This is a genomic window from Agrococcus casei LMG 22410, from assembly GCF_900163565.1.
Taxonomy (GTDB): domain Bacteria; phylum Actinomycetota; class Actinomycetes; order Actinomycetales; family Microbacteriaceae; genus Agrococcus; species Agrococcus casei.
Window position 1 is genome coordinate 110,962 of record NZ_FUHU01000003.1, and the last position, 48,262, is coordinate 159,223.

General features: G+C 64.9%; 52 protein-coding genes, 1 pseudogene and 1 riboswitch (1 of these 54 cut by a window edge). Of the genes and pseudogenes, 26 read left to right on the forward strand and 27 right to left on the reverse strand.

Translation table 11 applies throughout. The features are described 5' to 3' along the window. Positions 1-651 carry the 3' portion of an FAD-dependent oxidoreductase gene (locus tag CZ674_RS00625; RefSeq protein WP_086990095.1) on the forward strand. Its footprint begins 300 nt before the window's first position, so 651 of the gene's 951 nt are visible here — the last part of the coding sequence; the start codon falls outside the window, past its left edge; it ends in the stop codon at positions 649-651. A 268-nt stretch (positions 652-919) separates the two neighbouring features. Here CZ674_RS00625 and CZ674_RS00630 read toward each other — a convergent pair whose 3' ends face one another. The 6 genes from CZ674_RS00630 to paaA are packed head-to-tail and all read right to left on the reverse strand — an operon-like array spanning position 920 to position 5,445. Next, positions 920-1,690 (reverse strand): enoyl-CoA hydratase/isomerase family protein, encoded by a 771-nt coding sequence (locus CZ674_RS00630; RefSeq protein ID WP_086990099.1) that lies wholly within the window; start codon positions 1,688-1,690, stop codon positions 920-922. Positions 1,691-1,717: 27 nt separating this feature from the next. After that, positions 1,718-2,842, reverse strand: coding sequence for a 1,2-phenylacetyl-CoA epoxidase subunit PaaE (gene paaE / locus CZ674_RS00635; RefSeq protein ID WP_086990101.1), 1,125 nt, complete (start codon positions 2,840-2,842; stop codon positions 1,718-1,720). Between the two features lie 29 nt (positions 2,843-2,871). Then, a complete protein-coding gene (gene paaD / locus CZ674_RS00640) occupies positions 2,872-3,360 on the reverse strand; it encodes a 1,2-phenylacetyl-CoA epoxidase subunit PaaD (RefSeq protein WP_086990261.1) in 489 nt (162 codons plus the stop codon). A gap of 5 nt (positions 3,361-3,365) precedes the next feature. After that, a complete protein-coding gene (gene paaC, locus CZ674_RS00645; RefSeq protein ID WP_086990104.1) occupies positions 3,366-4,181 on the reverse strand; it encodes a 1,2-phenylacetyl-CoA epoxidase subunit PaaC in 816 nt (271 codons plus the stop codon). Next, a complete protein-coding gene (gene paaB / locus CZ674_RS00650) occupies positions 4,178-4,483 on the reverse strand; it encodes a 1,2-phenylacetyl-CoA epoxidase subunit PaaB (protein ID WP_086990107.1) in 306 nt (101 codons plus the stop codon). The genes paaC and paaB overlap by 4 nt, the downstream gene beginning before the upstream one ends. Next, positions 4,483-5,445 (reverse strand): 1,2-phenylacetyl-CoA epoxidase subunit PaaA, encoded by a 963-nt coding sequence (gene paaA / locus CZ674_RS00655; RefSeq protein ID WP_086990109.1) that lies wholly within the window; start codon positions 5,443-5,445, stop codon positions 4,483-4,485. The genes paaB and paaA overlap by 1 nt, the downstream gene beginning before the upstream one ends. Before the next feature lie 98 nt (positions 5,446-5,543). Here paaA and paaI point away from each other — a divergent pair, with 98 nt between their 5' ends. From paaI to CZ674_RS00680, 5 genes are all read left to right on the forward strand, one after another. Then, on the forward strand, positions 5,544-5,966 hold the full coding sequence (gene paaI / locus CZ674_RS00660) for a hydroxyphenylacetyl-CoA thioesterase PaaI (RefSeq protein WP_327078605.1): 423 nt from the start codon (positions 5,544-5,546) through the stop codon (positions 5,964-5,966). 17 nt (positions 5,967-5,983) lie between these two features. Next, positions 5,984-7,291: a phenylacetate--CoA ligase PaaK gene (gene paaK / locus CZ674_RS00665; protein ID WP_234988349.1), complete on the forward strand. Its 1,308-nt coding sequence runs from the start codon at positions 5,984-5,986 to the stop codon at positions 7,289-7,291. A 1-nt stretch (position 7,292) separates the two neighbouring features. Continuing rightward, complete coding sequence (locus CZ674_RS00670; RefSeq protein WP_086990115.1) at positions 7,293-7,895, forward strand: TetR/AcrR family transcriptional regulator; 603 nt, start codon at positions 7,293-7,295, stop codon at positions 7,893-7,895. 2 nt (positions 7,896-7,897) lie between these two features. Further along, positions 7,898-8,647, forward strand: coding sequence for a formylglycine-generating enzyme family protein (locus CZ674_RS00675; RefSeq protein WP_200810018.1), 750 nt, complete (start codon positions 7,898-7,900; stop codon positions 8,645-8,647). A 148-nt stretch (positions 8,648-8,795) separates the two neighbouring features. Continuing rightward, a riboswitch (SAM riboswitch) is annotated at positions 8,796-8,912 on the forward strand. A 30-nt stretch (positions 8,913-8,942) separates the two neighbouring features. Further along, positions 8,943-9,500, forward strand: coding sequence for a hypothetical protein (locus tag CZ674_RS00680; protein ID WP_086990118.1), 558 nt, complete (start codon positions 8,943-8,945; stop codon positions 9,498-9,500). A 294-nt stretch (positions 9,501-9,794) separates the two neighbouring features. Here the strand turns inward: CZ674_RS00680 and CZ674_RS00685 are convergent, their stop codons facing one another. Together CZ674_RS00685 and CZ674_RS00690 are read right to left on the reverse strand one after the other, a co-directional pair. Further along, complete coding sequence (locus CZ674_RS00685; protein WP_086990121.1) at positions 9,795-11,513, reverse strand: DUF2075 domain-containing protein; 1,719 nt, start codon at positions 11,511-11,513, stop codon at positions 9,795-9,797. Then, a complete protein-coding gene (locus tag CZ674_RS00690) occupies positions 11,500-11,817 on the reverse strand; it encodes a nucleotide pyrophosphohydrolase (RefSeq protein WP_086990124.1) in 318 nt (105 codons plus the stop codon). Before CZ674_RS00690 ends, CZ674_RS00685 begins: the two co-directional genes overlap by 14 nt. Positions 11,818-12,065: 248 nt before the next feature. Here CZ674_RS00690 and CZ674_RS14550 point away from each other — a divergent pair, with 248 nt between their 5' ends. Further along, positions 12,066-12,728 (forward strand): transglycosylase family protein, encoded by a 663-nt coding sequence (locus tag CZ674_RS14550; RefSeq protein WP_327078606.1) that lies wholly within the window; start codon positions 12,066-12,068, stop codon positions 12,726-12,728. 223 nt (positions 12,729-12,951) lie between these two features. Here the strand turns inward: CZ674_RS14550 and paaZ are convergent, their stop codons facing one another. Genes paaZ through CZ674_RS00715 form a run of 4 tightly spaced genes read right to left on the reverse strand, consistent with a single transcriptional unit; the run spans position 12,952 to position 17,781 of the window. Continuing rightward, positions 12,952-14,997, reverse strand: coding sequence for a phenylacetic acid degradation bifunctional protein PaaZ (gene paaZ, locus CZ674_RS00700; protein ID WP_086990127.1), 2,046 nt, complete (start codon positions 14,995-14,997; stop codon positions 12,952-12,954). Then, entirely contained in the window at positions 14,994-15,833 is an 840-nt protein-coding gene (locus tag CZ674_RS00705; RefSeq protein WP_086990130.1) for a 3-hydroxyacyl-CoA dehydrogenase family protein, read from the reverse strand. Before CZ674_RS00705 ends, paaZ begins: the two co-directional genes overlap by 4 nt. Beyond that, positions 15,830-16,597 (reverse strand): enoyl-CoA hydratase/isomerase family protein, encoded by a 768-nt coding sequence (locus CZ674_RS00710; protein ID WP_086990271.1) that lies wholly within the window; start codon positions 16,595-16,597, stop codon positions 15,830-15,832. The genes CZ674_RS00705 and CZ674_RS00710 overlap by 4 nt, the downstream gene beginning before the upstream one ends. Further along, a complete protein-coding gene (locus tag CZ674_RS00715; RefSeq protein WP_086990133.1) occupies positions 16,597-17,781 on the reverse strand; it encodes a thiolase family protein in 1,185 nt (394 codons plus the stop codon). The genes CZ674_RS00710 and CZ674_RS00715 overlap by 1 nt, the downstream gene beginning before the upstream one ends. A gap of 537 nt (positions 17,782-18,318) precedes the next feature. On the opposite strand from CZ674_RS00715, the gene CZ674_RS00720 reads away from it, so the two are divergent. Together CZ674_RS00720 and CZ674_RS00725 are read left to right on the forward strand one after the other, a co-directional pair. Next, complete coding sequence (locus tag CZ674_RS00720) at positions 18,319-18,726, forward strand: nucleotidyltransferase domain-containing protein (protein WP_234988351.1); 408 nt, start codon at positions 18,319-18,321, stop codon at positions 18,724-18,726. Between the two features lie 4 nt (positions 18,727-18,730). After that, positions 18,731-19,132 (forward strand): hypothetical protein, encoded by a 402-nt coding sequence (locus CZ674_RS00725; protein WP_086990139.1) that lies wholly within the window; start codon positions 18,731-18,733, stop codon positions 19,130-19,132. A gap of 11 nt (positions 19,133-19,143) precedes the next feature. On the opposite strand, the gene CZ674_RS00730 is transcribed toward CZ674_RS00725, so the two are convergent. Continuing rightward, positions 19,144-19,953 (reverse strand): SDR family oxidoreductase, encoded by an 810-nt coding sequence (locus tag CZ674_RS00730; RefSeq protein ID WP_086990142.1) that lies wholly within the window; start codon positions 19,951-19,953, stop codon positions 19,144-19,146. Between the two features lie 122 nt (positions 19,954-20,075). On the opposite strand from CZ674_RS00730, the gene CZ674_RS00735 reads away from it, so the two are divergent. After that, positions 20,076-20,927, forward strand: coding sequence for a CPBP family glutamic-type intramembrane protease (locus CZ674_RS00735; RefSeq protein WP_234988352.1), 852 nt, complete (start codon positions 20,076-20,078; stop codon positions 20,925-20,927). Positions 20,928-20,930: 3 nt separating this feature from the next. Here the strand turns inward: CZ674_RS00735 and CZ674_RS00740 are convergent, their stop codons facing one another. Genes CZ674_RS00740 through CZ674_RS00750 form a run of 3 tightly spaced genes read right to left on the reverse strand, consistent with a single transcriptional unit; the run spans position 20,931 to position 23,087 of the window. Continuing rightward, the gene (locus CZ674_RS00740) at positions 20,931-21,995 is read right to left on the reverse strand and encodes a pyridoxal-phosphate dependent enzyme (protein ID WP_086990144.1); all 1,065 of its coding nucleotides are present in this window, start codon (positions 21,993-21,995) and stop codon (positions 20,931-20,933) included. 32 nt (positions 21,996-22,027) lie between these two features. Further along, positions 22,028-22,621, reverse strand: a complete 594-nt coding sequence (locus tag CZ674_RS00745; RefSeq protein WP_159456848.1) for a DUF805 domain-containing protein — start codon at positions 22,619-22,621, stop codon at positions 22,028-22,030. Between the two features lie 40 nt (positions 22,622-22,661). Then, positions 22,662-23,087: an NUDIX hydrolase gene (locus tag CZ674_RS00750; RefSeq protein ID WP_200810019.1), complete on the reverse strand. Its 426-nt coding sequence runs from the start codon at positions 23,085-23,087 to the stop codon at positions 22,662-22,664. 58 nt (positions 23,088-23,145) lie between these two features. Here CZ674_RS00750 and CZ674_RS00755 point away from each other — a divergent pair, with 58 nt between their 5' ends. After that, positions 23,146-23,433, forward strand: coding sequence for a cupin domain-containing protein (locus CZ674_RS00755; protein ID WP_086990153.1), 288 nt, complete (start codon positions 23,146-23,148; stop codon positions 23,431-23,433). A gap of 31 nt (positions 23,434-23,464) precedes the next feature. Here CZ674_RS00755 and CZ674_RS00760 read toward each other — a convergent pair whose 3' ends face one another. Further along, positions 23,465-25,090 (reverse strand): amidohydrolase, encoded by a 1,626-nt coding sequence (locus CZ674_RS00760; protein ID WP_086990155.1) that lies wholly within the window; start codon positions 25,088-25,090, stop codon positions 23,465-23,467. A 114-nt stretch (positions 25,091-25,204) separates the two neighbouring features. After that, a complete protein-coding gene (locus tag CZ674_RS00765; RefSeq protein ID WP_159456849.1) occupies positions 25,205-25,471 on the reverse strand; it encodes a hypothetical protein in 267 nt (88 codons plus the stop codon). Between the two features lie 183 nt (positions 25,472-25,654). Between CZ674_RS00765 and CZ674_RS00770 the strand changes: the two genes are divergently transcribed. Further along, positions 25,655-26,623, forward strand: coding sequence for a helix-turn-helix domain-containing protein (locus CZ674_RS00770; RefSeq protein ID WP_159456850.1), 969 nt, complete (start codon positions 25,655-25,657; stop codon positions 26,621-26,623). 20 nt (positions 26,624-26,643) lie between these two features. On the opposite strand, the gene CZ674_RS00775 is transcribed toward CZ674_RS00770, so the two are convergent. The 6 genes from CZ674_RS00775 to CZ674_RS00800 all read right to left on the reverse strand — a co-directional run bounded on the left by CZ674_RS00775 (position 26,644) and on the right by CZ674_RS00800 (position 31,058). Next, on the reverse strand, positions 26,644-28,005 hold the full coding sequence (locus tag CZ674_RS00775; protein ID WP_159456851.1) for an HNH endonuclease signature motif containing protein: 1,362 nt from the start codon (positions 28,003-28,005) through the stop codon (positions 26,644-26,646). Positions 28,006-28,154: 149 nt separating this feature from the next. Next, complete coding sequence (locus tag CZ674_RS00780; RefSeq protein ID WP_086990167.1) at positions 28,155-28,646, reverse strand: DUF2087 domain-containing protein; 492 nt, start codon at positions 28,644-28,646, stop codon at positions 28,155-28,157. After that, positions 28,639-29,112, reverse strand: a complete 474-nt coding sequence (locus tag CZ674_RS00785; protein WP_086990171.1) for an Lrp/AsnC family transcriptional regulator — start codon at positions 29,110-29,112, stop codon at positions 28,639-28,641. Before CZ674_RS00785 ends, CZ674_RS00780 begins: the two co-directional genes overlap by 8 nt. A gap of 89 nt (positions 29,113-29,201) precedes the next feature. Continuing rightward, positions 29,202-29,954, reverse strand: a complete 753-nt coding sequence (locus CZ674_RS00790) for an SDR family NAD(P)-dependent oxidoreductase (protein WP_086990174.1) — start codon at positions 29,952-29,954, stop codon at positions 29,202-29,204. A gap of 290 nt (positions 29,955-30,244) precedes the next feature. Beyond that, positions 30,245-30,679 carry an arsenate-mycothiol transferase ArsC gene (locus CZ674_RS00795; RefSeq protein ID WP_086990177.1) on the reverse strand — a complete coding sequence of 145 codons (435 nt, stop codon included), beginning with the start codon at positions 30,677-30,679 and terminating at the stop codon, positions 30,245-30,247. Between the two features lie 4 nt (positions 30,680-30,683). Then, entirely contained in the window at positions 30,684-31,058 is a 375-nt protein-coding gene (locus CZ674_RS00800; RefSeq protein WP_086990180.1) for an ArsR/SmtB family transcription factor, read from the reverse strand. Between the two features lie 115 nt (positions 31,059-31,173). Between CZ674_RS00800 and arsB the strand changes: the two genes are divergently transcribed. From arsB to CZ674_RS00830, 6 genes are all read left to right on the forward strand, one after another. Then, complete coding sequence (arsB, locus tag CZ674_RS00805) at positions 31,174-32,265, forward strand: ACR3 family arsenite efflux transporter (RefSeq protein ID WP_268802372.1); 1,092 nt, start codon at positions 31,174-31,176, stop codon at positions 32,263-32,265. After that, positions 32,262-32,678 (forward strand): arsenate reductase ArsC, encoded by a 417-nt coding sequence (locus CZ674_RS00810; RefSeq protein ID WP_086990186.1) that lies wholly within the window; start codon positions 32,262-32,264, stop codon positions 32,676-32,678. The genes arsB and CZ674_RS00810 overlap by 4 nt, the downstream gene beginning before the upstream one ends. A gap of 24 nt (positions 32,679-32,702) precedes the next feature. Continuing rightward, complete coding sequence (locus tag CZ674_RS00815; protein ID WP_086990189.1) at positions 32,703-34,145, forward strand: FAD-dependent oxidoreductase; 1,443 nt, start codon at positions 32,703-32,705, stop codon at positions 34,143-34,145. Between the two features lie 4 nt (positions 34,146-34,149). Next, on the forward strand, positions 34,150-34,779 hold the full coding sequence (locus tag CZ674_RS00820; protein ID WP_086990192.1) for an arsenate-mycothiol transferase ArsC: 630 nt from the start codon (positions 34,150-34,152) through the stop codon (positions 34,777-34,779). Positions 34,780-34,839: 60 nt separating this feature from the next. Beyond that, the gene (locus CZ674_RS00825) at positions 34,840-35,583 is read left to right on the forward strand and encodes a sulfite exporter TauE/SafE family protein (RefSeq protein WP_086990194.1); all 744 of its coding nucleotides are present in this window, start codon (positions 34,840-34,842) and stop codon (positions 35,581-35,583) included. Between the two features lie 134 nt (positions 35,584-35,717). After that, the gene (locus CZ674_RS00830; RefSeq protein ID WP_086990197.1) at positions 35,718-36,920 is read left to right on the forward strand and encodes an MFS transporter; all 1,203 of its coding nucleotides are present in this window, start codon (positions 35,718-35,720) and stop codon (positions 36,918-36,920) included. A 93-nt stretch (positions 36,921-37,013) separates the two neighbouring features. On the opposite strand, the pseudogene CZ674_RS14310 reads toward CZ674_RS00830, so the two are convergent. Next, positions 37,014-37,778 (reverse strand): annotated as a pseudogene (locus CZ674_RS14310) (EamA family transporter); the annotation flags it as partial. 99 nt (positions 37,779-37,877) lie between these two features. Between CZ674_RS14310 and CZ674_RS00840 the strand changes: the two are divergent. The 7 genes from CZ674_RS00840 (at position 37,878) to CZ674_RS00870 (ending at position 46,566) form a co-directional block, all read left to right on the forward strand. Next, the gene (locus CZ674_RS00840) at positions 37,878-38,384 is read left to right on the forward strand and encodes a MarR family winged helix-turn-helix transcriptional regulator (RefSeq protein ID WP_234988353.1); all 507 of its coding nucleotides are present in this window, start codon (positions 37,878-37,880) and stop codon (positions 38,382-38,384) included. A gap of 145 nt (positions 38,385-38,529) precedes the next feature. After that, complete coding sequence (locus CZ674_RS00845) at positions 38,530-39,513, forward strand: LacI family DNA-binding transcriptional regulator (protein ID WP_086990201.1); 984 nt, start codon at positions 38,530-38,532, stop codon at positions 39,511-39,513. A gap of 42 nt (positions 39,514-39,555) precedes the next feature. Next, positions 39,556-41,094: an FGGY-family carbohydrate kinase gene (locus CZ674_RS00850; RefSeq protein WP_086990204.1), complete on the forward strand. Its 1,539-nt coding sequence runs from the start codon at positions 39,556-39,558 to the stop codon at positions 41,092-41,094. After that, a complete protein-coding gene (locus CZ674_RS00855) occupies positions 41,091-42,725 on the forward strand; it encodes a fucose isomerase (protein ID WP_086990207.1) in 1,635 nt (544 codons plus the stop codon). Before CZ674_RS00850 ends, CZ674_RS00855 begins: the two co-directional genes overlap by 4 nt. Positions 42,726-42,984: 259 nt before the next feature. Further along, positions 42,985-44,499: a sugar ABC transporter ATP-binding protein gene (locus tag CZ674_RS00860; RefSeq protein WP_086990210.1), complete on the forward strand. Its 1,515-nt coding sequence runs from the start codon at positions 42,985-42,987 to the stop codon at positions 44,497-44,499. Beyond that, on the forward strand, positions 44,496-45,479 hold the full coding sequence (locus tag CZ674_RS00865; protein ID WP_086990213.1) for an ABC transporter permease: 984 nt from the start codon (positions 44,496-44,498) through the stop codon (positions 45,477-45,479). Before CZ674_RS00860 ends, CZ674_RS00865 begins: the two co-directional genes overlap by 4 nt. Positions 45,480-45,573: 94 nt before the next feature. Beyond that, positions 45,574-46,566 (forward strand): ABC transporter substrate-binding protein, encoded by a 993-nt coding sequence (locus tag CZ674_RS00870; RefSeq protein ID WP_086990216.1) that lies wholly within the window; start codon positions 45,574-45,576, stop codon positions 46,564-46,566. Between the two features lie 311 nt (positions 46,567-46,877). Here CZ674_RS00870 and CZ674_RS00875 read toward each other — a convergent pair whose 3' ends face one another. Then, positions 46,878-47,333, reverse strand: coding sequence for a DIP1984 family protein (locus tag CZ674_RS00875; protein WP_086990219.1), 456 nt, complete (start codon positions 47,331-47,333; stop codon positions 46,878-46,880). Positions 47,334-47,379: 46 nt separating this feature from the next. On the opposite strand from CZ674_RS00875, the gene CZ674_RS00880 reads away from it, so the two are divergent. Then, the gene (locus CZ674_RS00880; RefSeq protein ID WP_086990222.1) at positions 47,380-47,955 is read left to right on the forward strand and encodes an HhH-GPD-type base excision DNA repair protein; all 576 of its coding nucleotides are present in this window, start codon (positions 47,380-47,382) and stop codon (positions 47,953-47,955) included. 97 nt (positions 47,956-48,052) lie between these two features. Here the strand turns inward: CZ674_RS00880 and CZ674_RS14075 are convergent, their stop codons facing one another. After that, positions 48,053-48,199 (reverse strand): hypothetical protein, encoded by a 147-nt coding sequence (locus CZ674_RS14075; protein WP_159456852.1) that lies wholly within the window; start codon positions 48,197-48,199, stop codon positions 48,053-48,055. Positions 48,200-48,262 lie beyond the last annotated feature (63 nt).

Genomic DNA, 48,262 nt, shown 5'->3' on the forward strand with positions numbered 1-48,262 from the left:
CGCTCATGGACTGATCTCGTAGAGGCGTCAGAAACAGACGATGTTCCAGAAGGCGCCACGGGAATGCGCACGACGGTGCCGCTCGGCACGATGTCGCAGTATCTGCCGTGGCTGCAGGCGAAGTGCGAGGAGCTCGGGGTCGAGTTCGAGCGGCGCACGGTGGCAGACCCGGATGCGCTGGCCGGCGAATTCGACACGGCTGTCGTCGCAGCGGGGGCCCGCAGCGGAGCGCTGCTCGGCGATGACGACACCGTCGTGCCTGTCAGAGGCCAGGTGGTTCGGGTCGAGAACCCCGGCATCACGGAGTTTCGCATCGACGACGAGAGCGAAGGCGGCCTCGCGTATGTGCTGCCGCGGCGCGACTGCGTTGTGCTCGGCGGCACACACGAGCCGAGCAACACGAACCCCGAGCCCGACCCCGAGATCGAAGCGGGCATTCTCGCGCGCACCGCCGCGCTCGTGCCCGCGCTCGCGAATGCCCGGATCGTCTCGCGCGGCGTCGGCTTTCGGCCGGTGCGCGAGCGTGTTCGCATCGAGGAAGTGTCTGGCCGGGCGTTGCGTGTCGTCGCCGCCTATGGGCATGGCGGCTCGGGCATGACTTTGTCTTGGGGCACAGCCGAGCGAGTTGCCGAGCTGGTTGCGGTTAGCTGAGGCTGACGGCGCACAGTCGCCGTCAGGGCGATTGATGATCCCAGCCTTGCCACGAAATCCCTGCGCGGTTTGCTTGGGGCACCGCTGAACGGGTGGCGGCCTTGGTCGGCGCTTGACTGAGTGAACCCCGAAGCCCAAACGAGTCGATTCTGCGAGAAACCGATTGCTGTGCCCTGCTGCAGGAGCAAAAGCCGAAAATCGACTACTTTCAGGACGGTTGCCCGCCTCCAAATGCCGGTTTCTCGAACTTTTCCACGAAATCGCTTCGCTATTTCCCCGTGAACGTCGGCTTGCGCTTCTCAGTGAACGCAGCGAAGCCCTCGCGGTAGTCGGGCGTCTCGCAGAGCGCAGCCTGCGCGCGACTCTCGTGGCCCATCGACTCCCAGAGTCCGAGCCGGTCGTCGCGCAGCTGGCGCACGAGCTGCTTCGACGCGAGAAACGCCTGTGTCGCACCGGTGGCCGCCTTCGCAGCCGCAGCGCGCGTCGCGTCCAGCACCTCGGCATCCGCGAACACCTGCGAGAACAGGCCCGCCTGCACAGCCTCGGCGCCGCTCATGAGACGACCCGTGTAGATGAGGTCGAGGGTCTTGTGGGCTCCGAGGCGTTCGACGAACAGCGCGTGGCCGCCCGAGTCGAGGGTTGCGCCCAGGTTCGCGAACGGCGATCCGATCTTGGCCGACTCGGCGACGTAGACGACGTCGGCAGCGATCAGCAGCCCGAGCCCGAGGCCCAGGCACGCGCCGTGGGCTGCTGCGAATGTCGGCGCCGGAAACGCCGCAACTCGCTGCATGAGCGGCTGCATGATGCCTTCGAGCAGCGCGAGCACATCGTCGTTCTCGGTGTCGAGGCCCATGATGTCGCGGCCGGCGCAGAACGCCCTGCCTCGGCCTCGCAGCACCAGCGCGCGCACGCCTGCCTCTTCAGCTGCGTCGAAGGCACGGTGCAGCTCGCCGAGGTCGTCGCCGTTGAGCGCGTTCAGCTTGTCGGGTGCGTTCAGGGTGATCTCGGCAACATCTGCGTCGATGGTCAGCTCGATCATGGTGGCTCCTCAGGCTTGGGCTCAGGGTCACACGTCGTAGTCGACGGTGACTTTCTCGCTGGTGGGGTGCGACTGGCAGGTCAGCACGTAGCCGCGCTCGACTTCGTCGGGTTCGAGGGCATAGTTCTCGTCCATATTGACGCTGCCTTCGATGACGCGTGCGCGACACGTTCCGCAGACGCCGCCAGAGCAGGCAAATGGAACATCAGGGCGGATGCGCAATGCAGCATTCAGAATCGTCTCGTTCGCCTCGACGGGGCTGTCGACCTGTGAGGTCTGCCCGTCGAGCTGGAACCGCACGTCGAAGACCTTGTCGCCCTTGCGCACTTCGACCGGCCGCGCGCGCTTCGGCTGCGACCCGGGCTCGCCGGTCGTGAACAGCTCGAAGCGCACGTGTGAGGCATCGACGCCGAACTCGGGCAGGGTGTCGCGCACAAGCTGCACGAGTTCGAACGGCCCGCACAGAAACCACTCGTCGACCGTGTACGGCAGAATCACGCTCTCGAGGATCGTACGCAGACGCTCTTGGTCGAGGCGGCCCGACATCAGCGGCGACGCACGCTGCTCGCGCGAGAGCACGTGGTGCAGCGCGAACCGACTCGGATGCGCATCCTTCAGGTCTGCAAGCTCTTCGACGAACATGACGTCCATGGTCGACTTGTTCGAGTACAGCAGCGTGAAGCGGCTGTCGGGGCTGGACTCGAGCACGGTGTGCGCGAGCGAGGCGATGGGAGTGATGCCGCTGCCGGCAGCGATGCCCACGATGTGCTTGTGCTCGAACGACGGCAGGTTCGAGGTGAAGGTGCCCTGGGGGCTCATGACCTGCATCTCGTCGCCGACGGCGAGCGTGTCGTTGGCCCAGTTCGAGAAGACGCCCCCGGCATCGCGCTTGATCGCGACCGACAGCTCACCGGGCTGCAAGGGCCGGCAGATCGAGTACGAGCGGCGCAGCTCGTCTTCGTCGACCATCGCTCGCAGCGCGACGTGCTGGCCGGGCAGGTAGTCGAACTGACCGTGCAGCGCTTCGGGAACCTCGAAGGTGACCTCGACTGAGTCGCGTGTGAGCGGCGCAACGCGCTTGACACGCAGGGCGTGAAAGCTAGCGCGCCTGCGCGGAGCAGCGCCGGTGCTGCCCAAGTTCAATGCGGCCATCGGTGACTCCTCGAGCGGTGGTTGGAAAATCAGTGGAACTTGAAGTGGTCGAAGGGCTCGAGGCACGCCAGGCACTCGTAGTGCGCCTTGCACGAGGTCGAGCCGAACTGCGAGACCGAGCGTGTGCGCAGCGACCCGCAACGGGGGCACTTGACGCCCAGCTGCACAGGGATCGGGCCAGAAGCCGGCTTCGGTCCGGGAGGCGCGATGCCGTACTGCTCGAGCTTCTGACGGCCCGACTCGCTCATCCACTCGGTCGTCCAGGTGGGCGTGAGCGAGAAGTCGACCCGCACATCCGCGAACCCCTCTGCCGTCAGGGCGAGAATGACGTCGTCACCCATCTGATCCATGGCGGGGCAGCCCGAATACGTCGGAGTCAGCGTGACGACCACGCTTTCGTCCTGCATGCGCACATCGCGAAGCACGCCGAGGTCTTCGATCGTCAGCACGGGAATCTCGGGGTCGACGACCTCAGCCGCGATGCGCCAGGCGGATGCGGGGGTCAGTACCGTGGTCATGATCGTCACCAGCTGGCATCCGGGTGTCTGCGCGCGAGCACCTGCATCTCGGCGAGAATCGGGCCCAGGTAGGTCGAGTGGTGCCCGTGCCTGCCGTCGCCCGACGACTCGGAGGTCTTCGGCTCGTCGAGTTCGGCCTCTGCGAGCACCTGTCGCAGCACGTTCATGACGGGCTCTCGAAGCGCGGATGGGCGAGGCGCGGCATCGAAGCGCTCGTGCAGTTCGTCGTCGCGGAAGAGCTCGTCGAGGTACGGCCACGTGTTGATGAGCGCGCGCTCGATGCGGCTGCGCGACTCGTCGGTGCCGCCCGCAAGGCGCAGCGTCCACTGCACAGCGTGATCGCGGTGGTAGGCGACCTCTTTGACCGACTTCGCGGCGATGCCCGCGAGGCCGGGGGAGGAACTTTCGGCAAGCTGCGTGTAGAGCTCGAACTGGAACGCAGAGGTCAGCAGGCCCCGTGCGATCGTGTGCCCGAAGTCGCCGTTGGGCTGTTCGAACAGCCAGGCCGAGCGGAACTCGTGCTCGTCTCTGAAGTAGGCGAGCTCATCCTCGGTCTTTCCGAGGGCGGTGCCAGCGAAGTGCAGCAGGTTGCGGGCGTGGCCGAGCAGGTCGAGCGCGATGTTGCCGAGCGCGAGGTCTTCTTCGAGCTCGGGGGCGCGCGAGATCCACCAACCGAGTTGCTGGGCGAGGATGAGCGAGTCGTCGCCGATGCGCAGCGCGTACTCGGCTTCGTCGGCGCTCGCGACCAGGCCTGTGCTGGTCAGCTCGGCGTCGAGCTCGACATCGGTGACGGTGACAGAGGGCTCTGTTTCTGCGCTCACAGGTGCGGCACCCCCTGGCTCTTCTCGTAGTACGTGGCGTGGCGGTAGTTCTTGCCGGCCGGGGACTCGAAGAACGCCTCTTTCGAGCCCGGGTCGCTGGTTGTGATCTCGCTGGCCGGAACCACCCAGATGCTCACTCCCTCGCCGCGTCGCGTGTAGAGGTCGCGGGCATTGCGCAGCGCCATCGTCTCGTCGGGTGCGTGCAGCGACCCGGCGTGCACATGGCTGAGGCCGCGGCTTGCTCGCACGAAGACCTCCCACATCGGCCACTGCTCGTCGCCAGTTGCTCCTGCCGTTGCCATCAGGCCACTGCCTTCAGCTGTGCCGACTGCTTGCGTGCGTACTCGGCAGCTGCCTCGCGCACCCACGCGCCGTCTTCGTGCGCCTGGCGGCGGTGTTGCAGACGCTGTGCGTTGCAGTGGCCGTGGCCCTTGAGCACGTCGAAGAACTCGTCCCAGTCGATCTCGCCCATGTCCCACTGCTCTGTCTCTTCGTTCCAGCGCAGGTCTTTGTCGGGGCACTCGAGGCCGAGGGCCTCGAACTGCGGCACGAGCATGCCGACGAAGCGCTGGCGCAGCTCGTCGTTCGAGAAGCGCTTGATTTTCCAGGCCATCGACTGTGCAGAGTTGGGCGACTCGTCGTCAGGCGGGCCGAACATCTGCAGTGACGGCCAGTACCAGCGGTTCACGGCATCCTGCGCCATCTGCTTCTGCTCAGGGGTGCCATTTGCGAGCTCGAGCAGAATCTCGAAGCCCTGCCGCTGGTGGAACGACTCCTCCTTGCAGATGCGCACCATCGCGCGGCCGTAGGGGCCATAGGATGCGCGGCACAGCGGCACCTGGTTGCAGATAGCAGCGCCGTCGACGAGCCATCCGATCGCGCCCATGTCAGCCCAGGTGGGGGTGGGGTAGTTGAAGATCGAAGAGTAGCGTGCGCGGCCCTCGATGAGCTGCTCGGTCATCGTGTCTCGTGCGATGCCGAGGGTCTGTGCCGCGGAGTAGAGGTAGAGGCCGTGGCCGGCCTCGTCTTGCACCTTGGCCATGAGGATCGCCTTGCGCTTGAGGCTCGGGGCTCGCGTGATCCAGTTGGCTTCGGGCTGCATGCCGATGATCTCGCTGTGCGCGTGCTGCGAGATCTGCCGGATCAGCGTCTTGCGGTATGCCTCGGGCATCCAGTCGCGCGGCTCGATGCGCTGCTCTGCCTCGATGAGCGCGTCGAAGTCTGCCTGCAGCTCGTCGTCTGGGCTCGTGACTGTGGTGCTCATTGTCGCCTCCTTGCGATTCGGTCTTTACTGACCGATCGTTCAGTGAGTATATTAGGCTCGCAGACATCCGGCAATACCGAACTCAATGAGGAGTGTCCGTGCCCGAAGCAGCAAGTGCCCCGCCGACCCGCGCATCCGAAGTCATGCAGAAGACCGATGCGGCTGCACGGATGCTCGGCATGGTGATCGAGAGAAACGAGCCGGGCGACGCGGTCGTCAGCATGGTGCTGCGCGACGACATGATGAACGGCTTCGCCATCACGCACGGCGGCCTCGTGTTCACGCTTGCCGACACGGCATTCGCGTATGCCTGCAATGAAGACGAGCACGTGACTGTGGCACAGGGTGCAGAGATCTCGTTTCTCGCGAGCTCCAGGGCGGGCCAGACGCTGACCGCACAAGCACGCCGTGTGGTGCGGAGCGGCCGCAACGGCATCTACGACGTGACCGTCACATCCGACGACGGCACGCGCATTGCAGAGTTCAGGGGTCGCTCGTTCACGACCTCGAAGACCGTCTGACATCGAAGGAGCTGATGATGACCACGCCCGATACGGTCCAAGCCGACCGCTTCGACGACGGCGAGCGACTGACCCTCGACGAGCTGCGTGCGCTGCAGCTCGAGCGGCTGCAGTGGAGCGTGCGGCATGCGTACGACAATGTGCCGCTGTATCGCGAGAAGCTCGACGCCGCCGGGGTCTCGCCCGACGACATCACGTCGCTCGACGACATTCGCAAGCTGCCCTTCACGACCAAAGAGGATCTGCGGCAGACGTATCCGTTCGGCATGTTCGCGGTGCCGATGAGCGAGGTGTCGCGCATCCACGCCTCGAGCGGCACGACCGGGCGGCCGACCGTCGTCGGCTACACGAAGCATGACCTCGACGTGTGGGCGACAGTGCTCGCGAGGTCGCTGTACGCCTCGGGTGTGCGGCCGGGGATGATGGTGCACAACGCCTACGGCTACGGGCTCTTCACCGGCGGACTCGGTGCGCATGGCGGCATCGAGAAGCTCGGAGCCACCGTGGTGCCGATCTCGGGCGGCGGCACCGCTCGGCAGGTGCAGCTGATTCAAGACTTCAAACCAGACGTGATTCTCTGCACGCCGTCGTATCTGCTCACGATCGCCGACGCTTTGGAAGGGGCCGGAGTAGACCCCGCGTCGACCTCGCTGAAGATCGCGGTGCTCGGCGCCGAGCCGTGGACCAACGAGATGCGTGCCGAGCTTGAGCGTCGCATGGGACTCGACGCCGTCGACATCTATGGGCTCAGCGAGGTCATGGGGCCGGGCGTCGGCAACGAGTGTGTCGAGACGAAAGACGGCCCGCACATCTGGGAGGACCATTTCTACCCCGAGGTGCTCGATCCCGACACGCTCGAGCCCGTGCCCGAGGGTGAAGAGGGGGAGCTCGTGTTCACGTCGCTGACCAAAGAGGCGTTTCCGGTGCTGCGCTACCGCACACGCGACCTCACGCGTCTGCTGCCTGGCACCGGCCGCCCGCAGTTTCGGCGCATCCAGAAGATCACCGGTCGCAATGACGACATGATCATCCTGCGTGGGGTCAACCTGTTTCCGACGCAGATCGAAGAGATCGCGCTTGAGATCGAGAACCTCACGCCACATTTCGTGCTCGAGCTGACGCGCGCCGGGACGATGGATGCGCTGACCGTGAAGATCGAGTGTGTTCCGGGGATTCCGGCTGAAGACACCGACGTTGCCGCAGGGCTGCTGCGCAAGCGCATCAAGGATCGCATCGGCACATCCGTTGAGGTGGTGACTGTGGAGCCGGGCACGCTGCCGCGATCTGAGGGCAAGTACAAGCGGCTCTACGACTTGCGCGACTAGCATCGGTCGAGTGACGGTGAGCGAGAAGCGGGGCAGGCCAGGCTATGACCGCGAGGGCATTCTGCAGGTGGCGGTCGGCGTGTTCAATGAGCACGGCTATGACGCGACGTCTGTGGGTGTGCTTGCTGAGCGCCTAGGGCTGAGCAAATCGGCGATCTATCACCACTTCGGGTCGAAGAGCGAGTTGCTTGAGGTGGCGCTCGATCGTGCGCTGGGCGCTTTGGAGAGTGCTCGCGACAAGGCGCTGGCGGGCGAAGGGTCTGCGGCGGAGCAGCTTGAGGCTGTTCTGCGCGGTGCCGTGCAGGTGCTCGTGGCCGAGCTGCCGTACGTGACGCTGCTGCTGCGGGTGCGCGGCAACACCGACGTCGAGCGTGCTGCTGTGACGCGGCGACGTGCGTTCGACCGTTCGATGCGGGCGCTGGTCGAGGCGGCGCGTGACGAGGGCTCGCTGCGTGACGGAGTCGATGCGGGGCTGGCCGAGCGCCTGCTGTTCGGCATGATCAACTCGATTGCCGAGTGGTACCGCCCCGAGCAGGGTGGTTCGGCCGATGTCATTGCAGACCACGTGGTGTCGCTTGCTACGGCGGGGCTGTTTCGGGGCTAGGCGTGGGTGCGTTCGTGCGAATCCCGGCCGATGTTGTGCACCTGGCGGATGCACGACGCGCCACCGAGCGCAGTGTTCGGCTGCTGAGCTTTCAGGTTGCGACGACGACGGTCACTGCAGACGACTTCGCGGCGGGCAGGTTTCTTGCTGCGGGCGCGATCGGAGGGGCACCCGCGTCCGGCGTGAGCTGGTGCGAAGCAGTCAGCTGGTGCAACAGAGCCTCGGAACATGATGGGCTCGAGCCGGCATACGTGTTGGCGGGCGAGACGGTGCACTGGAACCCAGCCTCTGACGGATATCGCCTTCCGACCGAGGCCGAGTGGGTGCTCGCGAGCAAAGGCGGTGTCGACGGCCCCCGATACGGGGCTCTTTGCGACATCGGCTGGACCGCGGCAGACGGGGTGCTCGCACCGCAGCCGGTCGCGCAGAAGCGTGCCAATGCATACGGTGTGTTCGACGTGCTCGGCAATGTCTGGGAATGGTGCTGGGACCGCCTCGACCCCGCACGGTATGGCGACTATCGCGTCTTCAAGGGCGGCGGATGGGCTGACCCCGAGTGGAGCTGCAGAGTCGGTGTTCGACGGGGCAACGCACCCGATGCTGTCGTCGACGACGTCGGTTTTCGTGTTGTGCGCGGAGTTGTCGCTGCGGAATCAGGTGTCGACGGCGGCCAGGGGTGGTCAGAGTCGGCCGACCGTGCGCGAGCATCGCTCTCGGGGCCGCTGCCCGTGGGGTGGACGCCGCTGCCGTAGTTTCCCCTGCCGTAGTCGATTTTCTCGGTCGCTCAGGCGGTCGGCGTCGAGTATTGACGCAACGTCGCCCACAGACCGAGAAAGTCGGCGGTGTCCGGGGCGGGCACGAGCCACACCGTGTCAGCGGTGCCGGGTAGCCTGTCATCACGTTCAAGAGTCGCGGCCGTAGGTACCTGGCTGGTCGCGCGACAACCCGAATCCATCGATTCCCGGGTGTCCCAGGGCAAGAACGGGCTCACGAATCATCGTGATGCAAGCATCGATGGGGCACTGCCCCAGAGAGGGGCAAGAGCCCATGTCTGTATTCAAGAATCGCGATGCCGAGGCACGCGAGCGCCTCGGCCGCGATGCGATCGAGGCGGCGTACGCCGCGCCGGATGCTGAGTTGGTCATCGAGACCGGCTTCTGGAAAGGCTTCACGAAGGCGGCTGCGCGGGCCTGGTGCTGGAATCTCTTCCAGTTCGAGCCGTACGGCTTCATCATCCCGGCGTCATTCGCCACGAGTCGTCAGCAGCAGGAGCTCGAGAGCGGGTTGATTCCCGAGAACGAGCTATATGCGAAGCGAGCGCGTGACTTCGTGCTGTTCGGTCAGTCGCCGTTGCAGTATGGGAGAACCGGCTGGCGATGTCGTCGCCGACGTTCTGCTGGGCTGACGTGCGGTTTGTCGCCGAGAAGGGAAGTTGATCCGATACTCGGCCGACGCCAGTCCCGATCGTCGTACCGTGGACGGGTAACGACGAAGCGGCTCTCGACACCTGAATCGGTGCGCAGCGAGCAGCGGGGCCTGAAGGTGTGCGCGACAACTTTCGGAAGCTCAGCAAGGCTGAGCGGGGTGCGATCATCGCGCGTCTAGAGGTCAGGCATGGATCGCGATCACCCGTGCGCCTCATCTGCCTGTTCGTGCTGGCGCTTGCTGTGTCGGTGGCGGTGCTGATGCTCGCGGGTGGCGCCGGTGTTCGTACTTTGGGTCTGCTGACTGCTGACTGCTGGTGGAGCGGGGATTATCGTGTCGGTCATCCTACTCGCTGATTTCGGTGCAAACGCATGGAAGAAGGAGCTCGCCGTGAAGCTGCGTCTGATCTATGACGAGGGCCAGACGCAGCGCTGACGTAACGGTCAAGAAGGCGCGCCAGTACAGTGCAGTGCGTCAAAGGAACTTTCGGAAGTGCTCGCGCAGATCAGGGTCGCAGACGTAGACGTAGGTGCCATGGATTCCTCTCGTCAGGAGGACCGTGTAGATGTTACGCACGTACTCCAGCAGGTCGTCGTCTGAGTACGTGATACCCAACTTCGGATTGTTCTCTCGACCCTTCTTGTCGAAGTAGTCGACGCGACTGAACACGACGCGTCCAGTTGCCTTGTCGAAGCGGAGGTCGGGACCGATGATGACGCCCGCATAATTCAGGTCATAGCCCTGCACTGTATGAATCGAGCCGACCTCCTCAACAGAGCCAGGTGCGCTGATCCAGTCGCGATCAGTCGAGTTCCACCTCATCTGTTCGCCATCGATATCGATGTCGAAGGCATCTTTGTCTTTCTTGGTCTTCCAAGGCCAGGCGTAGCCGGCGACGATCCGGGATAGCCCGTTCCGCGCATCCTGTTTCCGAATTTCACGCCGCATATCCCCGAGGTCATTGAAAAACTTGAGGTCGTAGCCGTCGAAAGTTTCGCGTGCATCCGGGGGAGTGTCGCCGAGCAATGACCTCACGTACCCGACGTAGTCCTGCTCGGCAGCCACCCGCATCTGTGAACGCAGTGGGTACAGCCGGCCGTGCCCAGACACTTCGTCGACCAGAGCCGCGGTGGTGTTGGCAGGCAGGTCAGCCGGTCGCACACTCTGGCCTGTGTCGAGCATGAAGATCGCATGTCTGCTCTGCTTGCGTATCCAGTCGAGCTGGGTGAAGCGGATGTCGTCTTCGCCGAAGAGCTTGACGTTGATGTCTGCGAATTTCTTGTTGAGCGGGCCCGACGGTTGATTGGCTCGGTGGTTGAGACGGTGGGCTTCGTCAACGATCAGTAGGTCGAAGGGCTCATCGCTATCGCCGACTGCGAATGGCGACAGAACCATGCTCTTGCTGAGGCCCGGGGTCAGGCCGAAGACTCTCGCGATCGACTCGCGCAGTGACTGCTGCGGCACGACGATGCCGAATCTGACTGTTTTCAGCAGCTCTCCATGGCCAAGCGTGAAGAAGTCGCTGAAGATGGAGTCGCTGTCGAGCGGTTCGTCGGGATGGTGACGACGGATGTCTTCGAGCAGTTTCAGAAGATAGATTGCGACGACGGTCTTTCCGGTGCCAGGACTTCCCTGGATCACGGCGGTGCTCGGCTGGCCTTCCTCCAAGTCCGCGAACAGCCCGTCGAGGATGTCTTCGACGGCGATCGCCTGATCGTGATTGAGTGCTTTGAACGGCGAAAGCTTGAACAGATCGCTGTTGATGATTTCGGGCAGCGTGCGCTTGAACAGGTGCTCTTGCGTGCGGAGCTGCTCGAAGACCGCGTCGAACGTTCTGCTGTACGACTCGCGATCGTAATAGTCCGCATCCGTGATGCCAGCGTTGCTGTTGAGCACCTCGAGTTGGCCGTCCCCGGAGAACATACGGATCAGAAACGACTCGAGATCCAGACACGCTGACTTATTGAATGTCTCGTCGAGCACGACACGGACCCATTGCAGATTCTGCTTGTCTTGCGAGACGAGGTGCTGCCGCATGCGGCTCTCAGCGTTGAGGGATTCGCCGACATACACCTGCGAGTCGTCGTTCATCACGTAGACGACGGGCCAGTTGCGGTGTCGAGGATGTGCTGAGCCCCAATCGCGGATGTGGTCGGCAGCGAACGGGAAGGTCTCGAGGCTAAAGACGGTCATATTTGGTGCTCCGGCCACGCGCCTTGTCGGGAGGGTACTTCTCGCGCGTCTTGGCGAGCTTCTGACTGATGATGGTGTCGGGGTCGAGGCCCAAGCGGTCGGCGAGATGTAGGCAGTAAGTGAGGACGTCGGCGAGTTCGTCCTTGGCCGCTGCGAGGTCGGCGTCACCCCATTGGAAGCACTCTAGGAGCTCACCGGCTTCGATGCTGATGCTCTTGGCGAGATTCTCAGGCGTGTGAAACTGCTGCCAGTCGCGCTCGGCAACGAACGCGCGCAGGGCATCGCGAGTGGCTACTGTGACCATGGCTCAAAGCTAGCAGTGAGGACACCACGTGCTGTCGGATGGAAGTGTCCAATCGATTCCCTTTCACACTCCACTCATAGCTGGAAAATTGTTGCCAAATTGTGATGTTGGTGTATCGTCGTGCACTTGAACCGCGAAGGATGGCCGTCGTATCCGCCCCGAGAAGTCCTTCGCTCCTTGGAATCTAATGATCCGGTCGGGCGGAAGGACGCGCATCCGTGCATCCAGACGGGGCCGTGGAGTTCACTGTGAAGAACAACAAGACCACCACCGGTGCACGCCGCTCGAAGCGCTTCGTCGGAAGTGTCATGGCCGCATCGATCGCAAGCGTCGGTGCATTCGTGCTCATGCCGACCGCCGCCAACGCAGCAGACGACGCCACCTGGGACGCCCTCGCCGAGTGCGAGTCGGGCGGAGACTGGTCGATCAACACCGGCAACGGCTACTACGGCGGCCTGCAGTTCTCGCTTCCCACCTGGGAGGCCAACGGCGGAACGGGCAACCCCGCAGACGCATCACGCGCCGAGCAGATCCGCGTCGCAGAGAACGTGCTGGCAACGCAGGGCTGGGGCGCTTGGCCCTCATGCTCGGCGCAGATCGGCGCGACGGGTGACGCAGAGCCTCGCGGTGAGACTCCGCAGCCCAACAACGAGCAGCCTGCCCCTGAGCAGCCTGCGACCGAGGCTCCTGCCACCGAACAGCCCCAGGCTGAGGCGCCCGCATACGACCTGCCCGATGTCGAGGCATCCGACGAGACCTACACGGTCAAGGAGGGCGACACCCTCATCGAGATCGCCGAGGCAAAGGACATCGACAGTAGCTGGCTCGGCATCTTCGCCGTGAACCAGGAAGAGATCTCAAACCCCGACCTCATCGAGGTCGGGCAGGAGCTCGTGCTGCCTAAGGCGTAATAGCGCTGATGCTGATCGCCCCGACCTGATTGTTGGTCGGGGCGATCAGTGCAGTGGTTTCGAGACACTCGCGCGCTTCGCGTGCGGGTTCCTCAACCACCGGATACAGGGGCGCAGTTCCTCAACCAGCGGGTGGGGGTGTGTGGTTTCGTGACATTCGCGCGCTTCGCGGGCGAATTCCTCAACCAGCGGGCATAGGGGTGCGGCTCCGCGGCCGTGCGGGTCAGCGGGTCTTCGCAACCATCGTCAGCACGTCGTACTGCGCGACGATCTCGTCGTTCTGGTTGATGAGCCGCGCATCCCACCGCACCTGGCCGTAGTCGTCGGTCTCGCGGGGCGTGATCTCCTTGGCCGTCAGCTCGACCCGAATCGAGTCGCCAGCCGACACAGGCGTCATGAACTTCAGGTTCTCGAGCCCAGTGTTCGCAAGCACCGGTCCCGGAGCCGGCTCGACGAACAGGCCCGCGGCGAACGACACCAGCAGGTAGCCGTGAGCGACGCGGCCCGGGAAGAACGGATTCGCGGCCGCAGCCTCCTCGTCCATGTGGGCGTAGAACGTGTCGCCGGTGAAGTGTGCGAAACGCTCGATGTCGTCCAGCGACACCTCACGCAGCCCCGACCGCACCTGATCGCCGATGCGCAGCTCTGCGAGCGACTTGCGGAACGGGTGCTCGGCATCCGCGTTCGCACTTGCCCCCGAGTGCCACACGCCTGTCACCGCCGTCATCAACTCGGGTGTGCCCTGCACAGCGGTGCGCTGCATGTGGTGCTTGACGGCGATGATGCCGCCCAGCTCCTCGCCGCCGCCAGCACGACCAGGACCACCGTGCATCAGCATTGGCAAGGGCGATCCGTGACCGGTCGAGGTCTTGAGGTTGTCGCGATCGAGCAGCAGAATGCGGCCGTTCATGCCGGCGATGCGGGGCACCAGCGCACCCACGAACTCCGGGTCGTGCGAGACGACAGAGGTGACGAGCGAACCGCCGCCGCGGGCGACGAGGTCGACTGCTTCGTCAACAGAGTCATAGGTGAGCAGCGACGCGACCGGACCGAACGCCTCGATCTCGTGCAGCGCATCGGTCAACGCATCGTCGAACCGCAGCAGCATGGGTGACACAAACGCGCCCTGGCTGGGCTGCGGCTGGTCGGTTCCGACGACGACGCGGCCGCCGGCGTCGACGAGCTTGCCGACCTGACTGAGCACCTCGTCGCGCTGCTCGAGTGACGCGAGCGGGCCCATCGTCACCCCCTCATCGCGCGGGTCTCCCACGACGATGCGCTCGGCGATGCGGTCGGCAACAGCGCGCGCAACGTCGGCAGCGAGCGCCGACGGCACGATCGCACGGCGAATGGCGGTGCACTTCTGGCCTGCCTTCGACGTCATCTCGGTCACGAGCTGCTTCACGAAGGCAGAGAACTCCGGAGTCTCGGGGGTTGCGTCGGGACCGAGCACGGATGCGTTGATCGAGTCGGTCTCGCACGTGAAGCGCACGCCGCCCGACTGGAATGCCTCATGCCGACGCAGCTTGTCTGCCGTATATGCCGACCCAGTGAATGCGACGGTGTCGCCGAGCTTCAGCAGGTCGAAGACACCGGGCAGCGAGCCCGACACCAGCTGCACCGAGCCCTCGGGCAGCAGCCCCGACTCGTCGAGGATGCGCACCATATGCTCGGCGAGGAATCCGGTCGGCGTCGCAGGCTTGATGATCGACGGCACGCCAGCCAGGAAGGCGGGTGCGAGCTTCTCGAGCGACCCCCACACAGCAAAGTTGAAGGCGTTGATCTGCACAGCAGCACCGGGCAGCGAAGTAAAGATATGCCGACCGAGGAATGATCCGTCTTTCGACAGAGGCTCGAGGGGGCCGTCGATCAGCACGGTGCTCTGCGGCATCTCGCGCCGCCCTTTCGACGAGTAGGCGAAGAGCACGCCGATGCCGCCGTCGATGTCGACCCACGAGTCGGCTTTGGTCGCCCCCGTGCGTGCTGAGATCTCGTAGAGCTCGTCCTTGCGCTCAGTGAGAGCGAGCGCCATCTTCTTCAGGATGATCGCCCGCTGGTGGAAGGTCAGCGGAGCAAGCGAATCGTGACCGACCGTGCGCGCATACTCGAGCGCGCCTGCGAGGTCGATGCCTTCGCTCGACACACGGGCGACCACGTCGCCGGTCGATGCGTCGCGCACCTCCTGCACTGCCGCATCCGTCTCTGGCCTCCACCACTCGCCCTTGATGAACGAGGGCAGAATCGCTGTCTGAGTTGCAGTCGTTGTCATGAGCCTTCACTCCATTCGTAGAAGCCCTTGCCGCTCTTGCGGCCGAGCTCGCCGCGGGCGACCATGTCGCGCAGCAGCTGCGGGGGTTCGAATCTGGGGCCGAGTTCGCGTGCGAGCTCTTCGGCGATGCCGAGGCGCACGTCGAGCCCGACGATGTCGGTGGTCTTGAGCGGCCCTGCCGGGTGGCGGTAGCCGAGTTCCATGGCGGCGTCGATGTCGGCTGCCGATGCGACGCCGGCTTCGAGCATGCGAATTGCTTCGAGCCCGAGCGCGACGCCGAGTCTGCTCGACGCGAAGCCGGGGGAGTCGGTGACGGTGACAGGCGTCTTGCCGATCTGCTCGACCCACGCTTGCGCGGTCTCGCACAGCTCGGGCGCGGTCGCCGTGCCGATCACGATCTCGACGAGCTTCGACGCAGGCACGGGGTTGAAGAAGTGCAGCCCCAGAAAGCGGTCGGGTCGCTGCAGTGCTGCGGCGAGCTTGTCGATCGAGATCGAGGAGGTGTTGGATGCGAGGGTCGCGTCGGGCGCGATCGCCTCCTCGACGCGGGCGAGCGAGGATGCCTTGAGCTCGAGATCCTCCGGAACCGCCTCGATGACGAGAGCGCACTCAGAAAAGCTCTGCGCATCCGTCGAAACGTGCACTTCGAGACCCTCTGCCTGCATGCCGCGCTCGATGCTCTTAGCGAGGGCCTGATCGACGCGCGCTTTCGCCGCTGCCGCCGCCTCGTCGTCGCGCTCGACCACAGTGACCTGGGCGCCAGCCAGCAGAAACGCGTGCGCGATGCCTGCGCCCATGCGTCCGCCGCCGAGGACGCCGACTGCTGTGTCTCTCATCGCTCGGCCCTTCGGTCGAGGAATGCGCCCATGCGCTCGCGCTTGTCGTCGGATTCGAACAGCACCGACTGCTCTTCGAGATCGATCTGCGGATGTGCGCTGCGGGGCGCGAGGTGCGCTCGCTTGGTCGCCTGGGTCGCCTGTGCGCCGAGCTTCGCGATGCTGTCGGCCATCTTGTGCGCGCGGGCCATCGCCTCGTCGCGGTCGTCGTCGAGGTGGGTGACGAGCCTGGCCGCAAACGACTGGTGTGCGTTCAGGATGCGGCCGGTCAGCAGCATCTCGGCTGCAATGGCCTCGCCTACGATCTCGCGCAGCCGCCAGGTCGCGCCGGCTGCGGCGATGATGCCGAGCCCGGTCTCGGGATTGCCGAACTTGGTGGTCGTCGTGCCGATGCGGATGTCTGCTGCATACGCGAGCTCTGCGCCGCCGCCGAGCGCGTATCCGTCGACGACTGCGATGACCGGCATCGGCAGCTCGCGAACCCGCATGAACGCGCGGGTGTTGATGCCCTCGAGTGCCTCTGCGGCACCGCGGTCGCGAAGCTGCGCGATGTCGGCGCCGGCTGCGAACGTGCCCCCTGCACCGGTGAGGATCAGCGTGCGCGGGTTGGATTCGAGTCGCTCGCACAGGTCGTGCAGCGCGTCGATGGTCTGCTGGTCGATCGCGTTGCGCTTCTCGGGCCGGTTGAGGGTCGCGACCACCCGGTCTTCGAGCTCTTCGACGAGCAGCACGGGCTTGGCTTCGGCTGGTGTGGCGTCGTGCATCACACGCGCTCCAGCATCATCGCGGTTCCCTGGCCGACCCCGACGCACATCGTTGCGAGGCCGAGTTCGGCCTGTTCGCGCTCCATGCGGCCGAGCAGCGTGATGACGATGCGCGAGCCCGATGATCCGAGGGGGTGCCCCAGTGCGATCGCGCCGCCGTCGTTGTTGACGATCTGCGGGTCGAGGCCGAGCCTGCGGATGCACGCGAGCGATTGCGTCGCGAACGCCTCGTTGAGCTCGACGGCACCGATGTCGTCGATGTTGAGGCCGGTGCGGGCCAGCAGCTTCTCGGTCGCCGGCACGGGGCCGAGCCCCATCACCTCAGGCGCCAAGCCGGCGGCGGCATTGCCGCGGATGCGCGCACGCGGAGCCAGCCCCAGTTCTGCGACTGCGCGCTCACTGGCGACGAGCACAGCGCTCGCGCCGTCGTTGAGGCTCGACGAATTGCCCGCCGTGACGACCGATCCGCCATTGACGACAGGGCGCAGGCTGGCGAGCTTCTCGAGCGTCGTCTCTGGCCTGGGCCCTTCGTCGGTATCGACGTCGCCTCGTTTGGTGGGCACTGCCACGACCTCATCCGCAAAGCGGCCCGCTTCGATCGCAGCGAGCGCCTTCTGGTGGCTCTCGAGTGCGAACGCGTCAGCGTCCTCGCGGGTGATGCCGTCGACGCGTGCTACCTCCTCGGCCGTCTCGGGCATGGCGAACGTGGCCTTGTCTCGCTCGAGGAGCTTCGGGTTCGTGAACCGCCACCCGATCGACGTGTCGAACTTGGCGCCAGGGCGCGCGAATGCCTTCTCGGGCTTGGCCTCGACCCAGGGCGCGCGGGTCATCGACTCGACGCCGCCGGCGATGATGAGGTCGGCGTCGCCTGCGCGGATCGCCTGCGAAGCCATTGCGATGGCACTCATTCCGGATGCGCAGAGGCGGTTCACGGTCACGCCCGGCAGGTCGTCGGGCAGGCCGGCGAGCAGTGTCGCCATGCGTGCGACGTTGCGGTTGTCTTCGCCTGCCTGGTTGGCACCGCCCAGGATCACCTCGTCGATGCGAGAGGGGTCGACGCCCGTTCGAGTCACGAGCTCGGCGATGGTCAGTGCGGCCATGTCGTCGGGCCTCACGGATGCCAGCGCACCGCCGTATCGACCGACGGGCGTGCGAACGCCGCCTACGAGAAACGCCTCAGGCATCAAGAACCTCACTGTTCGTTCGACGGCGGCCGATTAGGTGACCGATCGTTCAGTAATTATGCCGGTGACGGGGCCGGTGGCGCAACCGGGGGTGGTTCGTGCGGACGTTGGTGGTTGCGAAGAACCGGGGTGTGACGAGAAACCGTTCAGTGTGAGGTTTCTCGTGCGCGGGTGCTCGAATCACGGTTTCTCGTGGACGTGGCTGGGGGTGGATGCGGCGTCAGGGCGATACGGGCAGCCCAGAAAAGTGGGTGGTCGCCCGTATTTCTGTGTGTTCACCCACTTTTGTGTGACAATGATGGCAAGTAACCGGTCAACTTCGGAGGATCCATGCGGTTGCAGAATCCCTTCGCTGCGCTCAGTCCGACAGGGCTCGACTCGCAGGTGCTCACGGTGTTGGCGCGCGCGGATGCCGAGCTGACGCCAGGGCAGATTCATGCGCTTCTACCGGAGGGCGGCTCCCTAGAGGGTGTGCGCCAGTCGGTGCGTCGGCTCGCTTCGCACGGAACCGTCATTGAACGAAGAGTTGGCCGAAGCATGGCGTATGAGTTGAATGCCCGGCATCTGCTGGCTGGCCCGATCAGGGAAATCGCGCGTGCCAAGCAGCATCTCATCGACCTGCTATCGTCGCATGTTCGCGAGTGGAGACTGCAGCCGCTGACGGTGAAGCTGTTCGGTTCCGCAGCTCGTAGCGAGATGACCGACGGCAGTGACATCGATGTTCTCGTCGTCATGCCAGATGGCGCAGATCGCGATGAAGCGGAAGCGCGTGTCGGCAACCTCGCGAGCGTCACGCGTGACCTGACGGGCAACGATGTCAGACCCCTGTTGTACTTTGAGTCGGAAGTTGAGCAGGCCGGCATCTTCGATTCGATACTGGCTGACGGAATCGACATCGCCGGGGACCCGTCGTGGCTCCGCAGAAATCTGAGAGCGCGGGGGTGAGGACGTGACACCAAAGAGCGACAGCGTCAAGACAGTGTCGGCAGACAAGGCCGTGCGCGCAGGACGACTCGCCAAAGCACGACAGTTTCTGCAGGTCGCTGACGACGCAATCGAACTCGCCGACGAGACGGACGTCGCCGATGCCGCGGCCACGCTGTACATCCACGCTGGCATAGCCGCGGCCGACGCGATATGTGCAGCCGCCCTCGGCAAGCACGCCAAAGGGCAAGACCACCAGCAGGCAGTCACCTTGCTGGCCTCGACCGATAGGGAAGCCTCTAAGTGGCTGAATACGCTCTTGACCATGAAGACTCGAGCCGGCTACGGGCACGACCCGACCTCAGACTCTGCGCTGCGTCGCCTGCAACGCGCTGCGCAGTCGTTGGTGAACCGCGCGCTCACATGACTTGCGTCGGCTCATGAGTGACGCCGAAAGCCACCCTCCGATGAGATCACTTGGCCGGTGATCCACGAGGCCTCGTCGGTGAGCAGCCACGTGATGAGCCGAGCGGGGTCGTCGGGTTCGGCCAGGCGCCCGAACGGCGATCTCTCGAGCAGCGCTGACTCGAGATCTCGCGACATCCAACCTGTTGGGATCGGACCGGGGTTCACCGTGTTCACGCGGATGCGCCGATCAGCGAGTCCGGCGGCGAGCGTCGGCGTGATACCCGCCAGCGCCGCCTTCGAGGTGGCGTAGGCGACCTCATCGGGCATCGGGCCTTCACCCTGCCCCGAGGTCATGAACACGATCGAACCTCCATCGGCCTGCCGCGCGAAGGCCTGTGCGAGGAGCATCGAAGCACGCGCATTGACCGCCCAATGCCGGTCGAGGTACTCGCTCGAGATCGCGTCGAGCGTGCCATCCGACCCGCTCGCTGCCTGGTTGCAGACGAGACCGTCGATCCGGCCGAACTCTTCTATCGCCGTTGCGATGACCGTCGTTGGAGCCGCTGGGTCGGTGAAGTCTGCCTCGATGTCGACGAGTCGCCCACCCGGGTGAAGATGGTCGCGGACGCTGGTCATGACATCTTCGATCGAGTCTGCGCCCCACGCCTGCTCGGCATCGTGCGGCGAAAAGTGCTGGCAGACGAGATTGGCGCCGAATGCCGCGGCACGCGCGGCGATGGCGTGACCGATGCCCGCGCGTCGGCTCACGCCGGTCACGACGACGGTGCGGCCAGCAAGGGGGTACAGGTCGCGCGATATCGGTTCATTCGAAGTGGTCATGTACCCACCCTGCCAACTTTCTCGGTCGCTCAGCGGTTTGGCGGCAACAATGTCGCGTGGGGCCTGAGCGACCGAGAAAATCAGAACCACCCCTCCAGACCGCCTCCCGATACTCTGAAACTGTGCCCCGACCGAGCCTGATCGCCGCATCCGAGACGCAGACGCGTCCCTTCGCGATCCTGCCCGCGGCGCTGATCGCCGCCGGCGCCGTCTTCCTGTTCTGGATCGACATCGAATGGGCGGGGTACGTCTCACTCACCGCGGGACTCGCGCTCGCGATTCTCAGCGATCGGATAGGCGCTTCCGCTGGGCTGGCGAAAGACCTGCTGCTGATCGCCTTGGCGCTCGGGGCCGTCAGCCTCATCTCACTCGAGGCCGACATCTCGCCACTGGGCATGCTCCGGTTCACGGTGGCACTCGGGGCTGCCGTGCTAATCCCGTATTCGCTGTCACGGTGGGTGTTCAAAGATCACGCGATCACGTTTCCGTTTCGCCTTGCCCGCTGGTCACCGCAGCAGTGGTGGTACTTGGTGCTCGTGGTCTTCGCTGCGTACCTGATTCTGCCGTTCTACTTCATCACCAGCGGCGTCTGGCAGAACTGGCCGACCGTGATCGAGTGGCATGAGATCGCCAGGCTGTTCGTCGGCGTCAACGCCGTTGGGCTCTGGGACGAGCTCTTCTTCATCTGCACTTGCTACGTGCTGTTCATGCGCCACTTCAGGCCGTGGCTCGCCAATGTGCTGCAGGCTGTGATCTTCGTGTCGTTCCTCTGGGAGCTCGGCTATCGCGAGTGGGGGCCGCTGCTGACGATTCCGTTCGCGCTCGTGCAGGGGCTGACATTCACGCTCTCGAAGAAGAACCTGCTGTACGTGGTGACGCTGCATCTGCTGTTCGATGCGATCGTCTTCCTCGTGATCGTGCACGCGCACCATCCGGGGGCGCTGCCGATCTTCCCGCTGGTGAACGGGTTCTGAGGCTTATGGCAGCGGGTTCGTCTCGGTGCCCTCAGTGATCAGCAGCACGACCGTGCTCGTCTCGTCGAGTCCCAGGTGCTCGAGTGCTCCGGGCGAAGCGGCCGCGGCACGAAGCCCAGCAAGCGACGCGCCGCCACACGGCCCGGCGTCGACTCCGAGCTCAGCCAGATCACGAGCAGCCTGTACGGCAGCGTCGTCGCCCACATGCGCGACGCCATCGAGCGTGGCACGGATGATCGGCCACGACAGCCATGACGGCGTGTGCGTGTTGAGTCCGGCCATGAGAGTCTCGCCGGTCTGCACGATGACGGGCCTGTCGGCTGCGAAGCTCGGCGCCAGGTTCGCCGCCACTTCGGGCTGCACGGCGATGACACGGGTGTCGGTTCCGGCACCGCGATAGTGCGTGAGCGCTGCGTGCAGCAGCGACCCGACTCCGGTCGGCACGATCACCAGGTCGGCATCGGCAACCTGTTCGTCGATCTCGGTGAAGAGCGTGTCGTAACCGTCGATGATGTCCTGCGGAATCTTCGTGTAGCCGGGCCATCCGGCATCCTGCACGAGCACGCGCCCCTGCTCCGCGGCGGCCACTGCGGCGCGCTGCACCGCGACCTCATACGTCTTGTCGAGCTGAATCAGCTGAGCGCCCTCGTCCTCGATCGCAACCATCGCCCATTCGCGAACGCCCGCCGGAACATAGATCTCGGCACGGTGCCCGAACATCCGCGCGAAATGCGCGACAGCGCGTCCGTGGTTGCCGTCGGTGGCAGTGACGAGCGAGAGCGTCTCGTCGGAGCCTTCGACGACGCGGTGGACTGCCCAGGATGCGCCCAGCGCCTTGAACGACGGCAGTCCGAGTCGCGACGACTCGTCTTTTGCGATGACCCCGCCTACGCCGAGTTCCTTCGCGAGCGACGGCAGGTCGACGATGCGCGTGGACTCGTAGCCCTCGAGCGTCTGGTGGAATTCGCGGGCGGCGCCGTGTGCTCTCGGGGTTCGCCACTGCTGGTCGCGGTGGCGGGGAACCCATGACGAAACGGACGATGTGCTGCGGCTTGCATCGTTGCTCATGCCGCCATCATGCCAGGCGGCGGATGCGCAAGTCAGTACTGCTGCGGCGGGTACTGCTGTGGGTACTGACCTTGGTACTGCGGCGGGTACTGCGGGTGCTGTTGCGGAACGGCGCCGGGGCCGTACTTCAGGGCCTCAGGGCTCGTGGGCATGATGCACATGATGGTGGGGATGATCGAGAGTCCGACCAGGCTGAGCAGGGCGAGAGCGCCCGAGAAGCCGGCGTCGTGCAGCCTGCGCCACATGATCGCGTATGACGGCAGTGTGAGTGCGAGCGAGACGAGGATGAGGGGGATCGCCCAGGCGAGCATGCCGAGCAGCATCTGCAGTGCCATATCGGGCGACATCTGGCTTGCGTAGGCCATCTGGAACGAGAAGCTGAATGCCACGACGGTGGCGCCGATCACATAGATCAGAATCGGAATCAGCAGGATGATCTGCATCCACAGGTATGACCACCAGTACTCCGCGCGGCTGGCGCGACCGTCGAACTTGACGTAGCCCGCGAGGAATCGCTTGAGCGACTTGCCGAACCCGACGCCAAAGTAGGGCTCGCCGACGGGTGGCTCGCCTGCAGACTGTGTGCCGTAGGGCTGTGCTGATGCGGGGTACTGGTCGTAAGTCACGTCGCCATTGTTCACGTCGTCGCTGAGTGTTGCTTGGGCGTTAGTCGAGCAAGTGCGCTCTTGCCAGCAGCATCGGAAACACGATGTCGCGATTCAGCGGCGCTTCTCGCGCATCCGAGATGCCGTCTCGGGGCAGCACCCACCGCACCTCGACGATCTCGGCGCTTGCGACCGGCTCGATCGCAGCGGCGACAGAGGCGGATGCACGAAACACGTCGGCGTGCACGGTGAAGCCGGCCTCGTTGGCGGCAGGGGCGTCGAACTCGCCGAATGGCTCGATGTCGATTGGCTTGAGCTCGATGCCGAGCTCTTCGAGCACCTCGCGCCTAGCGCAGTCGGCGGCGCCCTCACCGGATTCAGGCTTGCCTCCTGGCAGCATGAACATCTCGGTGCCGCGCTTGCGGACGGTCAGCACTCGCGCATCCGCTCGTTGGAACAGCACTGCAGACACGGTGATCACTGGCACGCGAGAAGTGTACCGGCGGGTGAATGCGCATTGTTGCGCGCGGTGGCATCATGGCGACATGGCTACTTCGCGTGTGTTCCTCGACGATGACCGCTTTCGCATCACGGAGTGGACGATTGAGCCCGGTGATGCGATTGAGATGCACGAGCACGAGTACGATTATGCGGTCGTAGGCGTCGAGCGCTCGGTCATGTGGGCCGTGTTGCCCGACGGCTCAGAGCTCGAGGTGCAGGTAGAGCCCGGCGTTGCCTACACGCGTCAGGCGGGCGCTGCGCACCAGATGGAGAACCGCGGGGATGTGCGGGTCGTCTTCACAGAGGTCGAAGCGAAGGCCTACGCCAAGTAGGTCTGAACTCCTTTTGGAGTTGACTTGGCCCTCAGCCAGCTCGGTAGCGGCACTCGCCACCTACCCACGTCGACTCGACCTGAATCTGGCCGATCTCGCTCGCGGGCACCGCAGTCGGGTCGTCGCTGAGCACCACGAAGTCGGCGTACTTGCGTGCCTCGAGCGATCCCTTGATCGACTCGGCCCGTGATGCGTATGCCGAGTCGACGGTGTACGACTTCAATGCCTCTTCGGCTGTGACTGCCTCATGCAGGTTGAACTCGGCACCCGATGCGGTGCGGCGCTCGACCATGGCCTGCATCGCCAGTAGCGGTGCGCCGTTGACGACAGGTCTGTCTGAGCCGCCGGGCACCACGAGGCCGCCGTCGAGCAGCGAGCGGTGGCGGTAGGTCCACGGCAGGCGATCGGCCCCCATGACACTCGCGACGCTGTCGCCGATCTCGTTCACGAAGCGTCCCTGGATCGACGGGATGACCCCGAGGTCGATGAAGCGCTGCAGCTGGTCGTCTCTGACGACGGACGCGTGCTCGATGCGGTGCCGCGCATCCGTTCTGGGCATTGACTGCTGCGCGGTGTCGAGCAGATCGAGCGCCAGGTCGATGGCGACGTCGCCGATCGCATGCACCGCAAGCTGCCAGCCGGCTCGGTGCGCATCGGTCGTGATCGACTCGAGCTGCTCGCGGTCGAACAGCAGCATGCCGGCGCGGTCGTGGCCGCAGAAGTTCTCGCTCATCGCGGCGGTGCGGCTCGTCAGGGCGCCGTCGGTGAAGACCTTGAGCGGGCCGAGCGTGAGCATGCCGCTGCCGAAGCCGGTGCGAAGCCCGAGGTCGAGCCCGCTGCCGTAGCCGTCGGCGTCTGCGACAGGGAGGTCGTGGAAGTTCTCCATCGTCGGCATGACTTCGGTGCGCACGCGGATGCGACCTTCGGCGTGGCCCCTCATATACGCCGACAGCTCGCCGGCGGTGCTGCCGACGATCGGCGAGCGGCCGATGCCGGCTTCTGAAGCGCTCGTGATCCCTTCGCGCAGAAACTGCTGCGTCGCGAGCTCGAGGCATTCGACCAGCTCGTCTTCGGCGACCGGCTGGCGCAGGGCCCTGAACGCAGTCATCGCCTGCTCGGCGACCAGACCCGTGGGGGATCCGTCGGGGTGGCGTCTGATCTCGCCGCCATCAGGAACCGGATACGACGCATCCATCGCGCCGAGCTCGGCGAACACTGCCGACGAAGCGGTCAGCATGTGCCGTGTGCGGTGGATGATCATGACCTTCTTGCCGCCGGATGCGCGGTCCAGCGCCTCGCGGTCGGGGTGGTCTCCGAGGCTGGTCTGGTCGTATGAGGCGCCGGTGATCCACTCTTCGTCGGGGTGTTCGGCTGCGAAGCGTGCGACCGCGTCGTACAGCTCGTCGAGGCTGCGCATGGGGCCGGCGTCGATCTCGCGCAGCTGCTGCCCGAACGCCGACATGTGGCAGTGCACGTCATTGAAGCCGGGCACCACCGTTCGTCCGCCGGCGTTGACGCGTTCGCGGGCTTCGAGCCCCGAGATGTCGCCGTCGAGGCCGACGATCAGGCCGTTCCAGACGCCCATTGCGGATGCGCGGGGCCGGTCGGGGTTCTGCGTGAGGATGTTCGCGTTCTCAACGATGAGATCAAGCTGCATTGCACCAGTGTATGGAGGTCGCTGCAGTGGTCGATGCTCCAACCCGGTGGGTAGACGCGGGAACTTCGCCGTCTCGGCCACCGATGCTGCGCATCCGATCTCCCTCTGGAGGGGTCAGTCGCGAACTCGCCTCTTCAGCGTGCCCACCACACCGGCAGCTGCAACGAGCACTCCCACGACGACGATGACGCCGCCGAAGAACGGGCTTCGAGGAATCTCGACGAAGCCGAGGTCGATGCTCCCCAGGCAGACAGCCAGCCCAGCCAGCGCAACCGCGAGGCCGGCGATGATGTTCTGCCAGGCTCGCGTGTGTCTCTGCTTCGAGGTCTCTCGTCTGATGGCAAACCTCCTGAGTCCGTTCAGCACAAGTCGCCTCTGCACTGTAGCGCCGCCCGGCGTCGCAGGCAGTGCTGCATGCAACGAGAACCACCGTGTTGGCATAAATCCGTCTGGGTTTCGCCGATTCGTATAGCCCACGACCCGGTCAACTTTCATACTCTGGCACCAGGTTCGCAGAGCAGCGTCACAGCCCTGCCGAACGAGACATCGAAGGAAGCAGGAGAGATGACTGAGGCGGCACCGTTCGTGCATCCGTACATTCCCAACTCTGCGCCGGCAACGCGCGAGGCGATGCTGCGGGCAGTCGGGGCATCTTCGACCGAGGAGCTGCTCGAGGCGATTCCCGAGAAGCTGCGTCTGCGTCGCCCGCTCGACGTGCCGGCAGCGTTTCGCTCAGAGTTCGAACTCGATCGGCACCTGCAGCAGGTGCTTGCGAAGAACGAGCCCGCATCCGACGCCCCTTCCTTTCTGGGCTCGGGCTGCTACCCGCACTACGTGCCGGCGATCTGCGACGAGATCAACACTCGCGGCGAGTTCCTGACGGCGTACGCAGGTGAGACGTACGAAGACCACGGCAAGTGGCAGGCGCTCTACGAGTACACGTCGCTCATGGCCGACCTGCTCGAAATGGACGTCGTCAACGTGCCCACCTACGACGGCTACCAGGCGCTCGCGACCAGCTTGCGCATGGCCGTGCGGATCACGGGCCGCCCGCGGGTTGTCATTCCTGACACCATCGAGCGCGGCAAGCGCGAGCGAGTCGAAGGCTTTCTGGAGGGTGTCGCAGAGGTCGTCACGGTGGCGTCGGATGCGCAGACCGGCGCGATCGACGAGGCGGCGCTTGCAGAGGCGGTCGACGAAACGGTCGCAGCAGTGCTGATCGAATCGCCCAACTACCTCGGAGTCGTCGAGGCCGGCGCCGAGCGCATCGCATTCGCCGACGAGGTGCTTGGCCCGCTCGACAGGCACGATCCAGATCGCAAGATGCGCCTCGTCGATGCCCTGCGGCTCTACTTGCGGCTTGCGGGGAGCATGGAAGACGTCTCTGGCCAGCTCGGGATGCACCGCCACACGCTGCGCACGCGATTGGCGCTGATCAGCGAGCTGACCGGACGCAGCCTCGTCGAGCCAGACGACAGGTTCGAGCTGTGGCTGGCGGTCGAGATGCGCGATCTCACCGAAGCCGGGGAGTAGCCAGAGGCAGGCTGCCGCCATCACCAGCGAGCCTGCTCAGGATGCTCGCGGATGATCACCGCTGTCGGTGCCGGCTCGGGTTCGGTTCTTCGTATTCGGCCGTGAGGGTCGACCCATTCGCGCACCCCGGGATCGAGTTGCCTGACTCGCCAGCCGTCGTCGGCACCCAGTCGGTGTTTCAGCGTGTGGTGATGTCGGCAGAGACAAGCCAGATTGTCTGGCGTGGTCTTTCCGCCGTGCTGCCAGTCGTTGGTGTGGTCGACGTCGGCATGCTTCGCGATTCTCGCGCACCCCGGGAACCTGCAGGTTCTGTCGCGGTGCACGATGAACCTGCGCAGTGCCGTTGTGGGTGCGTAGGTGTCGGCGGTGATGGCGACGCCGGTGACCGGATGGGTGAACAGCCGCGTCCAGGAGTTCACTGACCCAGCCAGCAGCAGGGCAGTGTCGTCGTCGACCAGTTGCCCGGCGGGGAGTTCGGCGCGGCCGGTCTCTTCGGCGGTGAGCATGGTTGCGGGCATGGTCACGACGACTTCGGCGCGGATGTTGTCGAGCCAACCGCTGTCGCAGGTGCCGGTCAGCAGCACCGCCAAGGCCGTGTCTGACATGAATTGGTGCAGACCTCTGGGGTCGCCCTCGGGCCGGTTCTTGTAGGCCCGGCGCAGTCGGTCGACCACTGCATCCGCCAGCACCGCTGAAGTCGTGATGTTCAGCGTTGCCATGCCGTGTTCGGCCGGCGTCACCCACACTGCTCGCTCTTTGAACGCGTCGGCGTGGTTCTTCTGCATGCTGACGGACTCGTACTTGCGTGCGATGCGCCGTGCGACAGGGGCGAGCTGCTGTGGTGTGCGGCCGTCGGCTTTGGGCAGCGCTTCTGCTTCGAATTCGCCGCGGCTCTCTTCGGTGATGGTCGAGGCGGCGCGTTCGATGGCGATGACGTGGCCCTGGTGGATGCGCCCGTCTTGCCAGGCTTGCATCGTCAGGGGGAGTTCGGTGCAGCGCTGCTGGGCAGTGCCGAGCTGGTTCGAGACGGTGGATTCTGCCCGGTGTGCGTCGACAGCCAGGACGGAGGTGAGGTGCTGCCATTCGTTCTCGAACGCTTGGCCGTCGTCGCGGACGTGCAGCTTGGCGCAGTCGGCGGCGAGGTCGGCTGCCTGTGCTCGCAGCAGCTCACGGTTTGCCAAAAGGCGTTCAATTGCGGCGTCGGTTTCGAGGATCAGACGGCTGGTGCTCTGCTGCTGTGCTGTCTTCAGCAGATACAGCTGCGCATCTTCGTACGATGCGACGCCGACCGGGCCCACATCGAAATGGCCGCGCTCGTCGAAGAAGATGCCGGTGCTGAGCACTTCGGAAGGCGGCACATCGAGCCGTGTTGAGTCGAACATCCGCGCCACCTCCCCCGTACATGCCTGCGTTTGCGTCTTGTCTTCGACACTACGGGGGACCTGTGACATGGCCTTGCGGGGGTGGCAGATGGGGTCTGCGAGCTGAACTCCAAAGGGAGTTCAAATGCCAGCTCAGGCAGGCCAGCAGCTCAGGCCAGCCAGTAGCTCGACCCATCGGCAGCGCGCTCGAGCAGCCCGTTGTCGACCAGGTCGCGCCTCAGCGTCGCCGGGTCGCGCCACAGCGCACCCAGCCGCTCCGTCACGGTCTGCTCGTCGACCTGCTCGCCCGGCTGCAGCGCACGCTCGGCAGCCCACCGCATCACTGCGGTGCGGTCGTCGGGCTTCGCAGGCCACGTCTCGATGCGGCCGTCGCGCACGAACCGATCCATGCCCGTCGCAGCCCGCTTCTTCGTCAGCAGGGGAGAGAATGCATCGGATGCGCGGGCGCGGTCGCCATCGAGCTCAGCGAGTCCGGCGCGCACGAGTGCATCCAGGTGCCGACGCTCTTTCGTGCTGAGCGCATCCGTCTCGATTCCGTCGTCGGCGAGGACGAGACGTGCGAACATCCGTCGCCGTTCGGTGTCTGCGAGCGTGGCAAGCAGCTGGCGAATACGCCCTTCGCGAGCGGCCGCCTCAGGCATTCGTGCGTTCAGACGAGGCGTTCGGCAGCACAGACCCCGCTCGCTGCACAAGGCGCGAGAGGATCAGGGCGCTGCGAGTGCGCTCGACCTGCGGTGTTGCGCGAACCCGCTCGAGCGCTGCCTCGAGCTCGATGGGGTCGCGTGCCCGCAGCACGACGATCGCGTCAGCGTCGCCGGTGACGGTGTATGCCTCGACGACTTCGGGCACCTGCGCCAGAATGCGCTTGAGCTCGGGCGGGGCTACCGTGCCCCGGCAGAAGAGCTCGACATAGGCCTCGGTTGCGAGCCCCTCGACCTTCGGGTCGATCTGCACGGTGAATGCCGTGATGACTCCCTCGGCGACGAGGCGGTCGATGCGGCGCTTCACCGCAGACGCGCTGAGACCCACCTCATCGCCGACATCACCGTAGTTTGCGCGTGAGTTGACACGTAATTGGTCGATAATCGCGTAATCAGTGCGGTCCATGCGCAAGATCCTTGCAAAAATCTGACACGAACGCAACGATCCGGGCGGGAAAGTCGAAACATTTCCCGCCCGGATTCGCGTGGTTCTGGTTAGACGGCCGTATAACCGCCGTCAACCAGGTGGTAGCTGCCGGTCACGAAACTTGCTTCTTCGCTCAGCAGGAACAGCACGAGCTGCGATACCTCTTCTGAGGTGCCGAGTCGGCCGAGGGAGTGCTTGCCCTCAAGTGCCTTCATCGTTGCCTCATCGAGGTGCTTCTCGAGCAGCGGCGTCTTGATGTAGCCGGGGCCCACCGAGTTGATGCGCAGGCCATCAGCGCCGTACTCAGCTGCGGCGTTCTTCGTCAGGCCGACGACTGCGTGCTTCGTTGCGGTGTAGGCGCTGCTCATGGGTGCCGCGACCGAGCCGTGGATCGACGCGATGTTGACGATCGCAGACTCCTTGGCGTGCTTCAGCAGCTCGGGGATCTGTGCCTTCATGCCGTAGAACACGCCGTTGAGGTTGATGTTCACGACGCGCTCCCAGTCGGCGACCTCAACGTCTGCGGTGCGGGCCGGGGCTCCGCCGATGCCTGCGTTGTTCACGGTGAGGTGGAGCCCGCCAAACTCTTCGACTGCCTTTGCGACGGCAGCCTGGGCCTCGTCGGGGCTTGTCGTGTCGTACTTGAAAGCGACCGCGCTTCCGCCGGCCGACTTGATCTCTTCGGTGACGCGCTCAGCTGCGCTGAGGTCGATGTCGGTGACGAGCACCTTCGCGCCGCCTGCGGCGAGATCCTTCGAGACCTGCTCGCCGATACCCGAGCCGCCGCCCGTGACGAGTGCAACCTTGTTTGAGAAGTCCATATTCGTTACCTCCTGTGTAGCTGGTGTGCGTTGCGTATGACACCATCATAGTGATTTTAATTTAAAGTATCTACAGGGTTGCGCTCGCGGCTTAGTTCGCGAGAAGGGTTGACTCTGCGCTTTCTGGCTGGGAGGCCGTTCCTGAGCTGGCTCGAACGCCGCACTCGCGATTCGTGAGGGCGTCGAAGTCTGGCGTGGAAATGCGTGCTGCGGTGCGCCGGTCTCGGTGCTGACTGGTGATCGCGACGAGCAGCAGTGCGGGCCGGCATGCTGCCCGGCAGACGCTGGTGTCAGCGACCGCTGAGCAGTCGCTGCTTGAGCTCTTTGACGCGTGAGTGAATGTCGTCTCGAACGAGCTCCATGCGCTCGCGCCCTTCGATGCCGCGCAGGCTGGTCTCGTCGGTCTCCCACACCTCGACGTGCACGCCGTTGACCTCGGGCACCTGAGCCTCGGTGCCGATCACGACGACGTTGCCTGCCGCTCGCATGTCGTCTTCGGTGAGCAGTGTGGGCTCTTCGGTGGTGATGTCTGCGCCGAGGTCTTGCAGCACCTCTGCTGAGAGGGCGTTGACCGCACTGCCAGGCTTGGTCCCAGCAGAGGTCACCGTCACGCTGTCGCCGACCTCGAGCTTCATGAGGCCGGCCGCCATCTGCGACTTGCCACCGTTCTTGACGCAGACGAACAGCACGGATGGGCGGGTTGAGTCTTGTGCGTTCGAGTTCATGAGTTCACGCCTTCTGAGTCAGTGTTGCTGCCAGTGAATCAAGTGCATTCGGGGCCAAGGAGTAGTACGCCCACACCCCGCGCTTCTCGCGGTTGAGCAGGCCGGCGTCGACCAGGATCTTGAGGTGGTGTGACACCGTCGGCTGGCCGAGGTCGAGCGGCTCGGTCAAGTCGCACACGCAAGTCTCGGCCTCGGCGCTCGACGAGACGATCGACAGGATGCGCAGTCGGTTCGGGTCGGCGAGGGCCTTGAATCGTGTGGCCAGGGCGTTCGCTTCGGCTGGCTCGAGTGCGTTCTGCCCATGCGTGGGCACGCAGCATGCGGCTTCTGCCTCGCATGCTGTATCTGCCAGGGCTCTGCTTGCTGTTGCCGTTGTCATGTGTCTGCTTTCGTCTGCGTCGACTCGCGGTCAAGAGATTGACAGCTGTCGATATATGCAAGCATACTCGAGACATCGATGTTCGTCGATGTATTTATTCCGAGGAGAGCTCGTTGTGACCACAACTGAGGAGCGCGTCGAGACCGACCAGGTCGCCGCGAAGCTGTCGACTCTGGATCGCTATCTGGCGGTTTGGATTCTGGCTGCCATGGCGCTTGGGTTGGGACTCGGCAAACTGATCCCCGGTCTCGGCGCCGCCCTCGACTCCATGCAGGTGGGCGGCATCTCGCTGCCGATCGCCATCGGGCTGCTGGTGATGATGTATCCGGTCCTGGCCAAGGTCCGCTACAACGAGACCGGCGAAGTGCTGCGCGACCGCAAGCTGATGATCACCTCGCTCGTGATCAACTGGGTGCTGGCCCCGGCGTTCATGTTCGCGCTCGCTTGGATATTCCTTCCCGACCTGCCGGAGTACCGCACCGGACTCATCATTGTGGGGCTGGCCCGCTGCATTGCCATGGTGTTCATTTGGAACGACCTGGCCTGTGGTGATCGCGAGGCGGCAGCGGTTCTGGTCGCGATCAACTCGGTCTTCCAGGTCTTCGCCTTCGGCGTGCTCGGCTGGTTCTACTTACAGCTGCTGCCGAGCTGGCTGGGGCTGCCGACCACCAGTGCCGAGTTCTCGTTCTGGACCATAACGCTGTCGGTTGTCGTGTTCCTCGGCATACCGCTGGTTGCCGGGTTCCTCACGCGCACCATCGGCGAGAAGCGCAAGGGCCGCGACTGGTACGAGAGCAAGTTCCTGCCGAACATTGGCCCGTGGGCGCTCTACGGTTTGCTGTTCACCATTGTGCTGCTGTTCGCGCTGCAGGGCGACAACATCATCGCGAAACCGTTGGGCGTCATCCGCATTGCGATTCCGCTGCTCATCTACTTCGTCGTCGTGTTCGGTGCCTCGATGCTGATCGGCCGAGCGCTGCGCATGAACTATGCCCGCACCACCACGCTGGCATTCACGGCAGCGAGCAACAACTTCGAGCTTGCGATTGCAGTGGCGATCGCGACGTTCGGTGTCGCCAGCGGACAAGCGCTGGCGGGTGTGGTCGGCCCCCTCATCGAGGTTCCGCTGCTCATTGCACTCGTCTATGTCGCTCTTTGGGCACGCAAGTTCTTCACACCAGCCACCAATCAGAAGGTCACCGAATGAATGCAGTCACCAAGCCATCCGTCCTATTCGTCTGTGTGCACAACGCGGGCCGCTCTCAGATGGCAGCGGCGTTCCTGTCAACGCTCGCTGCCGGCGAGATCGAAGTCCGATCAGCGGGCTCAGCGCCTGCCGACTCAGTCAACCCGGCTGCTGTCGCTGCCATGCAGGAGATCGGCATCGACATGTCGGCCGAGACCCCCAAGATTCTGACAACCGATGCCGTCAAGGAGTCAGACGTCGTCATCACCATGGGCTGCGGCGATGCCTGCCCCATCTACCCCGGCAAACGATACGAAGACTGGCCTCTTGACGACCCAGCAGGTGAAGGCGTTGAAGGCGTGCGCCCCATTCGCGACGAGATCCGCACGCGCATTGAGGCGCTGATCGCCGACCTGCTGCCCGCCGACAAATGATCAACCCTGAGGAGGGCCAGAGGAATGCATGAAACTCACCCCGTCGTCGTCATCGGCGCAGGACCAATCGGTCTGGCCGCCGCCGCACATCTGATCGAGCGCGGCCAGGAGGTGCGTGTGCTCGAATCAGGAGCGAGTGCTGGTTCAGCGATCTCGGCGTGGGGTCACATCAAGCTCTTCTCCACCTGGCGATACAACATCGACGCAGCATCGCGCAGGCTGCTTGAGACTCCCAGCGGCAGCTATGCGGGCGACTGGGAAGCTCCGCGTGAGACTCGCCTGCCGACCGGCGCCGACATGGTGAGCGATTATCTGCACCCGCTTGCCGCGCATCCGACCATGGCACCGCTCATCAGCTACGGCCATCGCGTCACACAGGTCACCCGCGTCACCGCGGACGGGAGCGGTGTCGACAAGACCCGTTCTGCGAACCGTGATGACGCACTGTTTCTCATTCGTGCCGAAACCGAGAACGGCCTCGTTGACATTGAGGCACGCGCCGTGATCGATGCCTCCGGCACGTGGGACGCTCCAAACCCGGTCGGACGCTCGGGCATCGACGCCATCGGTGAGCCGGAAGCCCGGGCTGTCGGCTTCATCACTTCGCCGCTCCCTGACCCGCTGGGCACCGACCAGGACGCGCTTGCTGGCAAAACCGTGCTCGTCATGGGTGCGGGGCACTCGGCCGCCAACATGCTTCTCAGCCTCGGGCGCTTGCGACAGCAGAATCCGCAGACGACGATTCTCTGGGGACTGCGCGGCAAGGCAAACCCGATCCGCCTCTACGGAGGCCAGGCGGCGGACGAGTTGCCTGCGCGAGGGCAGCTCGGTACACGCCTGCGCGCTCTCGTCGACAACGGTGAGATTGAGATCGTCGAGAACATGTCGGTCACGAGGATGCAGGCTGGCGAACGGTTGACCGTTGTGCTCGCTGACGGGCGCAGGTTCGATGTCGACAGGCTGATTCCAGCGACGGGCTTTCGCCCGGATCTGGGGATGCACGCTGAGCTGCGTCTCGACATCGACAGCATCGTCGAAGCGCCGACGGCTCTCGGGCCGCTCATCGACCCGGAGTTTCACAGCTGTGGCACCGTGACAGCGCACGGTGAACGAACCCTGGCTCATCCCGAGAAGAACTTCTACATTGTGGGCATGAAGAGCTACGGCCGTGCGCCGACTTTTCTGATGGCGACCGGATACGAGCAGGTGCGCTCGATCGCCGCAGCGCTGTCGGGTGACCGAACGGCAGCCGATCAGCTCGAGTTGATTCTGCCTGAGACCGGCGTCTGCACCACCGACCTCGGGGGCTCGTGCGATGCGCCTCCGACCGAACCGGCATCCTGTGGCACGCCCGAGCCTGCGGCGGCTTCCTGCTGCGCGGCTCCCCAGCCTGTGACGATCGGCTTCGCCACCGGAACTCAGCACGGACACACCTCATTGACTGCAGGGCACCAGAGACAGGAATGAAGCCATGATTGACACCACGCCCAAAGACACGAGTGTTCTGCAGCGAACTGCAGAGCAGCTGACCGAACGCTACGAGGGTGTGTTTACCCCCGAGATGGTTGAGCGATACGTCTTCGAGTCGTACGCAGCCCTGGGGCGAACAGCGAAGGTCAGAACGTATCTGGCAACCACGGCCGGCCACTTCGCTGACAGTCGGCTGCGTGCGCTTGCGCAGTCGATGGGGCGCATCGAGCACGACCGGCCGCAGGTGCTGTTCGTCTGCGTGCAGAACGCGGGCCGCTCACAGCTTGCGGCAGCGCTGCTGTCGAAACTGGCGGGCGACCAGGTCGAGATCCGGTCGGCTGGCTCGCTTCCGGCGAACGACCTGCACCCCGAGACAAAGCAGCTGCTTGACAGCATCGGTGTTGACGCCGACGCATACCCGAAGCCGCTCACCGACGATGTCGTGCGCGCCGCTGACTACGTGATCACCATGGGCTGCGGTGACACCTGCCCCATCTATCCGGGCAAGACCTACCTTGACTGGGATGTCGAAGACCCCGAGGGCAAAACGGCCGCTGAGCTCGATCGCGTCATGTCGGTGCTTGATGCGAAGGTGACGCGACTCTGGAACGAGATCAGCGCACCTGCCTGAAGCGGTGCCGTCGTTCTGCGATGATTGAGAGTGGTCAACAAGCGGTTCGAATAGGTGGGCATGGAAGTTCTGGCAGTACTTGCCATCGTCGTGGGCACGCTGTCGCAGCGCATCACAGGCATGGGATCGGCGCTCATCATCGGCCCGTTTCTCGTGTTGCTGTTCGGGCCGGTCGACGGCGTGATCGTCACGGTCGCCGCCTGCACGCTGATCGCACTGCTCGTGCTCTTCGGCACCTGGCGTGACATCTCGTGGCGGGTCGTGACGACCTTCACGATCTCTGCACTGCCGGGACTCGCTGCGGGAGCCTGGGTCGCATCCGTCGCTCCGAACGCGCAGCTGCAGATCGCGATCGGCCTCATGATCATCGCCGCACTCGGGACCTCGCTGATGCTCGAGCGACGCTCTGTCCTGCTGAAGCCGACGCTTCCGCTGGGCGCTTCGGCCGGATTCGTGAGCGGCGCCATGAACGCGATCGCCGGGGTCGGAGGCCCGGCGGTCAGCGCCTACGCAATTCTGACGCGGATGCCCCATACGGTCTTCGTAGCCGTGCTGCAGCCGTACTTCCTGGTGATCGGCCTGGGGACGCTCGTGGCGAAGCTCGCCTTCAGTGGCGGAGTGTGGCCGCAGATCTCGCCGTGGCTCTGGCTTGTGATCCTGGTGGCCGTGATCGCCGGCCACTTCGGCGGCACGGCGCTCGCGAAGCGTGTGCCGGTGCCGGTGGCGCGAGGTGTCATGATCGTGCTGGCGCTCGCGGGCGGCCTTGCCGCCCTGGTCTCGGGGATCGCGCTCTTGGTGCAGTGACGCGGCCGCAACGGTCACGAAAAGCCGGGATGTTGCGAGAAGCCGCAGAATGCGCGGTTGTTGGTGCACGGATGGCCGAATTGCGGCATTTGGTGACGCCCAGACCCAGCAGCGCCGCCGCGTAGGCTGACACAATGCCTCTCGGTCGCGGATTCGGCGTGCTCTGGAGCGCGAACGCCTTGTCGAACCTGGCCGACGGCATCGCGTTCGTCTCGATGCCACTGCTGGCGGCGATGATGACTGACGACCCGCGCCTGGTCGCCGGTCTCGCCACCATGTACGCGCTCATCCGCCTGCTCGTCGCCCTGCCGATCGGCGTCTGGGTCGACCGCTTCGACCGCCGCACTCTGCTCGTCACCGCGAACCTGCTGCGAGGCGGTGCTCTGCTGGTGCTGGCTGCGACCATCCAGCTCGGGGCACCGTCGCTTGTGGCTCTCTACGCGACGATGGCCGTGGTCGGAACGCTCGAGAGCATGGCCGACAATGCGGCTGTTGCGATACTTCCGTCGCTGGTTCGCAAAGAACAGCTCGACACCGCGAACAGCAGGGTCGCTGCCGTCCAGCTCGTGGTCGACGAATTCGCCGGGCCACCGCTCGGCGGCCTGCTGTTCGCGCTTGCGGCTGCCGCACCCGTCTTTGCGATGGGCGGACTCTGGGCTGTGGCCGGCCTCATCGCCCTCGCTCTGCCGATCCGGCGCTCGCGACCGACAACCGCATCCGTTCGCACTTCGGTCTACAAGGAGGCTCGCGAGGGGATCATCTGGCTCGCACGTCACAGGGTCGTCGGCGCCCTCGCGATCATCGGCGCGCTCGCGAGCGTCGGCTACATGCTGCCGTTCTCGATTCTGGTGCTGTTCGCGAGCGACAACCTCGGGCTCGACGGCACCGGCTACGGACTGCTGCTCGCATTCTCGGCACTCGGCGGTCTGCTCGGTTCGTTCCTGGCGCCGCGGCTGCGCTCGGTGCTTGGTTACCGCTGGGCGATCGTTGCCAGCCTCGCGCTCGGTGCCGCCACACTCATCGGGCTCGCCTTCACCGAGAACGCCATCATCGCGGGCGTGCTGCTGGCGCTGTACATTCTGCATGCCGTGGTCTGGAACATCTGCTCGCTGTCGTTGCGGCAGCGCTTGGTTCCCGACGGTCTGCTGGGACGCGTCGGCGGAGCCGCGCGCGTGCTCGGGCTGCTTGGGCTTGCACTCGGATCAGCCCTCGGCGGCATCTTGGGGGTGGCAGACCTTGCCACTCCGGTGCTTGTCGGTGGTGTCGTGTTCGCGGTCTGCTGTGCCGTCGCTGCGGTCACGCTGCGGGGCGACCTCGAGGGCACGCAGGTCGCGTAGTCTCGCCCAGCTTGGCACGCGCTGCGCCGCCGAGACCGCGACGAGCGCAATCGCAAAGCCGAGCAGCTGCACAGACGTCAGGGTCTCGCCCAGCACCAGCCAGCCCAGGATTGCCGCTACCAGAGGTGAGATCAGCGGCAGAAACGAGACAGCACCGGCTGGCAGTCGCCCGACCCCGTGAAACCACACCACGTAGGCCGCGAGTCCGCCGATCAGCGAGAGCCACGCGAAGCCGCCAAGAGCCGCAGCGTCGAGCGCCGGGGGAGCGCCTTCTATGACGAGCGCGAGCGGAATCCCGAACAGGCCACCCGCTGTCAGCAGCCAGGCACCATAGGCAAGTGGCCCGACCGGCCTGCCCCATCGCTTTGACAGCACGGTGCCCGCGGCCATCGATACGGTGCCGAAGACGCCCGCGACTATGCCCGGAACGCTGAGCGCCGCATCCGGCCCCAGCACCATCAGCGCCACCCCGACAACCGCCACGGTGCCCCAGACGAGCCGCCACGCTGTCGGCTTCTCGCGCAGCAGGGGCAGCGCGAGTGCTGCGACGAACAGCGGCTGGGTCGCACCGAACACTGCGGCGACGCCGCCGGGCAAGAGGTAGGCGGCCACGAATAACAGTGGAAAGAACGCGCCGATGTTCAGAACTCCGAGGATGCCGGCCTTCCACCACCAGCTGCCGCGTGGAAGCTGGCGAGCCAGCGCGAGCGCGATCAGCCCCGCGGGCAGTGCCCGCAGCACGCCTGACCAGAGCGCCGAGTCTTCCGGCAAGGCAACGGTCGTGACGATGTAAGTGCTTCCCCATACGACCGGAGCGCTCGCGGTTGCGAGCATCACGCCCACAGTGCCTCGCGTCATTCTTCACTCCTGAATCTTTCACCTATAAAAGGTGAGTTGATTGCGAGCGTAGTACGCTGGTTGTTCACTGTCAAACTGTTTACCCATGAAAGGTCACTCGTGGATCGAGTCAGCGACTTCCTGAACCAGTGGCATCGCGAACGCCCTGACCTCGACGTGTCGCCGATGGGCATTCACGGACGCATCAAACGTGCAGCAGAGATCCTTGAGCGAGGGCAGCGGGATCATTTCGCAGAGCAGGGGCTCAAGCACTCCGAGTTCGATGTGCTGGCCACGCTTCGTCGATCGGGTGCACCGTTTCAGCTGACACCGAAAGACCTCGTGGCCGCGACCATGTCGAGCGGCGCAACCGTGACGAATCGGCTCAGCGAACTCGAGTCGCGCGGCCTGCTGACGCGGCACACCGACCCGACCAACCGTCGTGAGGTCATCGTCACCCTCACCGACGAGGGTCGAGCGACGGTCGATGAAGTCGTCGTCGGCCATCTCGCAACTGAAGAGCGGCAGCTCGACGGGCTCACCGCCTCCGATCGCGAGCGCCTGGCCGCACTGTTGCAGAAGCTGCTGGCCGCCAACGGCGACACCGCAGCACGCAACAACGAGTGACGAGACGCGCGACCCCGCCCGCGCATCCATCGCCAAAACTGTAAATCGCGGCGACTCGTGACCGGTGTTCCGTAGACTGCGGCAGGTGCACCCACACGCAGGTGCCCGCAACAGCACACGTACGCAACGAAGCAGAGAGCGCGACATGGCAACCATCTACGACGTGGCCACGCAGGCCGGTGTCTCGCCTGCCACCGTGTCGCGTGTGCTGAGCGGCAAGACCGTCAATGCCGTGCTCACGAAGAAGGTGCGCGCGGCCGCCAAGGCACTCGGATACCGCGCCAACCGCACCGCCCAGTCGCTGCGCCGCCAGCACTCGAAGCTGATCGGGCTGATCATCCCCGACATCGAGAACTCGTACTTCACCGCGATCGCGCGCGGCGTCGAAGACGCGCTCGAGCCAGCTGGCTACTCGGTCGTGCTCTGCAACTCTGACAGCGATCTCCAAAAGGAGTCCAGATACGTCGATGTCGCGGTCTCTGAGGCGATGGCAGGCATCATCATCGCGCCGGCGAACGCCAAGACCGACCTCTCGCCGCTTCTGGACCGCGGCCGGGCGGTTGTCGTGATCGACCGTGACCCGCTCACGGTCGAGACCGACGTGGTGGTGCTCGCCGACCGCGCATCCGCATCCGAACTCACGAACGCCCTCTTCGAACTCGGCCACGAGCGCATCGCCTGCGTCACCGGCCCCGCCGATGTCGAGACGTCGGTGCAGCGAGTCGAGGGGTGGCGCGACGCACACCGGATGCGCGGCATCGACCCAGCAGAAGACCTGCTGGTGTTCAGCGACTTCAAGGTCGCCGGCGGCCAGACCACGATGCAGCGCCTGCTCGACCTGCCGAATCCGCCAGACGCGGTCTTCAGCGCGAACAACCTCATGGGCGCGGGCATGATCGAGACGCTCGAGCAACGCCGCCAGCAGGTCGGGCTCGCGGTGTTCGGGCCGCTGCCTGCCGGGGCTGCTGTGCCGCGCAGCTGTGTCATCTCAGGCACCCCAGGACGCGAGATGGGGCGCCTGGCCGCCGAACGGCTGCTCGCTCGCATCGTCGACGCGTCGACCCCCATGCACCGCGACGTGCTCGAAGCGCCGATTCTGCCCGACACGCGCTCGCGACCCCTTGCATGAGAAATCGATTTCTGACAACCTGAACCTCAATAGGGAGGTTCCATGCTCAAGGGCGAGTCAGCGGCAGGCACAGCCACAATCGGCGTCGACGTCGGCACATCGAGCACCAAGGGCGTGCTCGTCACAACCGCCGGCGAAGTCATTGCAAGCGCAGTGCGCGAGCACTCGGTCGAGAACCCCCGCATCGGGCACTTCGAGCAGGATGCGCGCATCTGGTGGAGCGAGTTCGTCTCGATCGCGAGCGAGCTGGCAGCGGCTGCGACCGAGAAGAGCGTGAGCATTGCCGCGGTCGGCGTGAGCGGCATGGGCCCCTGTGTGCTGCTGGCCGACGATGTCGGTGCTCCTGTTCGCCCGGCGATTCTCTACGGCGTCGACAGCCGTGCCGGCGACCAGATCGACGAGCTGAACGGTGACCTCGGCGAAGCGGCCATCATGACCGTCGGTGCAACGCCACTCACGTCGCAGGCGGCGGGCCCGAAGATTCTCTGGGTCGCTCAGAACGAGCCCGAAGCTTACGCACGGGCCACGCGGTTTCTCATGCCCGCCTCGTACCTGGCGCTCAAGCTCACGGGCGAGTACGTGCTCGACCACCACTCGGCCAGTCAGTCGTGGCCGCTCTACGACATCGAAAAGCAGACCTGGCACGACGACAACTGGCAGCGCATTGCCGCAGGGCTCGACCAGCCACGCCTGCAGCTGCCCGCAGAACAGGCTGGCGTGATCACAGCCGAGGCCGCCGCTGAGACCGGCCTCGCCGAGGGCACCCCGGTCATCACCGGCACCATCGATGCGTGGGACGAAGCCGTCAGCGCGGGCGCCACAGGTCCGGGTGACCTCATGCTGATGTACGGCACGACGATGTTTCTCATCACGACCGCCGACCACCGCGTCGAGGCTCCGGGCATGTGGACGACTCGTGGAGTCGAAGCAGACACGTACTCTCTTGCAGGCGGTATGGCCACCAGCGGAGCGATCACCAACTGGCTGCGCGATCTCACCGGTATCAGCGACTTCGCCGAACTCACAGACCAGGCACGCGAGAGCGGCCTCGGCGCACGAGGGCTGCTGATGCTGCCGTACTTCGCCGGGGAGCGCACGCCTGTGCAGGATCCGGATGCGCGGGGCGTCATCGTCGGCCTCACGCTCAGCACCACGGCGGGCGACCTGTACCGTGCGGCACTCGAGGCGACCGCCTTCGGAGTGCGACACAACGTCGAGACGATGCGCGCATCCGGCGCACCGATCGACCGCGTTGTCGCTGTCGGCGGCGGCACGACCGGCGGTCTCTGGACGCAGATCGTCTCAGATGTCACGGGCCTCGAGCAGGTCGTCGGCACGGTCACGCTCGGCGCCAGCTTCGGAGCCGCTTTCCTTGCGGCCGGCCTCGTCGCCGACGCCGGCGCAGCCCCCGACATCGCCGACTGGAACCCCGCTCAGACCATCGTGCGTCCGAACCCCGAGGCGCACGAGCAGTACAGCGAGCTGTTCGAGCAGTACCTCGCCCTGTACCCCGCAACCAAGACCACCATGCACATGCTCGCCGAACGGGCATCCGCGTCAGAAGAAGGAGCGAAAGCGTGACGAACTACGCATTCCCGAAGGCCTACGAAGAGCCGCAGGCCACTGAGAACACCATCTACACGGTCGCTTCGGGCGACCTGCGACTGTCGGCGAACGAAGCGGGCTGGGAGACCCAGCGCGCCTTCGAAGAGCGCGTCGGCGAGGTGCTCACCGAGCGCGGCTGGAGCGTGCAGCGTGCACACGAGGTCGACCCGGCGACGGGCCACGGCTTCATTGACACGCAGCGCAAGGGCATCGAGGTCTTCAAGCGCATTCCGAAGGATGCGCCGATTGTCATCGTCGACGCCGTATGGCAGTACAGCCACCATGTCGTCGCGGGCCTTCGCAAGCACCGTGGCCCGGTGCTCGCTGTCGCCAACTGGGCTGGCGGATTCCCTGGCCTCGTAGGCCTGCTCAACATGACCGCGAGCCTCACCAAGGCGAACATTGACCACTCGATCCTCTGGAGCAAGGACTTCTCCGACGACTGGGCCCTCGGCAAGGTCGACGAGTGGCTGAAGACCGGCACGATCGTGCATGACACCTCGCATGTGCGCGACCTGCCCGAGCTCGGCGACAGCGAAGAGGCCAAGCTCGGCCGCGCGATCGCTCAGCAGCTCTCTGACGAGCAGGCGCTCATCGGCATCTTCGACGAAGGCTGCATGGGCATGTACAACGCCATCATCGACGACGAGATGCTGAACCCCACCGGCATCTACAAGGAGCGCCTCTCGCAGAGCGCGCTGCTGGCCGAGATGGCAAAGGTTGCCGAAGACGAGCGCGAATCTGCGCTGCAGTGGCTCGAGGAGCGTGGCATGACGTTCCACTGGGGAGACAACCCGGCTGAGGATCTCACTCGCGACCAGGTGCTCGAACAGATGGCGATGTACATCGCCGCGCTGCGCATCGCCGACGACTACGGCCTTGACGCGGTGGGCATCCAGTACCAGCAGGGGCTCAAGGACCAGTGCGCAGCATCCGACCTCGCGGAGGGGCTGCTCAACAACGTAGAGCGTCCTGCGGTGTTCTCGCGCGACGGCAGTCGTGAACTATTCGCCGGTGAGGCGATGCCGCACTTCAACGAGGTCGACGAAGGGGTCGCGGTCGATGCGCTCGTCACCAACCGCGTGTGGAAGGCGATGGGCCTCGACCCCGCCAACACGCTGCACGACATCCGCTGGGGCGAGGAGTACGACGGCGACTTCGTCTGGGTCTTCGAGATCTCGGGTGCGGTGCCGGCCAGCCACAACGGCGGCTACGACAAGTCGTACTCGATGCGTCAGGTGCCGTGGTTCTTCCCGCACGGCGGCGGCACCCTCGCGGGCGTCTCGAAGCCGGGCGAGATCGTGTTCTCGCGTGTGTTCATCATGAACGATGAGCTGCACGCAGACATCGGCCGCGCGCACGTCGTCGAGCTTCCCGAGGAGGAGACGCAGCGTCGCCTCAACGAGACAGACAAGCAGTGGCCGATAATGCACGCCGTTCTGCACGGCATCACGCGCGATCAGATGATGGCTCGCCACAAGGCGAACCACCTGCAGGTCGCATATGCCGACGATGCAGACTCCGCCGACCGCGCACTCGCCGCAAAGGCCGCCGCGTTCGCCGGAATGGGCATCCGCGTGCACCTCGTCGGAGACGTCGCCCTCTAGCGCGAACAGTCCAAGGCATCGGAGGTGTCGGCGGTGCCGATCAAGCGCAGTTCTTCTGTTCCCCTGCAGGATCACGGTCTTGCAGGGGACAGGGGGATGCGCGACAACCGCGGAATCGCAAACAGTTGCGCGGTTGTTACCGAGAGAAGACCATCGAGGGGCAATCATTAGATACATTAGGTGACAAGTTGCGCGATCGAGTGATTGTGCTGTCTAATGGTCGGATGTTTACACCCCAATTCTCAATGAAGAGGTAGCAGTGACGAAGCCACTCCTAGAGCTCACAGGAATCAGCAAGAGCTTTCCGGGCGTCAAGGCGTTGCAGGGTGTCGAATTCACACTCAACCGCGGCGAGGTCCTCGTGCTCGTCGGCGAGAACGGCGCCGGCAAGTCGACGCTGATGAAGATCCTGTCGGGCATCTACCAGCGCGACGAGGGCACGATCCTGGTCGACGGCGAGCAGGTCGAGATCCCGGGGCCGTCTGCGGCGCAGGCGCTCGGCATCAGCATCATCCACCAGGAGATGAACCTCATGCCCGACCTCACGGTCGCGCAGAACATCTTCATCGGCCGCGAGCCGAGCGTGGCGGGCATCATCAGAGAGGGCGCCCTCAACAAGCAGGCGAGCGAGCTGCTGACGAGCCTCGGCATCAACATCAGCGCCAAGACCCGCGTCGGCGACCTCACGGTCGCTGGCCAGCAGATGGTCGAGATCGCCAAGGCCCTGTCGTACGACTCGCGCGTGCTCATCATGGACGAGCCCACGAGCGCCCTGACCGACAACGAGGTCGAGACCCTCTTCGAGCTGATCGAGAGCCTTCGCGAGAAGGGCACCGGCATCGTCTACATCTCGCACCGCATGGAAGAGCTGAAGCGCCTCGCCGACCGCGTCGTCGTGCTGCGCGACGGCGAGTACATCGGACAGCTCGACCGCGATCAGATCGATGTGCCGACGATCATCGAGATGATGGTCGGCCGCCAGATCAACTCTGAGCAGCGGCCCGAGGCGAAAGACTTCTCACAGGCCGAGACAGTGCTCAAGGTGACGGGCCTGTCGACGAAGGCGCTGCTGCGCGACGTCGGCTTCGAGCTGAAGAAGGGCGAGATTCTCGGGTTCGCGGGCCTCATGGGCGCCGGCCGCACCGAGACTGCTCGTGCCGTCATCGGCGCCGACAGCCGCACATCCGGCGAGATCGAAGTGCATGGCAAGCGCGTGCGCATCAGTCAGCCCGCCGACGCAGTGCGCAGCGGCATCGGCTACCTGTCTGAAGACCGCAAGGGCGTCGGCCTGCTGCTCGACCAGAACGTCTGGCAGAACACAGCGCTGGCCAGCCTCAACGAGTTCAGCGTCGCCGGAATGATGAACGACGCGAAGGCCAAGCAGGTCGCCGAGTCGTACGTCAAAGACCTGCGCACCAAGACCCCGTCGGTCAACCAGCCGGTCAAGCTGCTCTCGGGCGGCAACCAGCAGAAGGTCGTGCTGGCCAAGTGGCTCGTGCGCGACACCGACATCCTGATCGTCGATGAGCCCACACGCGGCATCGACGTCGGAGCCAAAGAGGAGATCTACCGTCTCCTCGAGCGCCTCGCAAGCGAAGGCAAGTCGATCATCGTGATCTCGAGCGAACTGCCTGAGCTGCTGCGCATTGCCGACCGCATCGTCGTCATGGCGAGCGGACGCATTACCGGTGAGCTGACGAACGAAGACGCCAGCCAGAACCGCATCATGGACTACGCGACGAAGATCGCCGAAGAAGGAGAGCTGACGCTATGAGCGAGGCAAAGACGGCTGCCCCGAAGGGGTCGTTGAACTGGAAGAGCTGGATCCAGCAGGGGCTCGCAGTGGGCACCCTTGTGCTGCTGTTCATCTTCTTCTCGATCATGAACCCGAACTTCATGCAGTGGTCGAACATCTCGGGCATCCTGCTCGCGACGGCCGGCATCGGCATCATGGCGCTCGGCACCACGTTCGTCATCGCGACCGGGGGCATTGACCTCTCGATCGGCACGGGCTCGACGCTCGCGGCGGTCATGACCGGAGTCTTCGCCGTGAACATGGGGCTTCCGGCGTGGCTGGGCGTGCTGCTCGGCATCGCTTCCGGTGCTCTGATGGGTTTCATCAACGGCTTCAACGTGGCCTTCCTCAGGATTCCGCCATTCATCGCGACATTGGCGATGATGATGGTGGCGCAGGGTCTAGGGCTTGTGCTCTCGGGTGTCGCCCCCATCTACTTCACCGAGATCTCGTGGTTCAGCGGCATCGCGCTGGGCGAGCTCATCCCGGGCCTGCCCAACGGCGTGCTGATCATGTTCGTGCTGGCGATTCTCGCCTGGGTCGTGCTCTCGCGCACCAAGTTCGGTCGCATTGACCTCGCGATCGGCTCGAACGAAGAGGCAACACGTCTCTCCGGCATCAGCACCAAGCGATGGACCGTGCTGATCTACTCAGTCGCGGGCGTCTTCACTGCCATCGCCGGAATCGTCATGGCTTCGCGCCTCTCGTCGGCACAGCCGCAGATGGGCGTCGGTCTCGAGCTGCAGGCCATTGCCGCTGTGATCATCGGTGGAACGTCGCTCATGGGAGGCCGCGCATCCATCATCGGAACCGTCATCGGTGCCCTCATCATGAGCGTGCTGATCAACGGCCTTCGCATCATGGGCGTGCAGTCAGAGTGGCAGTTTGTCGCGTCGGGCGTCGTCATCGCGATCGCCGTCTGGTTCGACAGCCTCCGCAACAGGGGGTCGAGTACCTAGTCTTCCGCTCAATGTGCCTCGGGCGGATGCCCGCAAGGGTTTGTGAATGAGGCACACGCAACGCCGATCATCGGCATACGACAATGGAGTTCCAATGAAGATGAAGAAGTCGAAAGTGCTTCTCGCTGGCTTGGCAACGGCAGCCCTCGCGCTGACCGGATGCTCGAGCAACGGTGGCGGCGAAGGCGACGGAGAAGGCACGGGCGAGGGTGGAGACATCAGCATCGCGCTCGTCTCGAAGGGCTTCCAGCACCAGTTCTGGCAGTCGGTCAAGCAGGGCGCTGAAGAAGAGGCTGAAGCCCAGGGCGTGAGCATCACGTTCGACGGCCCCGCTGCTGAGACTCAGGTCGACTCGCAGCTGCAGATGCTGCAGACCGCGATCGACAACCGCCCCGACGCGATCGGCTATGCCGCTCTCGACCCGAAGGCGTGCATCCCGCTGTTCGAGCAGGCCAAGGCAGCTGACATACCCGTGGTGCAGTTCGACGCGGCATGCGAGAGCGACTACGGCAACTACCTGGCAGCCACCGACGGCGTCGCAGCAGGCGCTGTGGCGGCCGAGCACATGGCTGAGGCAATCGGCGGAGAAGGCAAGGTCGGCATCGTCGGCCACAGCCAGATCAACTCGACCGGTGTCGAGCGTCGTGACGGCTTCGTCGAGTACCTGGAAGAGAACTTCCCCGACATTGAGATCGTCGACATCCAGTACGGAGACGGCGACCACCTCAAGTCGGCTGACATCGCCAAGGCGATGCTGAGCGCACACCCCGACCTCGCGGGCCTCTACGGCACCAACGAGGGCTCGGCAATCGGCATCGTCAACGCTGCCAACGAGCTCGGACTCGAGCAGGGCAAGGTGGCCATCGTCGGCTTCGACTCGGGCTCAGCCCAGATTGAGGCGATCAAGAACGGCGACATGCTCGGTGCTGTCACGCAGGACCCGAAGTCGATCGGCAAGATCACGGTGCAGAGCGCACTGGCGCTGATCAACGGCGAAGAGGTCGAGGAGTTCACTGACACAGGGTCGTTCTGGTACGACGCTGAGAACATCGACTCCGAAGAGATTCAGGCGATGATCTACGAGTAGACCGTCAACTGACACGCGAAGCGCCCAGCAGGCTCAGTCTGCTGGGCGCTTTCGCTTTTGGTGCTTTAGGTGCTGTGGGTGCTGTGGGGCCAGAAGATCCCCGTTCCCGCCCTCGTCGACGACTCAGTGCGCGGTGGTGAACTGTGTGTGTTCGATGTGCCCGTGTGTCTGTCGGAGCATGCGCTGTAATGCATGGGACTCGAACCCAATCGCCGAGCTCCTCCGGCGTGCCACGAGGCACCGGTACGACGCCCCGATGCCAGGGGCGTTTGCACTCGCCGCCGTCGACTACCGACTTCTGGCCTACTGGGTCATTGCAGCTCCGTCGTCCAGTTGCACTCCTGCAGCCGGGTGTCGAGCTCGCGGTACTCCTTGGCCGCAGCATCCGCCTGCGCTCGCAGTTCGGCGACGGGGTACGCAGCGACATACTTCACCTCTGAGCGGGTGAACCTGTCGTGCCGCGCTGCCGCCGCATCCGCCAACTGTGCGAAGAATGTACGTCGACGGCTCGCGATGTCGCGTGCCGTGATGGCGTCTGAGATCGTGCGGGTCTCGTCAAACGGGGCGGATGCGTTGGTCGCGTTGATGCGCGTGATCAGCTCGCCGAGGCGAGTGTGCAGACGCTCGGCCTCATTGATGAGTGCCCTCGGATCTTCGTCGGGGCTGTCGCCCTCCTGGATGCGCACCGTCTGGGCCGCTCGAGCCTTGAGCTGCTCGAGTCGTGCCTGGATGTCGCTGCGTTCGGCAAGTGCTTCGGCCAGCTTCATGTGACTCCTTTCGCTGAGACCATCATGCACCTGGCAAGCTGGAGACATGCCAGAACTGCACCTGAGCGGCGACGATGCCGCTGACCGACTGCTCTCAGACGACTCGTTCGCGCTGCTGACGGGCATGCTGCTCGACCAGCAGATTGCGATGGAGGTCGCATTTGCGGGTCCTGCCAAGATCGCTGAGCGCGTGGGGTCAGTCGACCCTGATGTGCTCGCGGGGTTCGATGCTGAAAAGCTGAAAGCCGTGTTCGCCGAGAAGCCGGCTGTGCACCGCTATCCGGGGTCGATGGCGGGGCGTGTGCAGCAGCTCGCGCAGGCTGTCGTCGACGAGTGGGATGGGCGGGCTGACGCGATCTGGACGTCAGGTTCGCCAGATGGCCGCGAGGTGCTGCGTCGGCTGAAGGCGCTGCCCGGCTTCGGCGACCAGAAGGCCCGCATCTTCTTGGCGCTGCTGGGCAAGCAGCTCGGATTCGCGGGTGACGGATGGCGCGAGGCTGCGGGTCCGTACGGCGAAGAGGGTGCGCGTCGGTCGGTTGCTGACATCGTCGACCGCGCGTCGCTGCTCGAGGTTCGCGCGACGAAGCAGGCGGCTAAAGCGGCTGCCAAGGCCAAGAAGTAGCTGCTGTCATGGGCTCGCCGTGCACAGAATCACGGCTGAGAGCGTCGCCGTGTGGATTATCCACTCGGCGGTCAGATACGGCCCGGTTTTGAGCGCGCTACTCGTCTGCGCCGGTGCGAACTCGTACAAAATGCGCGGCGAGCATCGCGACGCCGACCGCAAGCGCGAATACGGCGGCAGTAGCAATCGCGGTTGACAGGATCGACCCGATGAGCTGCAGGGTAGGCCCCTGATTCAGAGCCATGAAGAGATGGCGGATTCAGAGAGCCAGCGCAACACCGTGAATAAGCTCGTTCATCTTCTCACG

Bases quoted from the DNA above. Each gene is read 5' to 3' on its own strand.
- CZ674_RS00825 (WP_086990194.1), top strand. From the start codon at position 34,840: ATGGAAGTTCTGGCAGTACTTGCCATCGTCGTGGGCACGCTGTCGCAG.
- CZ674_RS00760 (WP_086990155.1), bottom strand. From the start codon at position 25,090: ATGCAGCTTGATCTCATCGTTGAGAACGCGAACATCCTCACGCAGAAC.
- paaA (WP_086990109.1), bottom strand. From the start codon at position 5,445: ATGAGCACCACAGTCACGAGCCCAGACGACGAGCTGCAGGCAGACTTC.
- paaZ (WP_086990127.1), bottom strand. From the start codon at position 14,997: ATGACAACGACTGCAACTCAGACAGCGATTCTGCCCTCGTTCATCAAG.
- CZ674_RS00775 (WP_159456851.1), bottom strand. From the start codon at position 28,005: ATGTTCGACTCAACACGGCTCGATGTGCCGCCTTCCGAAGTGCTCAGC.
- CZ674_RS00705 (WP_086990130.1), bottom strand. From the start codon at position 15,833: ATGAGAGACACAGCAGTCGGCGTCCTCGGCGGCGGACGCATGGGCGCA.
- CZ674_RS00680 (WP_086990118.1), top strand. From the start codon at position 8,943: ATGTCTGTATTCAAGAATCGCGATGCCGAGGCACGCGAGCGCCTCGGC.
- CZ674_RS00740 (WP_086990144.1), bottom strand. From the start codon at position 21,995: ATGAGCAACGATGCAAGCCGCAGCACATCGTCCGTTTCGTCATGGGTT.
- CZ674_RS00870 (WP_086990216.1), top strand. From the start codon at position 45,574: ATGAAGATGAAGAAGTCGAAAGTGCTTCTCGCTGGCTTGGCAACGGCA.
- CZ674_RS00690 (WP_086990124.1), bottom strand. From the start codon at position 11,817: ATGGTCACAGTAGCCACTCGCGATGCCCTGCGCGCGTTCGTTGCCGAG.
- CZ674_RS00850 (WP_086990204.1), top strand. From the start codon at position 39,556: ATGCTCAAGGGCGAGTCAGCGGCAGGCACAGCCACAATCGGCGTCGAC.
- CZ674_RS00865 (WP_086990213.1), top strand. From the start codon at position 44,496: ATGAGCGAGGCAAAGACGGCTGCCCCGAAGGGGTCGTTGAACTGGAAG.
- paaE (WP_086990101.1), bottom strand. From the start codon at position 2,842: ATGGCCGCATTGAACTTGGGCAGCACCGGCGCTGCTCCGCGCAGGCGC.
- CZ674_RS00730 (WP_086990142.1), bottom strand. From the start codon at position 19,953: ATGACCACTTCGAATGAACCGATATCGCGCGACCTGTACCCCCTTGCT.
- CZ674_RS00710 (WP_086990271.1), bottom strand. From the start codon at position 16,597: ATGCACGACGCCACACCAGCCGAAGCCAAGCCCGTGCTGCTCGTCGAA.
- CZ674_RS00795 (WP_086990177.1), bottom strand. From the start codon at position 30,679: ATGAACTCGAACGCACAAGACTCAACCCGCCCATCCGTGCTGTTCGTC.
- CZ674_RS00810 (WP_086990186.1), top strand. From the start codon at position 32,262: ATGAATGCAGTCACCAAGCCATCCGTCCTATTCGTCTGTGTGCACAAC.
- CZ674_RS00790 (WP_086990174.1), bottom strand. From the start codon at position 29,954: ATGGACTTCTCAAACAAGGTTGCACTCGTCACGGGCGGCGGCTCGGGT.
- paaK (WP_234988349.1), top strand. From the start codon at position 5,984: ATGACCACGCCCGATACGGTCCAAGCCGACCGCTTCGACGACGGCGAG.
- paaD (WP_086990261.1), bottom strand. From the start codon at position 3,360: ATGACCACGGTACTGACCCCCGCATCCGCCTGGCGCATCGCGGCTGAG.
- CZ674_RS00875 (WP_086990219.1), bottom strand. From the start codon at position 47,333: ATGAAGCTGGCCGAAGCACTTGCCGAACGCAGCGACATCCAGGCACGA.
- CZ674_RS14075 (WP_159456852.1), bottom strand. From the start codon at position 48,199: ATGGCTCTGAATCAGGGGCCTACCCTGCAGCTCATCGGGTCGATCCTG.
- CZ674_RS00715 (WP_086990133.1), bottom strand. From the start codon at position 17,781: ATGCCTGAGGCGTTTCTCGTAGGCGGCGTTCGCACGCCCGTCGGTCGA.
- CZ674_RS00770 (WP_159456850.1), top strand. From the start codon at position 25,655: ATGACTGAGGCGGCACCGTTCGTGCATCCGTACATTCCCAACTCTGCG.
- paaB (WP_086990107.1), bottom strand. From the start codon at position 4,483: ATGGCAACGGCAGGAGCAACTGGCGACGAGCAGTGGCCGATGTGGGAG.
- CZ674_RS00780 (WP_086990167.1), bottom strand. From the start codon at position 28,646: ATGCCTGAGGCGGCCGCTCGCGAAGGGCGTATTCGCCAGCTGCTTGCC.
- CZ674_RS00815 (WP_086990189.1), top strand. From the start codon at position 32,703: ATGCATGAAACTCACCCCGTCGTCGTCATCGGCGCAGGACCAATCGGT.
- CZ674_RS00800 (WP_086990180.1), bottom strand. From the start codon at position 31,058: ATGACAACGGCAACAGCAAGCAGAGCCCTGGCAGATACAGCATGCGAG.
- CZ674_RS00845 (WP_086990201.1), top strand. From the start codon at position 38,530: ATGGCAACCATCTACGACGTGGCCACGCAGGCCGGTGTCTCGCCTGCC.
- CZ674_RS00630 (WP_086990099.1), bottom strand. From the start codon at position 1,690: ATGATCGAGCTGACCATCGACGCAGATGTTGCCGAGATCACCCTGAAC.
- CZ674_RS00755 (WP_086990153.1), top strand. From the start codon at position 23,146: ATGGCTACTTCGCGTGTGTTCCTCGACGATGACCGCTTTCGCATCACG.
- CZ674_RS00685 (WP_086990121.1), bottom strand. From the start codon at position 11,513: ATGACCGTCTTTAGCCTCGAGACCTTCCCGTTCGCTGCCGACCACATC.
- CZ674_RS00820 (WP_086990192.1), top strand. From the start codon at position 34,150: ATGATTGACACCACGCCCAAAGACACGAGTGTTCTGCAGCGAACTGCA.
- CZ674_RS00830 (WP_086990197.1), top strand. From the start codon at position 35,718: ATGCCTCTCGGTCGCGGATTCGGCGTGCTCTGGAGCGCGAACGCCTTG.
- CZ674_RS00785 (WP_086990171.1), bottom strand. From the start codon at position 29,112: ATGGACCGCACTGATTACGCGATTATCGACCAATTACGTGTCAACTCA.
- CZ674_RS00720 (WP_234988351.1), top strand. From the start codon at position 18,319: ATGGCGTATGAGTTGAATGCCCGGCATCTGCTGGCTGGCCCGATCAGG.
- CZ674_RS00880 (WP_086990222.1), top strand. From the start codon at position 47,380: ATGCCAGAACTGCACCTGAGCGGCGACGATGCCGCTGACCGACTGCTC.